The 57394-nt window shown below is 67.1% G+C and carries 61 protein-coding genes, 1 tRNA gene and 1 pseudogene (1 of these 63 cut by a window edge); 48 read left to right on the forward strand and 15 right to left on the reverse strand.

Annotated features, from left to right (window positions below; genetic code table 11):
* Positions 1-136 precede the first annotated feature (136 nt).
* The 38 genes from TL10_RS31140 to TL10_RS02500 all read left to right on the forward strand — a co-directional run bounded on the left by TL10_RS31140 (position 137) and on the right by TL10_RS02500 (position 32180).
* Complete coding sequence (locus tag TL10_RS31140; protein WP_043984379.1) at positions 137-415, forward strand: DUF7213 family protein; 279 nt, start codon at positions 137-139, stop codon at positions 413-415.
* Complete coding sequence (locus TL10_RS31145; RefSeq protein ID WP_052506275.1) at positions 412-885, forward strand: GIY-YIG nuclease family protein; 474 nt, start codon at positions 412-414, stop codon at positions 883-885. Before TL10_RS31140 ends, TL10_RS31145 begins: the two co-directional genes overlap by 4 nt.
* Position 886: 1 nt before the next feature.
* On the forward strand, positions 887-1339 hold the full coding sequence (locus tag TL10_RS02330; RefSeq protein ID WP_043984380.1) for a hypothetical protein: 453 nt from the start codon (positions 887-889) through the stop codon (positions 1337-1339).
* A 280-nt stretch (positions 1340-1619) separates the two neighbouring features.
* A complete protein-coding gene (locus TL10_RS02335) occupies positions 1620-1982 on the forward strand; it encodes a hypothetical protein (protein ID WP_043984381.1) in 363 nt (120 codons plus the stop codon).
* A gap of 206 nt (positions 1983-2188) precedes the next feature.
* Positions 2189-2662, forward strand: a complete 474-nt coding sequence (locus TL10_RS02340) for a phage terminase small subunit (protein ID WP_052506276.1) — start codon at positions 2189-2191, stop codon at positions 2660-2662.
* 6 nt (positions 2663-2668) lie between these two features.
* Positions 2669-4312, forward strand: a complete 1644-nt coding sequence (locus tag TL10_RS02345; RefSeq protein ID WP_043984382.1) for a terminase large subunit domain-containing protein — start codon at positions 2669-2671, stop codon at positions 4310-4312.
* Positions 4313-4315: 3 nt separating this feature from the next.
* On the forward strand, positions 4316-5788 hold the full coding sequence (locus TL10_RS02350) for a phage portal protein (RefSeq protein WP_082067812.1): 1473 nt from the start codon (positions 4316-4318) through the stop codon (positions 5786-5788).
* Entirely contained in the window at positions 5766-7715 is a 1950-nt protein-coding gene (locus TL10_RS29390) for a hypothetical protein (RefSeq protein WP_052506277.1), read from the forward strand. The genes TL10_RS02350 and TL10_RS29390 overlap by 23 nt, the downstream gene beginning before the upstream one ends.
* A gap of 50 nt (positions 7716-7765) precedes the next feature.
* A complete protein-coding gene (locus TL10_RS02360) occupies positions 7766-8005 on the forward strand; it encodes a hypothetical protein (RefSeq protein ID WP_043984383.1) in 240 nt (79 codons plus the stop codon).
* Between the two features lie 118 nt (positions 8006-8123).
* Positions 8124-8801: a hypothetical protein gene (locus TL10_RS29395; protein ID WP_052506278.1), complete on the forward strand. Its 678-nt coding sequence runs from the start codon at positions 8124-8126 to the stop codon at positions 8799-8801.
* A gap of 12 nt (positions 8802-8813) precedes the next feature.
* The gene (locus TL10_RS02370) at positions 8814-9221 is read left to right on the forward strand and encodes a head decoration protein (RefSeq protein ID WP_043984384.1); all 408 of its coding nucleotides are present in this window, start codon (positions 8814-8816) and stop codon (positions 9219-9221) included.
* A 15-nt stretch (positions 9222-9236) separates the two neighbouring features.
* Complete coding sequence (locus TL10_RS02375; RefSeq protein ID WP_043984385.1) at positions 9237-10274, forward strand: major capsid protein; 1038 nt, start codon at positions 9237-9239, stop codon at positions 10272-10274.
* Positions 10274-10705 carry a hypothetical protein gene (locus TL10_RS02380; protein WP_043984386.1) on the forward strand — a complete coding sequence of 144 codons (432 nt, stop codon included), beginning with the start codon at positions 10274-10276 and terminating at the stop codon, positions 10703-10705. Before TL10_RS02375 ends, TL10_RS02380 begins: the two co-directional genes overlap by 1 nt.
* Complete coding sequence (locus TL10_RS02385) at positions 10702-11136, forward strand: hypothetical protein (RefSeq protein ID WP_043984387.1); 435 nt, start codon at positions 10702-10704, stop codon at positions 11134-11136. Before TL10_RS02380 ends, TL10_RS02385 begins: the two co-directional genes overlap by 4 nt.
* Entirely contained in the window at positions 11133-11474 is a 342-nt protein-coding gene (locus tag TL10_RS02390; RefSeq protein WP_131630663.1) for a hypothetical protein, read from the forward strand. The genes TL10_RS02385 and TL10_RS02390 overlap by 4 nt, the downstream gene beginning before the upstream one ends.
* Positions 11467-11853, forward strand: a complete 387-nt coding sequence (locus tag TL10_RS29400) for a hypothetical protein (protein ID WP_052506279.1) — start codon at positions 11467-11469, stop codon at positions 11851-11853. The genes TL10_RS02390 and TL10_RS29400 overlap by 8 nt, the downstream gene beginning before the upstream one ends.
* Positions 11853-12344 (forward strand): phage tail termination protein, encoded by a 492-nt coding sequence (locus TL10_RS02400; RefSeq protein WP_043984389.1) that lies wholly within the window; start codon positions 11853-11855, stop codon positions 12342-12344. Before TL10_RS29400 ends, TL10_RS02400 begins: the two co-directional genes overlap by 1 nt.
* An 81-nt stretch (positions 12345-12425) precedes the next feature.
* Positions 12426-13349 carry an Ig-like domain-containing protein gene (locus tag TL10_RS29405; RefSeq protein WP_052506280.1) on the forward strand — a complete coding sequence of 308 codons (924 nt, stop codon included), beginning with the start codon at positions 12426-12428 and terminating at the stop codon, positions 13347-13349.
* 107 nt (positions 13350-13456) lie between these two features.
* Positions 13457-13879, forward strand: coding sequence for a hypothetical protein (locus TL10_RS02410; RefSeq protein WP_043984390.1), 423 nt, complete (start codon positions 13457-13459; stop codon positions 13877-13879).
* A 188-nt stretch (positions 13880-14067) separates the two neighbouring features.
* Complete coding sequence (locus tag TL10_RS02415) at positions 14068-14352, forward strand: hypothetical protein (protein ID WP_131630664.1); 285 nt, start codon at positions 14068-14070, stop codon at positions 14350-14352.
* 15 nt (positions 14353-14367) lie between these two features.
* A complete protein-coding gene (locus TL10_RS02420) occupies positions 14368-19494 on the forward strand; it encodes a hypothetical protein (RefSeq protein ID WP_043984392.1) in 5127 nt (1708 codons plus the stop codon).
* Positions 19491-20411, forward strand: a complete 921-nt coding sequence (locus tag TL10_RS02425) for a hypothetical protein (RefSeq protein ID WP_043984393.1) — start codon at positions 19491-19493, stop codon at positions 20409-20411. The genes TL10_RS02420 and TL10_RS02425 overlap by 4 nt, the downstream gene beginning before the upstream one ends.
* Positions 20408-22129, forward strand: a complete 1722-nt coding sequence (locus TL10_RS02430; RefSeq protein WP_043984491.1) for a Gp37-like protein — start codon at positions 20408-20410, stop codon at positions 22127-22129. Before TL10_RS02425 ends, TL10_RS02430 begins: the two co-directional genes overlap by 4 nt.
* A gap of 21 nt (positions 22130-22150) precedes the next feature.
* A complete protein-coding gene (locus TL10_RS02435; RefSeq protein ID WP_043984394.1) occupies positions 22151-22648 on the forward strand; it encodes a hypothetical protein in 498 nt (165 codons plus the stop codon).
* On the forward strand, positions 22649-23608 hold the full coding sequence (locus tag TL10_RS02440; RefSeq protein WP_043984395.1) for an LtfC-like domain-containing protein: 960 nt from the start codon (positions 22649-22651) through the stop codon (positions 23606-23608). It abuts the gene before it with no gap.
* Positions 23609-25855, forward strand: a complete 2247-nt coding sequence (locus TL10_RS02445) for a DUF7257 domain-containing protein (protein WP_043984396.1) — start codon at positions 23609-23611, stop codon at positions 25853-25855. It abuts the gene before it with no gap.
* Between the two features lie 111 nt (positions 25856-25966).
* Positions 25967-27226: a hypothetical protein gene (locus TL10_RS02450; RefSeq protein WP_131630665.1), complete on the forward strand. Its 1260-nt coding sequence runs from the start codon at positions 25967-25969 to the stop codon at positions 27224-27226.
* 70 nt (positions 27227-27296) lie between these two features.
* Positions 27297-27641, forward strand: coding sequence for a phage tail fiber protein (locus TL10_RS02455; RefSeq protein ID WP_043984398.1), 345 nt, complete (start codon positions 27297-27299; stop codon positions 27639-27641).
* A gap of 18 nt (positions 27642-27659) precedes the next feature.
* On the forward strand, positions 27660-27920 hold the full coding sequence (locus tag TL10_RS02460; RefSeq protein WP_043984399.1) for a hypothetical protein: 261 nt from the start codon (positions 27660-27662) through the stop codon (positions 27918-27920).
* Positions 27921-27949: 29 nt separating this feature from the next.
* On the forward strand, positions 27950-29506 hold the full coding sequence (locus TL10_RS02465) for a C39 family peptidase (protein ID WP_043984400.1): 1557 nt from the start codon (positions 27950-27952) through the stop codon (positions 29504-29506).
* Positions 29506-29679: a hypothetical protein gene (locus tag TL10_RS31150; protein WP_157850344.1), complete on the forward strand. Its 174-nt coding sequence runs from the start codon at positions 29506-29508 to the stop codon at positions 29677-29679. The genes TL10_RS02465 and TL10_RS31150 overlap by 1 nt, the downstream gene beginning before the upstream one ends.
* Positions 29679-30485 carry an alpha/beta fold hydrolase domain-containing protein gene (locus TL10_RS02470; protein ID WP_052506281.1) on the forward strand — a complete coding sequence of 269 codons (807 nt, stop codon included), beginning with the start codon at positions 29679-29681 and terminating at the stop codon, positions 30483-30485. The genes TL10_RS31150 and TL10_RS02470 overlap by 1 nt, the downstream gene beginning before the upstream one ends.
* A gap of 84 nt (positions 30486-30569) precedes the next feature.
* A complete protein-coding gene (locus TL10_RS02475; RefSeq protein WP_043984401.1) occupies positions 30570-30782 on the forward strand; it encodes a hypothetical protein in 213 nt (70 codons plus the stop codon).
* Entirely contained in the window at positions 30779-31072 is a 294-nt protein-coding gene (locus tag TL10_RS02480) for a hypothetical protein (RefSeq protein ID WP_043984402.1), read from the forward strand. Before TL10_RS02475 ends, TL10_RS02480 begins: the two co-directional genes overlap by 4 nt.
* Complete coding sequence (locus TL10_RS32070; RefSeq protein ID WP_043984403.1) at positions 31069-31275, forward strand: DUF7620 family protein; 207 nt, start codon at positions 31069-31071, stop codon at positions 31273-31275. The genes TL10_RS02480 and TL10_RS32070 overlap by 4 nt, the downstream gene beginning before the upstream one ends.
* A complete protein-coding gene (locus TL10_RS02490) occupies positions 31272-31661 on the forward strand; it encodes a putative phage holin (protein WP_131630666.1) in 390 nt (129 codons plus the stop codon). The genes TL10_RS32070 and TL10_RS02490 overlap by 4 nt, the downstream gene beginning before the upstream one ends.
* Entirely contained in the window at positions 31658-31912 is a 255-nt protein-coding gene (locus TL10_RS02495) for a DUF7427 family protein (RefSeq protein ID WP_052506283.1), read from the forward strand. Before TL10_RS02490 ends, TL10_RS02495 begins: the two co-directional genes overlap by 4 nt.
* A gap of 197 nt (positions 31913-32109) precedes the next feature.
* Positions 32110-32180 (forward strand) — tRNA-Pro (locus TL10_RS02500).
* Between the two features lie 128 nt (positions 32181-32308).
* Here the strand turns inward: TL10_RS02500 and TL10_RS02505 are convergent.
* Positions 32309-32725, reverse strand: a complete 417-nt coding sequence (locus TL10_RS02505; RefSeq protein WP_043984404.1) for a DUF7882 family protein — start codon at positions 32723-32725, stop codon at positions 32309-32311.
* 58 nt (positions 32726-32783) lie between these two features.
* Here TL10_RS02505 and TL10_RS31160 point away from each other — a divergent pair, with 58 nt between their 5' ends.
* Positions 32784-32951 (forward strand): hypothetical protein, encoded by a 168-nt coding sequence (locus tag TL10_RS31160; protein WP_157850345.1) that lies wholly within the window; start codon positions 32784-32786, stop codon positions 32949-32951.
* Between the two features lies 1 nt (position 32952).
* Here the strand turns inward: TL10_RS31160 and TL10_RS02510 are convergent, their stop codons facing one another.
* Entirely contained in the window at positions 32953-33210 is a 258-nt protein-coding gene (locus TL10_RS02510) for a hypothetical protein (RefSeq protein WP_131630667.1), read from the reverse strand.
* 270 nt (positions 33211-33480) lie between these two features.
* On the opposite strand from TL10_RS02510, the gene TL10_RS02515 reads away from it, so the two are divergent.
* Both TL10_RS02515 and TL10_RS02520 read left to right on the forward strand, forming a co-directional pair.
* Positions 33481-34404 carry an alpha/beta fold hydrolase gene (locus tag TL10_RS02515; RefSeq protein WP_043401526.1) on the forward strand — a complete coding sequence of 308 codons (924 nt, stop codon included), beginning with the start codon at positions 33481-33483 and terminating at the stop codon, positions 34402-34404.
* A 97-nt stretch (positions 34405-34501) separates the two neighbouring features.
* The gene (locus TL10_RS02520; protein WP_110788936.1) at positions 34502-35695 is read left to right on the forward strand and encodes a permease; all 1194 of its coding nucleotides are present in this window, start codon (positions 34502-34504) and stop codon (positions 35693-35695) included.
* Here TL10_RS02520 and TL10_RS29410 read toward each other — a convergent pair.
* From TL10_RS29410 to cynR, 6 genes are all read right to left on the reverse strand, one after another.
* Positions 35692-39069 carry a beta-propeller fold lactonase family protein gene (locus TL10_RS29410; protein ID WP_192830163.1) on the reverse strand — a complete coding sequence of 1126 codons (3378 nt, stop codon included), beginning with the start codon at positions 39067-39069 and terminating at the stop codon, positions 35692-35694. The two genes, TL10_RS02520 and TL10_RS29410, sit on opposite strands and share 4 nt — an antisense overlap.
* Before the next feature lie 112 nt (positions 39070-39181).
* Positions 39182-39787, reverse strand: a complete 606-nt coding sequence (locus tag TL10_RS02535; RefSeq protein WP_423136051.1) for a maleylpyruvate isomerase family mycothiol-dependent enzyme — start codon at positions 39785-39787, stop codon at positions 39182-39184.
* Between the two features lie 23 nt (positions 39788-39810).
* Positions 39811-40290, reverse strand: a complete 480-nt coding sequence (locus tag TL10_RS02540) for an SRPBCC family protein (RefSeq protein WP_043401535.1) — start codon at positions 40288-40290, stop codon at positions 39811-39813.
* Positions 40287-40607 carry an ArsR/SmtB family transcription factor gene (locus TL10_RS02545; protein WP_043401538.1) on the reverse strand — a complete coding sequence of 107 codons (321 nt, stop codon included), beginning with the start codon at positions 40605-40607 and terminating at the stop codon, positions 40287-40289. Before TL10_RS02545 ends, TL10_RS02540 begins: the two co-directional genes overlap by 4 nt.
* 68 nt (positions 40608-40675) lie before the next feature.
* Positions 40676-41116, reverse strand: coding sequence for an NAD(+)--rifampin ADP-ribosyltransferase (gene arr, locus TL10_RS02550; RefSeq protein WP_413784693.1), 441 nt, complete (start codon positions 41114-41116; stop codon positions 40676-40678).
* 160 nt (positions 41117-41276) lie between these two features.
* Positions 41277-42185 (reverse strand): transcriptional regulator CynR, encoded by a 909-nt coding sequence (gene cynR, locus TL10_RS02555; RefSeq protein WP_043401544.1) that lies wholly within the window; start codon positions 42183-42185, stop codon positions 41277-41279.
* A 104-nt stretch (positions 42186-42289) separates the two neighbouring features.
* On the opposite strand from cynR, the gene TL10_RS02560 reads away from it, so the two are divergent.
* The 6 genes from TL10_RS02560 (at position 42290) to usfY (ending at position 46284) form a co-directional block, all read left to right on the forward strand.
* Positions 42290-42517 (forward strand): hypothetical protein, encoded by a 228-nt coding sequence (locus tag TL10_RS02560; RefSeq protein ID WP_225433721.1) that lies wholly within the window; start codon positions 42290-42292, stop codon positions 42515-42517.
* A gap of 41 nt (positions 42518-42558) precedes the next feature.
* Entirely contained in the window at positions 42559-43029 is a 471-nt protein-coding gene (gene cynS / locus TL10_RS02565) for a cyanase (protein WP_043401546.1), read from the forward strand.
* Positions 43030-43149: 120 nt separating this feature from the next.
* Positions 43150-44202, forward strand: a complete 1053-nt coding sequence (locus TL10_RS29415) for a hypothetical protein (RefSeq protein ID WP_043401549.1) — start codon at positions 43150-43152, stop codon at positions 44200-44202.
* 82 nt (positions 44203-44284) lie between these two features.
* Entirely contained in the window at positions 44285-44503 is a 219-nt protein-coding gene (locus TL10_RS02575; RefSeq protein WP_043401552.1) for a hypothetical protein, read from the forward strand.
* Between the two features lie 58 nt (positions 44504-44561).
* The gene (locus TL10_RS02580) at positions 44562-45878 is read left to right on the forward strand and encodes a L,D-transpeptidase (RefSeq protein ID WP_043984407.1); all 1317 of its coding nucleotides are present in this window, start codon (positions 44562-44564) and stop codon (positions 45876-45878) included.
* Positions 45879-45978: 100 nt separating this feature from the next.
* On the forward strand, positions 45979-46284 hold the full coding sequence (gene usfY / locus TL10_RS02585) for a protein UsfY (RefSeq protein ID WP_043401558.1): 306 nt from the start codon (positions 45979-45981) through the stop codon (positions 46282-46284).
* 12 nt (positions 46285-46296) lie between these two features.
* Here usfY and TL10_RS31590 read toward each other — a convergent pair whose 3' ends face one another.
* Together TL10_RS31590 and TL10_RS02590 are read right to left on the reverse strand one after the other, a co-directional pair.
* The gene (locus TL10_RS31590; RefSeq protein ID WP_231575701.1) at positions 46297-46626 is read right to left on the reverse strand and encodes a GNAT family N-acetyltransferase; all 330 of its coding nucleotides are present in this window, start codon (positions 46624-46626) and stop codon (positions 46297-46299) included.
* Positions 46627-46644: 18 nt separating this feature from the next.
* Positions 46645-47610: pseudogene (locus TL10_RS02590) on the reverse strand (pirin family protein); the annotation flags it as partial.
* Positions 47611-47693: 83 nt separating this feature from the next.
* On the opposite strand from TL10_RS02590, the gene TL10_RS02595 reads away from it, so the two are divergent.
* A complete protein-coding gene (locus TL10_RS02595; RefSeq protein WP_043984409.1) occupies positions 47694-48164 on the forward strand; it encodes a carboxymuconolactone decarboxylase family protein in 471 nt (156 codons plus the stop codon).
* On the opposite strand, the gene recD is transcribed toward TL10_RS02595, so the two are convergent.
* The 5 genes from recD to TL10_RS02620 all read right to left on the reverse strand — a co-directional run.
* Positions 48161-49879: an exodeoxyribonuclease V subunit alpha gene (gene recD, locus TL10_RS02600; RefSeq protein ID WP_043984498.1), complete on the reverse strand. Its 1719-nt coding sequence runs from the start codon at positions 49877-49879 to the stop codon at positions 48161-48163. The genes TL10_RS02595 and recD overlap by 4 nt on opposite strands.
* A gap of 41 nt (positions 49880-49920) precedes the next feature.
* Complete coding sequence (locus TL10_RS02605) at positions 49921-53232, reverse strand: UvrD-helicase domain-containing protein (protein ID WP_043984410.1); 3312 nt, start codon at positions 53230-53232, stop codon at positions 49921-49923.
* On the reverse strand, positions 53232-56528 hold the full coding sequence (recC, locus tag TL10_RS02610) for an exodeoxyribonuclease V subunit gamma (protein WP_043984411.1): 3297 nt from the start codon (positions 56526-56528) through the stop codon (positions 53232-53234). Before recC ends, TL10_RS02605 begins: the two co-directional genes overlap by 1 nt.
* A 62-nt stretch (positions 56529-56590) precedes the next feature.
* Positions 56591-57301, reverse strand: a complete 711-nt coding sequence (locus TL10_RS02615; RefSeq protein WP_043984412.1) for a crotonase/enoyl-CoA hydratase family protein — start codon at positions 57299-57301, stop codon at positions 56591-56593.
* Positions 57302-57377: 76 nt separating this feature from the next.
* Positions 57378-57394, reverse strand: the end of a protein-coding gene (locus TL10_RS02620; RefSeq protein WP_043984413.1) for a DUF8453 domain-containing protein. 820 nt of this gene lie beyond the right edge of the window; only the last 17 of its 837 coding nucleotides appear in the window; the start codon falls outside the window, past its right edge — the gene reads right to left on this strand; the stop codon is at positions 57378-57380.

The following is a 57394-nucleotide window of genomic DNA, read 5'->3' on the forward strand; positions in this document are numbered from 1 at the left end:
CGGCCAGTCCTTTCAAGCCGCACCACCGGGCCGGCAAACAACCCACAAGCCTTACCCGACCCACCCGGGTCGCAGCACACCGTAACTGCCGTAACAGCTCGAAATAACTGCAACTACAAACTTAAGGCCAACCCGCATGACCCGCGACCCCGAATGGGCAGCCGCCTACGAACAGCTCGACGCCGCCGTCGCGACCCTCCACCAGCTCATGGAGTCCGGAGAACCGGAACCACCCGCAGTGCCAACCGATTACGTGCTCATCGTCGGAAGCATGTTCATCGACTCGGAAGGCGGCCGATGCGGCGTCACCAGATGGTTCCCGAAAGGCCGATCGCAACCCACCTACATCACCAAAGGCCTACTCCACGAAGTACTCGACGCGCTGGGATACCACAACACGGACGGCGACCGATGAGCCAGCACGTCCTCTACCGGTTCTTCGACGACAGCGACCGGCTCCTCTACGTCGGCATCACCAACGACCCCGAGAAGCGATTCACCAGCCACCGCAACGACAAGCCGTGGTGGCGCTACGTCACGACCATCAAGCTGCAGCGGTTCGAGACGCGCGGCCAGCTCGCCAGCGCCGAACTCGCAGCCATCACCACCGAGAAGCCCAAGTACAACGTCGCGAACGCCGGCGCCGAGCACACGCCGACGAAAACCAAAGCGCGAGTATCAGTCTCACCAGGATCGACAGCCAACGTATTCGCCACCGTCCAACCAGAAGAGGACACAACCCCGTATGGATGCATCAAGTGCATGGCCCCCGTCAAACGCCAGCGTGGCGGCACCGTCGTCTGCATCGAACCCAGCTGCGGATACGAGTCCGACTACCACACCTACATGCTCTTCGCCACACCCAAGTGGACTGGAAGCCGCTGACGTGCAACCCAATAGAAAGCCGCCCCAGCCGCCGACGCGTTGGCGCAAGAAGCCTTGGCCATGGCCCGGCGACTCGCGAGAAGACAAGGCCAAGCGCGTCGCCCGCTCCTACCGCGACCTCGCCGAGCGGCTCACTCACGGCCGCGTCGACAACCCCGGCGCCGAGCTCTACCTCCTCGACCAGTACTGGGCCGAGTACGACGTCCACTGGCAACACGAGGAACGCATCGACATCCTTGAAGACCGCGACGACGAGTGGATGCCAGCCCGCGACCTCGCCCACGCAGTGGACCGCGACCGCAAGGACATCTACAACTGGGCCCGCGCCGGCCACATCAAACAGCGAGCCGGCGCCGACGGCACACCCGAGTACCACGTGGGATCGGTCAAGGCCTACGTCGAGAAGCTCCGGCAACGCCGCAGCCGTAATCGCGCCGGCGAACCATACGAGTGAGAGTCCGAGAGACGGACGTATGCGAATCACCGCAGATCAGCGTGGATGACTGGACATCGCAGTACTTGTTAGTACGCTATGGGGCAAGCACCGCTGTGTCCCGACCCGGACACGGCGGTTTTTCTTTCCCGGGCCCGGCAGCGGGAAACGCACCACGGCCTTTGAGCGGGCCGGCGTCCAGCAGTCCACAAACCGCAGCTCAGCGGTGCAACGCTCGAAATGCGCGCGCATGGGCGGGACAGCTACTGTCGACCAAACCTCCGATAGGCGGTGATGCCAGATGCCACGAGCACCACGCCACTGCCCAGGCGACCGCGGCAACTGCGACAACCTCATCACCGGCAGCCAGCGCTACTGCGACGACCACGACCAACCATGGCAAGGTCGAACCACCGGCCAAGGCTCAACACGAGCCACCCGCAAGGCCCGCGAGGACTGCCTGGACAAGGCCAAGCGCCGCTGCCAGCTGAACCACCCTGGCTGCATCGGCCGGGCCACCGACGCGCACCATCTCGACGGCGTCGCAGCGACCGGACGCACCCGCGCCAAGGCCGTTGACCGCGGCCGACTCGTCGCCGCGTGCCGGCCATGCCACGACGTCGAGACCGCCAAGCAGTCGGCCGCCGCACGCGCAACGCTCTGACCTGCGGAAACACTCGCGACCCCAGGCTCTCCACCCTCCCCCGGGGGCCTCAGGTGGACACCGCTACGCACTGTGAAATCCGAGCTGTACGGATCCCGAACTTTTCGGCCCTGGGGCTGAATCGCGCGCTGACCAGCCGAAAGGCGTTGCCGCGCATCGTCTTTCCCGACATGGGAGCTGATCTGTCCTGACATAGGAGCCCGCCAATGCCACGCAGCCCGAAGGACCCGTCGCTGGTCGCCCGGCGCAACAAGACCAGTACCCGCGCGGTGCTCAAGCCGCAGGACGCCCCGACCATTCCTGAGCTGCCGAAGGGCAGGTGGCACGCCCAGGTGCAGGACTGGTGGAAGCGTGCCTGGTCGTCGCCGATGGTGCCGGAGTGGACCGAGTCGGACATCGACGCGCTGTACATGGCGGCCCGCCTGATGCAGATGTTCTGGCGGCAGAGCACCTCGCCGAACGAGTGCAAGGCGCTGGCCGCTGAGATTCGGCAGATTCTGTCGCAGTGCGGCTTGACGCCGATGTCGCGGCGGTCGCTGCAGTGGGAGATCGACCGCGGCGAGGCTGCGGCGGAGGCGACTGAGAAGCGGCGCGGCCGGTCGTCGGCGGGCTCAGAGAAGGCAGACGAGCCGACTCGGGAGGACCCGCGGACCGCGCGTCGGTTGTCTTCCGTCTCGTAGTCGCGCATGGACCTGATCGTTCCTCCGCTCGAGGAGGAGCCATACCCCACGCTGGGCGGTCAGGTCGGGAAGTTCCTCGAGGAGCGGGCCGTCTTCGGGCCCGGATCGCTGAAGGGCGAACCGCTTGTCCTGTCTGAGGATTCGTGGTTCTGCCTCTATCGGGCGTACGAGGTGTGGCCGAAGGGTCACCACCGCGAGGGTCGGCGGCGGTTTGACCGTGTCGCGTGGTCGATTCGCAAGGGCGCCGCCAAGACGGAGCTGATGGCGCTCATCACCTTCGCGGAGCTGCATCCGGAGTCGCCGGTGCGGTTCAACGGGTTCAACAAGGACGGCTCGCTGCGGCAGGGCCGGCCGGTGCGCAACCCGTACATCCCGCTGCTGGCCAACACCAAGGACCAGGTCGAAGAGCTGGCCTACGGCGCGCTGATGGTGATCTGCGAAGAGGGCATGGACCCCGAGCTGTTCGACATTGCGCTCGACCGGATCATCCGTAAGGACGAGCGGGGCCGCGCGGACGGCAAGGCCGTCCCGGTCGCCAACTCGCCCAACGCCGCTGACGGCGGCCGCACGACGTTCCAGGGTTTCGACGAGACGCACCGGCTGTACCTGCCGAACCACAAGGCCGCGGTGCAGACGATGGAGTCCAACCTCGGTAAGCGGTTCGAGGAGGACCCGTGGTCGTTCTCGACGACGACCGCCGGTGAGCCTGGCCAGAATTCGCAGGCCGAGGACGATCACTTCGAGGCCGAGGCAATCAAGCGCGGTGACGTTGAGCGGCCGTCGCTCTGCTACATCCACCGTCAGGCCGGCGACGGCTGGGACATGAAGAAGTTCGAGGACCGCTGCAAGGCGATCGTCGAGGCTTCGGGCCCGGAGCTGGCGGCGCGCACCGACGTCGAGGCGCTGGCCGCGCGCTGGGACCGGCCGAAGGCAGACAAGTCGTACTTGGAGCGGGTGTGGACGAACCGCTGGACCCAGCAGGGCGCGTCGGCGTTCAGCGTTCGCCGGTTCAAAGCGCTCGGGCTGCCGGGGGAGACCATCAAGCGCGGCGCGTTCGTGACGCTGGGCTTCGACGGTGCGCGGTTCCGTGACTCGACTGGCCTGGTTCTGACCGATGTCCGAAGTGGCATGCAGCAGAAGCTGTTTCTTGAAGAGAAGCCGCTCGATGCCGACGAGGACTGGGAAGTCGACGAGGCTCTGGTCGACGCTGCGGTGCGGCAGGCGTTCAAGAGCTACCGGGTGATGCTGTTTTACGCGGACCCGCCGTTCTGGAACTCGACAGTGGGCACCTGGTCGGCCCGCTATGGCGAGAGCAAGTACACGAAAAGGCCTATCGTTCAAGAGTTTTGGACTAGCAGGCAAGAGCGCATGATCCGGTCCATAGGCGCCTACCAGGACGCGATCGGGTCGGGTGCGTTGTCGCACAACGAGGACGACGAAGGCGACCTGGTGCGGCACGTCGGCAACGCCGGCAAGAAGCTGCTGAACCGGCAGGACGAGCGAGGCCAGTTCCTGTGGATCCTCGGGAAGCTGCACAGGGACCGGAAATTCGACCTGTGTATGGCGGCCATCTTGTCGTGGCAGGCCCGGATGGACGCATTGAAGTACCTGCCGAAGAAGCGGCCTGGTCGAGTTCAGAGAGTGAGGTGATCCGTGGCTACCCTGGCACCTGCTCAATGGTTCGACCGGCTGCAGGCACGGTTCACCGCGCCGACGGCGGAGAACTGGCAGGACAAGAACGATCGGCCGTGCGATCCCCAGCCGCGCAATGAGCAGCTCGACCTGTTGTGGTCGTATTTCAAGGGCGACCCGCCGCTGCCGCAGGTGGCCGACGAGTTCCAGGACATCTTCCGCGACCTGCTGCGCAAGGCCCGCTGCAACTACGCCGAGATGTGCGTTACCGCTGTCACAAACCGGATGGACCTGCTCGCGGTAGCGACCGGTGTCGACGACTCCGCGAACGGCGATGACCGCGCGGCCGAGCTGATGGAGGAATCGGGCTTCGCCGCCCAGATCAAGGACCTGCTCGACTACTTCTGCGCGATGGGCGAGGCCTACGCGATGGTGGTGCCGACTGCGGCCGGCCCGATCATTCACGCCATAGACCCGCGTCGCTGCGTCGGCATCGAGGACCCGGACAACCCGACGCGCCTGCGCGCGGTGCTGGTCAAGTCGTACGACGTCGAGGCCGACGAAGAGATCGCCCACCTGTTCCTCAAGGGCGAGAAGTGGACCCTGCGGCGCGACGGTAGCGAGTGGCAGCGCCTGTCGGACAAGCCCGAAGAGATCAAGGGTCTGGACGAGCTCGGCGGCATCCCGGTCGTCCGCTTCAAGAACAAGCACGGCCTCGGCGAGTACGAGGCGCACATCGACGTGCTCGACCGAATCATCGACGACACCCTGACGCGCCTCGTGATGACGAAGTTCCAGGCGTTCAAGCAGCGCGGCGTCAGCGGTGACGAGGACGAAGAGAACGAGTACGACACCGAGGAACCCGTCGTCGCCGACGGCGACCAGTCCAAGAAGCAGGTCACCGACTGGAACGAGGTCTTCAAGGCCGGACCGGGCGCGGTGTGGAAAGTACCTGCGGGATGGCAGTTCTGGGAAGGCAACCAGGCCGACATGGGCCCGCTGCTGCAGGCCAAACGCGACGACGTCAAGGAATTCGCCGCGGTCACGCACACGCCGCTGTACCTGATCACTCCGGATGACGCGAATGGCTCGGCGCAGGGCGCCGGTCTGCTGCGCGAGGCGTTGACGAGCAAGGTGCGTGACCGCCGGGCCCGGGTGATCCCTGGCCTGAAGTTGTTGTGGCGCATCGTGTTCGCGATGGACGGTGACGCCCAGCGTGGCAAGAAGATCAAGTTGCTGTGGGGTCCAATCGAATTCAATTCGCTGGCCGAGAAGGGATCGACGAGCGCGCAGGCTGGCAGTGTCCTGTCGCGCCGGAAGATTCTCGAAAAGGTGTGGGAGATGGACCCGAACGAGATCGAGGAGAACGAGCTCGAGCTGTCCGCGCAGGCGATACTTGACGGCACGCAGCCGTCACCGCCGACCCCGTCGGGTTCGGTGCCGCCGGTTGAGGGATCGCAGGTGACTCCAGTTGCCGCAGGCGCCGTCGCGTAGCGGCCTGACGCCGGCCCAGGCGTTTGAGCGGGCGCGGGCGGCTCGGTCGGCGCGGAAGCCGTCGGACCTGGCGCTGGGGATGGCGCAGCGAGCGTCGCTGTCCATCATCGGTACACGCGAACGCGCCGCGGCGAAGATGAAGAGCGTCCTGCGGTCGCTGCTCCTGCCGGTCGACCCGTACGACGGCGACCAGATCCGCGAATTCACGACTGCTGCCGCGCGGCAGCTCGGCGCGGCGCAGAAGGCCACAGCCATCGCGGCGGCGGCCGGCCAGGTCCAGATGCTGTCCACGATGGGCGTGCAGGTCAAAGCCCGCCCGTCCGCTCCGATCGACGTTCGGGCGCCTCGGGTGACCTTTACGGCCACCGGTGTCGATCTGGAGCCAGTGGGCGTCGCGGTGCACTACGCGGACCAGGACCCGGTTCACCTGTCGGCCGCCGACATGACGACTGTCGAAGTGCTGAACCGGCCGTTGCGGAAGATGCGGTACCTCGAGTCGCAGGGCGCGACCCGCGAACAGGCACTCCGAGCCGGGATCGTTCGCTTGGACTCCACGATCGACGCCAACCTGATGCTGTCTCAGCGGTTGGCCGAGGCCGAGGTCATCAACGCGGCCGCCAACCTGGACGGCAGCCCTGTCGTTGGGATGCGGCGCATCATCCACCCGGAGCTGTCGCTGACCGGAACGTGCGGTCTCTGCATCGCGGCGTCGGACCGGCTGTACACCGTGCGTGAGCTGCTGCCGATGCACCGGCTGTGCAAGTGCACGTCGGCGGCGGTGACCGAAGAATTCGACCCGGCCGACGAGCTCAACGCTGTGGACCTGCGGCGGCTGTACCGGGATGCCGGCGGGACGTCGCGCGCCCATCTGAAGCGGACTCGGTACAAGGAAGACGAGCACGGCGAACTCGGCCCGACGCTGAAGCCGGAGCGCACGTACAAGCCGCGCGGCAAGGCCTCAGCCGCGGGCGAGGCAGGCGGAACCGGCTCAGTGCTCGACGAGACACCGGCCGAGATCGCGCATCGCCAACTGCCGCTGTTCGAGGCCAACCTGGAGAAGTTGCGCGCCGACGGCCGGCCCGAGGACTCGGCGCAGGTCAAGTACCACAAAGAGCAAATCGCCAAGTACCGGGAGCGGATCGCCGCCGAAGCAGCATCTTCGGATGAGGGCACCCTGTCGTCCGGCGGAGCACAGCCGGTACAGAGTATGAAGACCGTTCAGTCGAAGCCCGAAACCGCTCCTGGCGCGCAACCGCCGAAACCGCCCACGCCGCCCGTTCCGCCTCGTCAAAATGGCGGTGTGGGGGACTCTGGGGATGGCGACTTCAAGGACCATCCGGACCTGTCGGAGGAAGACCGCGCCGAGGCCAGAGCCGCTGCTCAGGCGAAGCGCGCCGCCGCAGAAGCGGCGGAACCGGAAGTATCGGCGACCCTTTCCGCCGCGGTCGCAGCCAACGGTGGCCAGCTGGACCGATTCGATAGCCGACTCAAGGAAGAGTCGTCGCTGTACCGCAAGATTCAAGACATCATTGCTGATAACGATGTCGACGCCGACGCCGCGAGCACGTGGATCAGGGACTCACTCCGCTACACAGCGGTCGTCGAGGAGCGGGGCTACTGGGGCGCCGGCAACCGTATCGGTGCAGCACTCGAGGAAGCCGGATATCGGCGCGCCAAGGTCACTCTCGGGTGGAATCGAGAAGGCTATCGAGGCCGGAACGACACCTTTGTCACCCCGGAAGGCCAGGAATTCGAGGTCCAGATTCATACGGCGGCGTCCCTGCATGCCGCTGAAGTGACTCACGGATTGTACGAAGAGGAACGTCTTCCGACGACGTCGGCGGAACGAAAAGCCCAGCTCAGCGCCGAGCAGTATGCGATCTTTGCCTCAGTTCCCGCTCCAGATGACGTCGTGTGGCTAGACTGAAATTCTCCCGCAGACCTATAGCGTTGTTATAGGAGAAAGGGGCAGAGGTAATGCGATTCTTCACTGACGGGCACACCGTCATCCGCGTCAACACCGACGCCCGACTCAGCGAGCGCCAAAAGTTCCTGGACGCCAAGGCCGAGACCTTCCAATTCCGGAAGCGCGTTTGGGCTGAAAAGCCAGGACTCACGCAAAAGATCGCCTTCACCGGTGACTGGCAGGAATGCAGCGAAGACGAGGCCTACGCAGTCCTCGAGAGTAGCGGCGCCAAGATTCGCATGCCCGCCTAACAAGAACCGCACAGAAGCCCCGTAGATCGCCCGATCTGCGGGGTTTTTTCGTGCCCTGAATCTTCCGCCGTTCGGCGGTTGACCCGTCATGGGTTCCTTTCCCGACAGGGAGTTTGTTGTGACATTTCCAGCCACAGGCCAGCCGATCACCAATCCGCCGGCCGCCAATCCGCCGGTCACCTCGCCGGCAGTTCCGACACCGACTGATCCGCCGGCGCCGACTCCGCCGCCCGACAGGGGCTTCCCGGAGAACACGCCGATCGCGGACATGACGGCCGAGCAGCAGGCCGCCTACTGGAAGTTCCACGACCGCCGAAAGAGCGACACGCTCCGGGCGTACAACGGGATCACTCCAGAGCAGGCATTGGCCTTTCAGACGCGCAACGCCGAGCTCGAGCGTGCGCAGATGTCGGCCGCCGACCAGGCGCTGGCAGCTGCCAGGGATGAGGCCACCGCTGCGGCCAGCTCGGCCGCGGCTGCCCAGTGGGCTCCGCAGTTGATGGAGTCGATCGTCAGTCAGTTCGTGACCGACGAGGAGGCGCGGCCAGCCGTCATGGCAGGCCTCAACCCGATGTCGTTCGTCAAGGACGGGAAGTTCGACAAGGACGCGCTTGTCACGCATCTGACCGGACTCGCCACCGCATTCGGCGGCGGGGTGACGCCACCTGCAGGCGCCGGAACCCAACAGCAGGAACAACCCAGACAGTGGGGCCAATCAGGAGAACGCCCGCCGGCGCGATCGGCGAGCGACGAAGGACTGGCCGAGGCCAAACGGCGCGGCTACATCAAGGACTAGGAGGGATACACCATGTCGTCTGACATCAGCGTTCGCTCCAGCAATTACCAGGTCGAGGACCGGTCGTGGCTCGTTGGGCAGCACGGCGCGGACGTCACTCCTGGTGTGATGCTGGACGTTTCGAAGTTCACCAAGGCCACGCACTTCCCGAACGGCTTCATCCCATCGGGCACCGCGCTGGGCAAGGTCACCGCGACGGGCCTGTACGGCCCGTACGACAACGCCGCCAACGACGGCCGCGAGGTCTGCGCCGGCTTGCTGTTCAGCTCCCTGCGGGCCGTCGACCAGGTCGGAAACAACCTGGCCAAGGTCGGCGGCGCCCGCTTCATCCACGGCGCGGTCAACGCGGCGAAGCTCCCCGCCAACTCGGGGATCGACGCCGCAGGCAAGACCGACCTGCCCCTGATCATCTGGCTCTGAAAGGAGGACTGAACCATGGCAATCGTTTTCGATGGTCCGATTTCCCCGGACGCTCTCACCACGTTCATCCGCAACGTGCCCGTCGAGTCCAGCCTGGCGCTGGTCAACATGTTCCCGACGCGGTACTTCGAAACCAACCGCATCGACTGGGCCGAGTTCGTCAAGACGAACCGCACCGCGGCCTACCGGTCCTACGACGGAACGATCCACGTGTCGTCTCGGGACGCCGGGTCGGGCAAGTGGGTCGAACTGCTGCCGTTCTCGGACTCGCTGAACAAGGGCGAGTACGAGCGCATCGCCGAGCAGATCGCACTGCTGGGCGGTACGAACAAGGCGGCTCAGACTCGGGCGGCCTACAACGACGCTGAGCGGCTCGTTGGCACCATGAACAACCGGCGCGAGCTCGCGTGGGGTGACGTTCTCACCGATGGCAAGCTGACCATCAACGAGAACAACTTCAGCGGCGAGGCGGACTACGGTGTCCCGGCCAACCAGATCGTCGCCCCGGCGACTCTGTGGTCGAACCACGCCGCCGCGACGCCGCTGCAGGACCTCGATGCGTGGCAGGAAGTCCGGATCGCCAACGGCTACGGCCGGGCGGCCCAGATGCTCATGTCTCGTGTCGTGGTCGGCCACCTGCGCCGCAACGCCGAGATCATCAACGCGGTCTACGGCGCGACGGCCGGACGCACCATGGTCACCGTCGACGAGCTGAACAACCTGCTCTCGGCCAACGACCTGCCCACGGTGATGACCCCGTACGACACGTCGCTGAGCGTGGAGGGCACCACCACCCGCGTCCTGTCCCAGGACCGGGTCTGCCTTCTGCCGGCCAACCTGGGCGACCTCGGCTTCTTCGCTTACGGCCTGTCGGCCACCGCGCTGGAGATCGTGCGCTCCAACAAGGCCGAGATGACCTTCGGCAGTGCCTCGGGCATCGTCGGCGTCGTCGAGAAGATCGGCCCGCCCTACCGCGAGTTCACGTTCGTCGACGCGGTCGGCATGCCGATCCTGACGAACGCCGGCCTCCTGACCGTCGCGGACGTGCTCTGATGGCGGCGCTCGCAGCGCACGTGGCGCTGTTCGACAAGAAGGGCGAGTTGCACACCTTCGGGCCGGGCGAGGTGCCCCCGGCATGGGCGGCCAAGAAGATCACCAACCCGAAGGCGTGGGGTGGTGATCCGCCGGTCGCCGAGGAGCCCGACGAGAGTGGCAAGGACGCCGAGATCGAGGAGCTGAAGGCCGAGCTCGCTCGTCTGCAGGCTGCTTCGGCTGCGGGTGCCGGCGCCGATGTCCAGAGCTCCGGTGCAGGGCAGGGCAGTGGCAGCGTCGAACCGCCGCCTCCGCTGGCTGGACCCGGTTCCGGTCGCGACCTGTGGGCTGCGTACGCCGCGCAGTTCCCCGGCAAGGTCGAGGTCGCCGAGGATGACAAGCGCGACGACATTGTCGCCAAGCTGCGGGACGCGAGCATCCCGGTCGAATGACCGCTCCCGCGTCTCCTGCTGACGGCAAGTTCGTCACCAGCGATGCAGTGGTGGCCCGGCTCGGTAAGACCCCTTCGCCGAGTCGGGTCACCACGATCAAATGGCGGATCCTCGACGTCGAGAACGAACTGATGGGCGAGGTGCCCTCACTTCGTGACATCGACCTCGCGTCAACCGATCCCGCGGTGAAGGTCCGCATAGGCCGTGTCCGCACGCTCGTCATCGACAAGGTGCTCGAGTTGCACCACAACCCGGACGGCGCGTCGGCGAAGAGCCAGGAGATGGACGGGATCATCGCCTCCCGGACGTACCGCGCCGGCACGGGCCCGGGCATCAGCTTCACCGAGGAAGAGCTGAACAGGGTGCGGCTGAAGAAGCCACGTCGGCCGAAGCTCGGCACGTACGGCGCCAAGCCGTGGATGGTTCCGTGATCGAGATCGTCGACGGGGAAACCGTTTCGGTGACGCGCATCAAGCGCGCCAACGGATCCGATACCCCGACGCCGATGCCCGACGTCGACGACACCGCCTTCGGGCAGGCCCACGTCGTCGAAGAGGAGGCCATGGGCGGCCGGCGCACGGTCATCGTGCGCAAGTGGTTCTGCTACCGCGGCGCGGATGTTCAAGGCGGAGACCGCATCACCCGCGAAAACGGCGAGGTCTACTCGATCATCGACGGTCCGTTCGCCGACAACGATCACCCGCTCACCGGCGACGACTTGGACGTCATGTGGTTCCAGTTGAAGAGGGTCAACACCCCTCGTGGATGACATCGACATCCCGAAGCCGAACCCGGCGCTCGCGCAGATTCTGTTGTCCGGACAGATGCAGAACGTGGTGCGCAGCGTCACCGAGCTCGCCAAGACGAAGTACCAGGCCATCGTCGCGAAGCGATCCGGGAAGCTCGCCGCGTCGGCGCGAGTCCGGCTGCACATCGGCGGACACAACAACGACCGCTGGGTTGGCACCCTGACTGTCGGCGAAGGCACGGCGCACGGCCTGGCGCACGAGTTCGGCCACAAGTCCCGACGCGACACCAACACCGGCGCATTCGTCGCCCGATCGGCCAAGCGCCGCAAGGGCCTGAAAACCACCAAATCCCCAGGCGCAAAGGACCTGAAGAAGGTCCTCCGATCGATGAGGGACTGATGACCACTCTCTGGCTGCCCGACTGGTACACCCCCGGCCTGGCGCCGGCGGAGGACGCGGTGAAGTCACTGTTCCAACCACTGTTCCCGACCGGCTTCGAAGGTGCCGTCGACGTCATCAACGAGCTGCCAGACGGAGTACTCGACACAGGATGGTTCGGCCGGCTGCTGTACATCGCCCGGTCGGGCGGCGGCGCCAACGTCCGTCGCGACCAGGCCCCGGTGCAGATCGCCGCGATCACCACGAGCCGCACCGACTCACTCCGGCTGAACGGATTCGTCCGCGACATCCTCGTGCCCCTGGACGACAACGTCGAGGTCGAGCTGTCGGGCGACGGCCGCATCATGACCATCGTCGGCGTCGAAGAAATCACTGGGCCAGAAGAGATTCCGGGCCAGGAGTACGACGAACGCATCATCCCGTCGACGTACCTGTTCACGTTCGACAACCCGCTGTCCACACCGGATTACAGCGACCACCTCGGCCTGTAGCGCCGACAGAGTTCCAAGCCCCGTCCGACCCGGCCGGGGCCTTTTTTATGCCCGCCGGGCGGACAAGAGAAGGAGAAGGAAATGCCCCCTATCCCGAATTCGATCAAGGCGTTCAAGGGGTCTCGCAAGGCCCTGCAGATCGCGCCGCTGGACATGGCCGTGTGCGTCGGCCGTGCGGACCGGGTGGCTGCGTTCACCCGAAACATCGAGGGCCCCACCGGCGAGGTGGTGATCCCGTCCGGCATCAACGGTGTCGGCTACATCACCAAGGACTCGGCCATCGGCGTGAAGTTCGACATCAGCTCGAACAACATCGAGTCCGCCGGTGAAGGCCTGCCGACCCGCATCATCATCGACAAGCAGTCCATCGCAGTCGATTTCGAGATGCGGCAGACCGGCCGCCAGGCGCTGGAGCTCCAGTTCTCCGGCGACTACGGCAACCTGACACGATCGGCGCACGGTGGCGTCCACGCACCGATCGCGACGGTTCCGGACAACTTCGACTACCGCACGGTGCTGCTCGGCAAGGACTCCTACAAGACCCTGCCGATCTTCTTCGGCTACGTCCTGAACCGGACCCAGGTGTCCGGCGTGGACAACCAGAAGTGGTCGCAGAACAACACCCTGCTCTGGCATCCCACGCTGACCACCGTCGCCGACGATGACGACCCGGACAACCTCGGTGAGTTCTTCATCTTCGGTCCCGGATTCGAACTGTGCTCGGCCGAGAACGACACCGGCTTCACTCCGCCGACCACCGACTGGATCGCTGTCCTGCCGCAGGACCCGACGATCTCGCTGGCCGCCGGCGGCACGCTGCAGCTCAAGGCCGAGGACAACCACGGCGCCGACCGCACCGCGGCCGCGACCTGGGTGTCCGCTACGCCGGCCAAGGCCACCGTCAGCTCGACCGGCAAGGTCACCCCGGTCGCGACCGGCACGACCGACATCACCGCCACCTACGGCGGCAAGTCCGACACCATCACCGTCACGGTGGCCGCGTAGGTGTCCGACTTCTAGTCCTGGCGGGTGCGTGCCGGGCTGGACACGCACCCGCCAGCCACCAATTCCAGCCCACCCCAGCCCATTCCAGCCTGAAAGGTCCAGTTGCCATGTCTGAATCCAAGACCGCCAAGCCGAAGTCCGGACGCTTCTACGAGATCCGCAAGCAGCTCGGCGACAAGCCGTATGAGCTGACCGAGGACATCAGCATCAAGCCGATGGACATCGCCCGCCGCAACGTGTGGCGCAAGGCCAGTTACGAGTCGCTCACCGCGAACATCCGCGATGCGATCAGCGTCGACCGCGGCGTCGTTCCCGATTACGTGGACTACCACGAGCAGATCGAGCGCGCCCTGTTGGGCGACCAGTACGACGAGGTCAAAGCGCTGTTCGCCGACGACGCCCGCGCGTGGGACCTGTTCCTCAACGAGCTGCGCGACTTCAACAAGGTCGACGGCACCGCCCTCGAAACCGCCGCCGAAAACAAGGACGCAGAGGGAAACGGCAACGCGACGCCCGAGTCGTCGCAGTAGTCAACTCCCACTGGCGCGCAATACAACTCGACTTTCAGGAAGTACTCCACGTCAACGCACTGGAGTACTTCCTGGAGTCACCAGGGCGGACCTGGGAACAGTTCCTCGAGTTCTTCGACGACCTGTGTGAGCGGCAGGGCACCGAGCTATGGGCGAAAGCCCAGACCGACCCGGACATGCTCGAACGGATGCGGTCACTGACTGCCGAGCAGATCGCCGAACTCAAGGTCGAAACCGAAGAACCGCACCGCGGCTACACGCCGATGGTCCGGGAGCTTCGGAACGTCGCCGACCAACTCATAAGCCTGCGAGCGCAACTCGGACGCATGCAGGCCCGAGACGTCTCGTACATGCCGCGGCCGCAGATGGTCGGCGACGTCATCAACGAACGCCAGACAGACCTCGTCCGGAGCGAACTGGACGACCTCATCGAAGAAGCACACGCGAACGCGGAGCGCTTGGGACTCAACTGAATTGGAGGTGGTTTAGTGGCGACATACGACGCCGGTGATGCCTCCATCAATGTCCGCCCGTCACTGAGTGGGTTCACCACCGAGCTCAGGGCCGAACTGCAGAAGATCAACGCCTCCATGGGCGTGGAGATTCGGCCGGACCTCAGCGGATTCCGCGATGAGCTGAGAACCAAGCTCGAGGCGATTCAGGCGACGGTCGGCGTCGGCATCGACGCAGACCTCGCCACGGCCCGTGCGCATCTGGCTGAGTGGCGGCAGCTGGAAGAGTCTCGGCCGCTGACGATTCCGGTTCACGTGGATACCACGGTGGCATCTGCTCAGTTGGCGACGTGGCGGGAAACGCACTCGCATCACACGATTCACGTCACCACGACGGGCCTCGGTGCACTCGGTGGTGGTGGCGGCGGCGGTGGTGGTGGGCTGTCGGCCCTGAAGCTGAATCTTGGTGCACTCTCAGTCGGCAGCCTCCCGGCAATCGCCACTGCACTGGCCCAGGTCGCCGGTTCCCTGCAGCAGGTCGCCCAGGCGGGCCTGGCGGTGCCGGGCATCATGGGCGGCGCGGCAGCGTCCATCGGCACGCTCGTCGTCGGCCTGTCCGGCGTCAAGGACGCATACGACGCGGTTACGAAGGCCTCCGAGTCCGCCGGTGAAGACCAGGCCGCCCAGGCGAAGGCCGCAACCTCGGCACACCAGCAGCTGCGCAACGCCGTCGTCGATGATGCCCAGGCACACAAGGATTTGTCGCAGGCCTACCAGGATGCCAAGCAGCGCCTGACGGACCTGAACATCGAGCAGCGCGGCGGCGTGATCTCCGAAGCGCAGGCGATCAACGACGCCAAGAAGGCGCGGCGTGACCTGGCTCAGGGCCGGTTCAAGGACGCACTCGATTTCCAGGATGCGCAGCTGCGCGTCGCGGCGGCCGACCAGCGGGTCGTCGAGTCGCACCAGCGCAACATCAACCTGCAGCAGAAGGTTTCGCAGGAGAACGCCAAGGGCGTTGAGCAGTCCGATGAGGTTGTGTCGGCGAAAGAGCGCGTCGTCCGCGCTGATCAGCAGGTGGCGAACTCTCAGCAGGCTGTCGCTGACGCGTCGACAAAGGCGTCCGCCGCGGAGAAAGCCGCCGCGCAGGAGATGGCGAAGCTGTCGCCGAACGCCCAAGCATTCCTGAAGACGGTCATCGCGCTCAAGCCGGAGTTCTCCGCGCTGAAGAACACCGTGCAGGACAACATGTTCGCCGGCCTCTCGGACGGTTTGAAGAACCTGGTTTCGGCTGACCTTCCCAACCTGAAGCAGGGCATGGGCGGGATCGCGACGGCGTGGAACCAGAACATCAAGCAGCTCTTCACCTCGCTCGGTTCCGACCAGTCGCGCGGGTTGCTCGACCGCATCCTCGGGAACACCGCGGAGGCGCAGGAGCGGTTTACCAAGGCGATCGACCCAATCATTCACGCTCTCGGGACGCTGACTGCTGGTTCGTCGGATGCGTTGCCGCGCTTGGCTGATGGGATTGGCAAGGTCGCTGAGCGGTTCGATCGCTTCATCACCGCGGCAGATTCCGACGGCAGCCTTCAGCGGTGGATCAACGAGGGCCTCACCGCGATGACGAATCTCGGTAACACGGTCCTGAATCTGGTGACGAGCTTCACCGCGGTCACGAAGGCCGCCGGCGGCGGCGCGGGATTGCTCGGCACCGTCGAGCAGCTGACCGGACGAATGTCCGCGTTCCTGAACTCTGACGAGGGCCAGGAGAAGCTGAAGAACTTCTTCCGCGAAGGCAAAGAACAGCTCGAAAAGTGGTGGGGCGTACTGCAAAAGGTTCCCGGTGCGCTCCAAGGTCTCTACGAGGGCGCGAAGGCATGGACTGATGTGCTGCTGCCGCCGCTGAAGGACATCACCGGTTTCCTGAAGGACCATCCGACTCTCGTGAAGACGGTCGCCGAGGCGTTTTTGGCTTGGAAGACAGTCGAATTCGCGGGTGGAATCCTCGGCCAGCTCGGCAGAATTTCCGGTGCGATCGGCACGAAGGGCAACAAGGGCAGCCTGCTCGGCAAGATCGCGCTGATGGCTGCCGCGCTTGGCGCGCTGGACGCTCTCACCGGCGATGACAACGGCGGCGATCCGAACAATCCGACGAACCCCAACCCTCAGAAGACGGCCAACAACGTACTGGCCGGCGCGGGCGCCGGGGCATGGTTCGGTCCCTGGGGCGCGGCCGTGGGTGCCGCGGGCGGGGCAGTGAAGGGCGTCTACGACGACGCCACCAGGGAGAAGACACCGCAGGAAAAGCAGCAAGAGGCCGAGATTCCCGGCCTCATCAACTCGCTGCCCAAGGGTGCCGACGGCAAGCCCATGGACCCGCGCGAAATGGCCAACCTGTACGCGATTCAGACGCTCGCCGACCAGGGCGACCTGCGTATGAAGTGGGTCCTGGAGGGCCACTCGGACTACGTCCGAATCAAGCGGTACGCGTGGCTCGGGCAGCACCCCGAGGTGGCTAACGAAGGATTCAAACCACCCCAGGGATATGCCACGGGCGGACCCACTCCATCCGGCAAGGGTGACGGGCCCACGGGCGGCTTCATCTCCGAGCTGCACTCCGACGAGTTCGTCGCCAACCGGCGCGGCCGGACCGTCCTCGGCGACGAGTTCCTGCACGCCGCGAACATGGGCGTCGTCGACATCGGCCGGCTCCCCGGATTCGAGCCGGGCGGCTACATCGACCCCAACGGCAACGCCATTCACTCAGGTACTGGTGCGGCTCCAGGGCCCGCAGATGGTGGCGCGTCACCAGTCGGCGGCGGCGGACTGCCGGGCATCGCGAACTCGTTCCTTGGTGGACTCGGCGTCCCTCTGGGCGGTCTGTTCGGCGGCCAGCAATCAGCGGGCGCCACCCCGGCCGGTGGAGCAGGGCTCGCGGGCCTGTTCGCTGCCGGTGACGATTCGCAGAAGCAAGACGCGTGGATGCAACAGACCGGCGATTGGCTCGGAACCTGGGCAGGATCGACACTCGCAAAGTTCGGCGGCGAGCTGTACACGGGAGCACTCCGGTTCTTCGGGCTCGAGAACTCGATCCTGTCGCCGTCGAACCAGTGGTTCCAGGCAGGGGTGAAGAGCCTCGGCATCTTCAACAACAACGCCGGCGGCGCGTACGGCGATCAGCAGCTCGGCACCGAGTACAAGACGCTCGCCGACGGCACGGTCCTGCCTCTGACGACCTACGGCACGTCAGGTACCCCGAACAGCACTGGCAGCAATGTGCTGAACCAACTCTCGCAGGCCAGCAGCCTCGGTGGCGCGAACGTCAGCTACACGCCGGAATTCCTTGCGTCGAAGGGCATCGCGCCGCTTTTCGCCCGAACGCTGGACAAGGATGGCAACTCAGTCGCTCAGATCCCTTCGTGGGCAACTCAGTTGGCCGGAGCATTCGGGCTGTCCGCGACGTCGCACTCGGACTCCACGTTGCACGGCAACAAGACTGGCGGTTGGGCGTTCGACTTCTCCGGCAAGCCGGAGGACGAGCAGCGGTTCGCCGACTTCATCCAGTCGAACCTATCCGGGCAGACGCTGCAGGCGATCTGGCAGAACCCAGGCACCGGCCAGCAGCTCGGTATCGCGGGTGGCCAGACGCTCGGCCGCGACCAGTACTACACCACGAAAGGCGGCGCGTACGCCGACCACACGGACCATGTCCATTGGGCCACCGACGTCGCGCCGAACCTGTGGGACGCCAACGGAAAGTCCCTCGTTCCGGGCGTACCGAACATGGCGGGCGCCCCCGCACAGGCTGGATCCGCGGCCTCGGACATCGGGATCGGAAACACCGCGTCGTGGTTCGCCTCTCTGGCCAAGTCGAGCGGAGCGGCTCCGGGAACATTGCCCAGTGGGGTGTCCGGCGGCGGCCGCGGCGCTGGCCTCAACCTGGCCCTGGCAGCCCAGGGCAGGAAGGCCGGCAAGACCGGCGGTGCGGAGCGTTGGCGCCCCGCTGTTCGGGCTGCGCTCGCCAAGTACGGGCCGCTGTTCGGCATCTCGAACTACGCGGCGTGGGAAGACGCCATGGTCCGCCAGATTCAGACGGAGTCGAACGGAGACCCGTCCGCGGACAACCCGAACGACAGCAACGGCAACGGCGGCAGTCAGCACGTCTCTGGCATCGCGCAGTTCCTGAAGTCGACCTTCGACTCGAACAACATCACGGGCGGCAGCTACACCGACCCGTACGCGCAGATCGCGGCGATGATCCCGTACGTCGCCCGCAAGTACGGCATGAACGCGATCGGCGGCCCGAATTTCATCGGTGAAGGCCACGGCTACTCGGACGGCGGTGTCTTGCCCGGATATTCACCGGGGAAAGACAACATGTCGGTGCCGATGTCCGGCGGCGAGGGAGTGCTCATCCCCGAAGCTGTACGTGGGCTCGGCGGCCCGGCAGCGGTGTACGCCATCAACTCGCAGTTCCGTTCGGGATTGTCCCGCAAGGGCTATGCGGATGGCGGCGTGTATCCGCTGGGCTACCAGCCGCCAAAGCCGGTTGTTCCGCAGCTGCCCGAGGTTCGGAAGCTAGACCCGGGTCGCGGCGCTGCCCAGGTCCCGTCGGCACCGGTCACGCCGCTGCCGGCACCCGTCGCGACGGCGCCGACGCCAGCACCAACTCCGCCGCCGGCGCCCGCTGGTGCTGACCAAGGCCCGGCGCCCGACCAGCAGAAGCCGACGCAGCCGGTCATCGCCGGTGCGCCGTCATCGCAGTCCCACCTGCTTCCCGCGGTGCAGAAGGGCATCACCGAGGGCGCGTCGACGCTCGGAAACATCGCGGCGACCGCGGCGTCCATGGGTGCTGGCGCTGCCGGTGGCGCGGGCGGTGCCGGTGCGGGAACCCTGATCCAGGGCATGTTCAACCTGGGCGGCAAGGCCGTCTCGGGTGCGGCGAATGTGTTCGCCTCCGCGCTGGTCGGAAACCTCGGCGACAACACGACCGCCGGCGCGTACGGGGCCCCGGTCCTGTCGACGCCGCCTCAGCCAGCTCAACCGATCGACAACCGAACGATGTTCGGCGACGTCCAGGTCGGCGACCCCCGCCAATTCGTCGAGGAGATGGCCCTGTACGAGCAGCAGCGCAGCCAAGCCCAAGAGGGCTACGTCCGATGAGCCAGTACCTGACCTTAGACATCATCAAGGGAGACCCCTCGAACCCAGAGTTCTTCTTCCGCGTGATGGGCCCTGGCCGCGGCCAGCAAGGCGTGATCCTGTCGCCCAAGTGCGCCGGACTCTGGGACCTTCCCGTCGAAACACGTTGGGTTACCAACGCATTCGGCCAGCGCTACCAGGACTACCGGTTCAAGAAGCGCACGTTCCCGCTGACGTTCCTGGCATATCACCGCGACAAGTACGCGTGGGCGGACATCGCGGCTCAGCTCGGTTGGGCGTTCGACTACGACACCGAAACCCGGCTTCGCTTCACCGGACCTGACGGTGTCCGAGACCTGTTCGTGCGCAAGGAGAACCAGTCGACGGCGTTCTCCGCCATGCAATGGGAGTCGCGGGAGCCGTTCCTGACCGGGCAGTCCTCGGAACAGTTCGTGCTGTCGGCGGAGCTGCCGTTCTACGTCGGCAAGCCGCAGACCCAGGAGTTCCACACCGAGTCGGCATACGCGTGGTTCCCGTTCGACTTCATCAACGAGGGCGACGTACCCGTCTGGCCCAGTTGGACTCTCACGCACGACGCGGACTGGGAGGTCCCAGACTGCTCGTGGGGTTCGGGGATGCTGGGCCGCGCGATCGAGGATGCCGGGCGCATCGTGCCGATCCCGGCAACCGACATCCGCGACGGCGGCCAGGTCTACGACTCCGACCCGCGCCAGATGACAGCAGTGTCGGAGAACGACACCCTGGTGCAGGGCCGGTGGAAAGGCCAGGACCTGCGCTACCCGGTGATCGCCGGCCTGCGGGACCAGGCGACCGTCCGATTCACCAACAACGTGAACCCTGATGGGGCGCATTGCCGTTTGACGATCCCGCAGTGGTACTCGCGGCCGTTCTCCCGGCCGAAGGTGGCCGCCAGGTGATCGACGGGACCGCGCTGCTCGACAGCATCGAACGCAACGTCGACCAGGTCCGTGCGAAGCATTCGATGTTCCGGTTGCAGCAGAACGACATTGAGCTGTGGATCAACCCGCCGGACGGTTCGCCGGGCGCGGAGTTCCTGGGCCGGATCGCTGGCCAGTCGGTGGTCAAGCAGTCGTGGCCGACGCGCAAGAACATCTCCTCGCAGGGCTATGTCGAGGTCCCGACCGATCACGTGATCGCTCGCTACGTGATGGGGCTTCCGAACAACAAGGAAGCACTCAAGAACGTCCTGATCACCGTGTCGCGGTATGACGGCAAGTGGCGCTGGTCGGGGCTGCTTCGGTACTGGAAGCTGCAGCGGCGCAACGGAATTCTGTCATTCGTCATGTACTTCAATGACGATCTGCAGTACCTCCAGTTCATGTTGGTGCCGCCCAACCCTGCGCTGCCAATTCCCCTCTTCCAATTCCCGCGCGAATTCTTCCTCTACGCGCCGCTCAAGTGGGCAATCAGCATGACCATTTTGGCCAATCTGATTCGGATCGAGGGTCACCCCTTCACGCTGCCTGACGACCCGTTCGACCTCGCGCAATGGGGAACGCTGTTCGACTGGACGCAATGGCAAGCCCACGTCAAGGCGTCGCCGTGGCTCCTCGATGACTCCACGCTCTGGGGCCCGATCGCCAGCCGGATGAACGCCGCCGACGTCACCTTCGCGGACGCGCTCGACGACGCGCAAATGGTGATCACCTACCGCCGCATCCTCACCGCGAAAGGTGAACGGCCCGAAGGCCTCATGGTCAGCACCGTCGCCAACGGCGCGCTGGTGTTCGAGGTCGTCGACCGCTCGGGATTCCACGCCTTCGGCGGTACGTTCCTGGACGGCACTATCGCGGCCGGCATGTTCCGCACCGCGGTCACCTACGCCGACGGCTACTTCGAGGACGTCCTCAACGTCGTCGCTGACGACGAGACCCTGGCCCCGGACGCCTACTACCAGAAGGGCTGGGCGGGCACCTTCGCGGTGATGCCATGGATCTGCATCAACGACGACCAATGGCACAGTTTCGACTCTGAATTGTCCTGGGGGCCAGCGGGTCCGGTGTCAGTGGTCGTCGGTGGCGACAACCCGACCGCCGACGCCATCGCGCGCCTGATCATCGAATCAGTGGGCAACCTGCTCGGCTACTTCCTGCTCGGCGGATTCTCCAGCCTGGGCGACATCGCCGCCGACGTCATCATGCCGTTCCTCGTCGGCACCATCGCCGCGTGGCTCGAATGGAAGAACGTCGGCCGCGCAAGGCAATTGGGCTGGATGCACCTGTGGGAGATGTACCAGTCCGGCGCCGAGAACAACGCCTGGTCGCTCTCGGCGGAAGCCGCGATCCGCGGCGCCTTTACCGCGACGAAAGCCCAGACGGGGCACCGCATCAAGCTCGACGGCTCGCACTGGATCATCCCCGGATACCACTGCCAGATCGGCGACCGCGTGGCCTCCACGCACTCCGAGCTGCTGAAGAACGGCATCGAAGTGATGTTCGTCGACCAGCTCGAAGAGATGACGCTCGACGAGGACAACAGCGCCGGCAGGCCACTGACCTGGGACATGACCATCGGCCTGAACAAGGCCGCCATGACGCAGGGCGAGCGCAATGCCCGCACCCTCAAGAAGGTTCTGGCCACGGTCCAGAACATCGGAGTCCACCTGATCTCCTGATGAAACAGATTGCGAGCCAACGTGTCTGATGATGTAGTCCAGATATCCGACCGGGAAACCACCATCGCCAAGATCATGGATGCCCTGTCGGCGCTGAAGACGGGCCGACGTGACGAGACGATGGGCCTGCCAGCTCCCATGCGGCGCGCTGCTGCCGAAGGCCTCGTCGATCTCGGGCTCCGATACGTCGAGGCACTCGCGACGCAGCGGATCGTCATGCCGGAGAAGTCCTGGCTCGGCGCCCACGCGATGCCGTCCGTGGAGACCATCGACCCAGAAAGCCGGGCCTCAATGGAGGCCGCTCTGGAGGCGTGGAACCCAGAGCTCGCTGCGGCGGTCCGGGCGGCGGAGACCGACGAGCAGAAGGCGGCGCTGCTGGCCCAGCTCCAGCCAGAGGTCGCCGCGACCCTGGCCAAGTCGATGGACATGGACGCAGCCGCTTCAGTGATTCGAGCCGAGGGCAAGGCCGAAGCCGCAGCCCAGCGGGAACAACGCGAAATGGAAGAACGGGGGGAATAGATGCTCGGATCCAAGACGCGCCTCGACACACTGCTCCTGTCGGAGGGCCAGACCTGGGTGGCGGTGTTCTTCCCGCAGGCCGGCGCCAGCTTCCCCGATGGGACGACCTGCGAATGCACGATCACCGACGCGGCCGGCGGCGTGCTCGCGACGTGGAACGCCTCGTCGATCACCGCGACGCGGATCGACTTCTTCGTCGGCACGGCAGACTCCGACGTGATCCCGCACGGTGCCTACTACCGGGTGACCGCGCACTACCCGGCGATCGGTCCGCGACCGGCGATCGACGACAACCTGTCTCGCGGCTCCGTGGTGCGCGACGACAACCCGACGCCCCTGGCCGCGCCGCGCTCGACCAACATCGCACTGTCGTTCTTCGACGACATGTCCGGCCCGGGCATCGATCCGAACTGGGTGAAGATCAAGGGCAGCCTGAAGATCTACGGCAACGGCCCGTCGCTGCCGAATGGCATGTCCGCGGACTTCACGTTCTTCGATGTCGCGGCGGCACGGTACCGGGCGCAGACCAACCAGGACGCTGTAAAGGTCGAGGTATCAACGGTTCTCGGTGACTTCGGCGGTGACGGCAAGTCCACGGTCATCGTCTGCTCGAACCAGCAGATGACCTCGTGGGTTGGGTTCCAGTTCGCGTACTCGGGACTGTCCGCCAATCGATACGTGCACATCATTCGGGGGACCGGCCCGGACAGCGCGGTGGTCATGGAGTCGAACGGCAACACGGTTCACAACAACGACCGCTACACCTGCATGTACGACCCGCTCGCCGATAAGTACCTGATGTACAAGGGAACTGACTTCAGTACCCCGATTGTCGAGTGGGTTGACGAGGCGCACGAGGTGCCGCACGGCAACGGCTACCGGTACCCGGCACTGCACTTCAAGTCCGGGCTGCTGTCCACCGGCGTGAAGCTGTCCGGCTGGGCCGTCAAGGACAACTAGGTGACAACACCTTCGGGGCCGGGCGGATTCGACAACCTGCCCGCACGGTTTGGCATCTCGCCCAACCCGCTCGCGGGTGACACTCCGGCTGCGCTGATCGGGCGCACCCGGGAGTTCATCGAGGCCAAGCTGAAGGCCCAGTACGTCGGCGGTGGTACCTCGGTGTGGGCGCTCGGCCAGGGCACGCCACTTCAGGTCGCATCCAACGTGCTGAACGCGGTGTTCAAGGCGATCCTCGGGGCGCTGGACCCCCACAACCTGCCAACCCCAGAGCAGGTCTGGCAGACGATTACCGACGTTTTCCTGGCTCCGCTGAACTGGCTGCACAACATTCCGATTGGCGCGATTTCCGCGTCGACGCCGAACATGTTGGCGGACTTCATCAATGCCGACTCGCTCGTCGGCGACACCACGTGGGTGTACGACGCTGCAGTCAAGCCAGCCGGCGCGGCCGGGTCGGCCCGCACCGTGCTCGACGGGACCGTCCACGAGCTGATCTCCGAACGCATCCTGCTCGACGTCGGCCGCAAGGTCGACGCCTCGGTGAAGATCAAGTACTCGGGGGTCACCTCTCCGAGCAGTTCGCCGATCAGATTGTCGTGGATCGGGTGGAACGGCGACGATGAGGTGGCCGGCGGCGACTTTGCGATTCACCAGCCGGCGGGCGCGGCGCTGGACTGGACCACGCTGAGCGGGTCAATCACGCGGTTGGAATCGGACCCGTGGGACCGGGTGTCGATCGTCCTGAAGACCACGGCCGGCGCGACCGCCGGCACGGTGTGGTTCGCCGCCGCCCGGGGTACCAAGCCCGACAAGCTGCCGAAGAACCTCGTCGACGGCCTGGAATCCGCACTAGCCGCAGCGGGGCAGACGATCCGCGACGCGATCTGCAATGCGCTCGGCTTCGGCGGCACCGGCCACACAGACGCCGATGTCATCCACGCTCTGACCAACATTCCGCAGGCCGCGGTGGATGGGCTGAACGGCCTGGCGAGCAACGTCACCAACTTCTTCGACGGGGTGTACAAAGCCCTCACCGGCAACGACGGGTCGGGTTCCTACGTCGACCCCGTCAACCAGCTCCAGTACCTCGCTGACACGGTTTCCGGTCACTCCCAAGCGATCTCGGAACTTCAGGCCGCGAACAACGGCGAGGGCAACGGCGGTCTGTCGTTCACCGACAACTTCTCCACACCGTCCACAGGCGGGCCTCCCGCTGGCTGGACTGCTCGGTCGACCAACGGCAACACGACCTACGTCGACACCCACGAGGGCAAAGCCCAGTGGTACAACTCCGGCAATAACAACCCGGCGCTGATGTGGCAGCGGACCGATCCCACTACCGCCAAAACCCTTACGCAGTACCAGAAGATCGTGGCGACGGCCACCACACCGACGGCGGGCACCAACGCCCAGAACCGCGTGTACGGACGTATGTCCCCCGACGGCACACACTACGTGGTCGGCTACATCACCAACTCCACGGTCTACCTGGCGTACGCCGCAGGCGGCGCTGAGACGGTGTTCGACTCAGGTCCGATGCCGAACAAGGTGTCATTCGCCAACGGCCGGCAACTGGTGCTGGAGTGCGGCACCAACGAAGGCCCGAACGAGTACGCGCTCTCGATGGGCGAGGTCAACCTGGTCCAGCACCTCGACTCGGCCCACGCCGCTACCGATGCGACGAACTTCGCGACACGGGGTCTGTCGGAACAGCCTCTCGGCTGGGCGGTCGGCTGGAAGCCCGGGTTCAACAACTTCAGCCAGTGGCAACGGCCTGCGTCGCTGTCGAGTGTGTCGGTCTCGGACAACATCCCAGTGGACATCCAAGGCCACGGGTTTCGGGTGTATCGCGAAACCACCAGCGCCTCTTCGGCTTTCGCGGTGAGCACGACTCGCCTGGCTCAGTTCTACGACACGATCGACTACATCAGCCCCGGAAGCGCCTGGGGAACAACGGGATACACGATTCCGAAGTCGGGCATGTGGTCGTTCACCTGGCGCAACCTCAAGGCCGGCACGACCAACTTCACCGCGATGACGCTTGGCCTGACGATCAACGGGTTCTCCAAAACCATCGGAGGCTCGTGGCGAGACACCACGACGGTGCAAGACACGGTGCAGTTCTACTGCAAGAAGGGCGACGTGGTCGACGTCTATGTCTCGATTCTGGTGGGCACAGCCAACATGATCGGTGACTCGGCAGGCATCAGCTCGTACTTCTCCGGCGCGCTGATGTCCGGGTAATGCAAGTGAGGATTCAATGCTGATACCAACTCTGCCGCAATTTGATACGACGGTTGGCGACTGATGGCAGCCGTTCGTACGGGCTGGTGGACACGTAACACCCTGCCGTGGGTGAAGCGTTCCGCATCGTTTGGTCTGTCGGTGACGCCGTCGCTGGGGATCGGCGCCGCGGCCGGAACACCGGCAGGCGCGGTCGGCCTGGCGGTCAGTCCGTCCGTTGGGATGGTCGGTGCTGGCCACCACACGGCCGGATTCGGCCTGGCCGTTTCGATCGGTCTGGGAATGGCGGCCGCCGGAAAGTCCGTCGCTGACTTCGGCATCAGCGTCACCCCGCAACTGGGGGCCTCGGCCGGTAACCGCACTCCGGCGTCAGTCGGTCTTGTTGTGGTGCCGTCGCTGGGCATGGAGATAGCGGCCGTGAACCCGGGCACACCGTTCTCGTTTGGTCTGTCGGTGACGCCGTCCCTGGGGATGGCGGCAGCGGAGCGGTACGCCGCGGCCTTCGGGCTGGCGGTGACACCGGAGCTGGCGATTGGTACGGGCGCCATGCCTGCTTCAGTTGGGCTGGCGGTGACACCGGCACTCGGGATGGACGGTGGCAGCCGTAACCCCGCATCGTTTGGTCTGTCGGTGACGCCGTCCCTGGGGATGGCGGCAGCGGAGCGGTACGCCGCAGCCTTCGGGCTGGCGGTGACACCGGCACTCGGGGTCGCCGGCGAGGCGCGCTACCCCGGCGGGGTCGGCTTGTCGGTCACGCCGTCGATGGGCATGGCAGCCAAGGCCACGATGACCTATTCGTCGTTCCCCTCCGTTCCGTCGGGAACCATCAACGTCGCACTCAACTCCGGCGCTGGCTCGGCGCAGGCGTCGTCGAACACATTGCAGGAAGCCAACTGCACCGCATCGAACGCGACCTACCGATCAGCCGCAGTCCTTCCCGAATCGATGGCCACCGACCTGTTCTGGGTCGAAGTGACAGTCGGCGCGCTGAGCGCCGCGGCCGGCGACCGCAACACCGGCGCCGGCGCATTCTCGGCCGACGGAACCGTCGGCGTGGTGACACTCTGGCCCGCGTCCAGCAACACCGCGACCATCTACTCCTGGAAGAGCGGCACGCTCACGCAGCAGGCGTCGCTAGGCAGCCAAGCTGCCAACACCGGCGCGAAAATCCGCCTAGTGCCATCGGTTTCCGCTGGCGTCGTGACCTGGACGGCGTGGCTCAACGGCGTACCTACAGCGCTCACGTGGCCAGACACAGGTCACCTGATTGACCTGCCTGGCCGGCACCCCGCCGCGGGATTCCGGCGCGCCTACAACTTCGGGCAATACCCGTCGCGCGGCATCTCTGCGCTCACCGCCGCAGACATCTGAGTTCACCTCACCCATCAACGTCTGCCATGCCGAAAACGGCTGGCACGCAACCAAAGTAAAGGAGACTGACATGGGACTTCCCAACGCCACTCACCAGGCAGCAGCCGACGGCATCAAGGCGCTCGGCGCATACGTCGCAGTGTTCACCGGCGCCGGCGGAGGAACCACCGGCGCGAACGAAGCCTCCGGCGGGAGCTACGCCCGCAAGCAGACCACCTGGAACAGCGGCACCACCGGAATCGTCAACGGCACCACCCAGAACATCGCCGTTCCCGCGGGCACCTACACCGAAGGCGGCATCTTCTCCGCCCTCACCGCCGGCAACTTCGTCGGATCGGTCGCGTTCGATGCCGGCAACGTCGTCGTCTCCGGAGCTGGCGCATCCATCGACGTGACCCCGCGAATCAACGCCTAACCGTAAGGGAGACAACACATGTACGACGTACGAACCGATCACAAGATCGTCGCATTCGATTCCGAGCTGATGCGGCTGTTCAACTGCGCGGACGGCACGGTCATCGTCACCGCCACCCGCGCTGACGGCAGTTGGACCGTGCACGCCGACGGCGTCGACGACGTCACCGCTGCGGACCGGCCGACGGCGATCACGGCCATGACCGAGCAGGCGCTGGCCGCGCTGCCGGGCGCCGGCTATTCGACGACCGTCCCGTACGGACTCGCCGATCTGCCGTAGGCGGACCGGTCGAGAGTCAGGAGAACGCGTTGACCGAGAAGCTATTGCCCTACGACCGCGCCATCGTGCCGCAGGAGACTGGCTACTGGTGTGGTCCGGCCGCGACGCAGGTGGTGCTGAATTCGCGCGGGATCGCGCTATCCGAGGCCGAGCTGGCCCGGCAGATCGGCACTACGGTCAACGGCACCGACTACGTCGGGCTGATCGAGCGGGTGCTGGACAACATCACCCCTGACGCCCGGTACACCTCGGTGTACATCGAGAATGATCCGGCCACGTATGACCAGCGTAAAGACCTGTGGCTGAACGTCGTTCGTTCGATCGATGCCGGGTACGGCGTGGTCATGAACTGGGTCGCGCCGCCGTCGAATTACCCCCGCGGCGTGAAGGGCTCCCAGTCGCCGGCGTACCGCGGCGGAACGGTCTTCCACTACGTCGCGTGCATGGGTTACGACGACACCCCGGGCGCTCGGGCTCTGTGGATCGCTGACAGCGGATTCCCGCCGTTCGGCTACTGGATCAGCTTCGACCAGGTGGCCAGCCTGATCCCGCCGAAGGGCTACAGCTACGCCGACCAGATCGGCGTGCAGCCTTCAACCCCGGAGCTGCAGGCGGTGCAGGTGTTCGCGCAGCTGATGTCGCCGACCACACTCACCACCGATCGGTTGGCCGAGCTGCTGCCGGCGTACAGCCAGTGCCTCGACGAATGCGATTGCGAGACAGCGCTTCGTATCGCGATGCACGGTGCGCAGATCGGCCACGAGTCCGTCGGCCTGCGCTACTTCGTCGAGTTGTGGGGTCCGACCGCCGACCAGGCTGGGTACGAGGGGCGGATCGACCTCGGGAACGCGCGGCCCGGCGACGGGTACCGCTTCCGTGGCCGCGGCCCGATTCAGGTAACCGGACGGCGGAACTACACCGCGCTGTCGCGCTGGGCGTACGGCGAGGGCCTGGTGCCGTCGCCGACGTTCTTCGTCGACGACCCCGACCAGCTGTCCAGCGACACATACGGATTCGTCGGCGTCACCTGGTACTGGACGACCCAGCGTCCGATGAACGGCGCTGCCGACGCCCGCGACATCGTCCAGGCAACGCAGTACGTCAACGGCGGCCAGAACGGCATCGCCGACCGCACCAACCGCTACCAGCACGCGCTCTCACTGGGCGACCAACTGCTGCAACTGCTCGATCAGGGAGACGAACTCATGGGCGTGGACGTGGAACGGCTCAACAAGGCCGTCGACAAGATTCTCGGCGGCGGCCAGATGCCGGCGCAGTGGCCATCGCGCGGGATGTTCGGCCCCGCAGCCGAACCCGCCGGAGGCGTCGACGACACCGTCGGCATGCTGCTCAACACGGACGGCAACGCCTGGAACATGGTCATGATCGTCGGCGCACTGATCGGCGTCGAACGCGACGTCCAGGCCATCAAGGACAACGCTGCCGGCAAGTTCCCGAAGGGCAGCTACGTCGAGAGCGATCCGTGGCTGAAGGCCCGGGCGCAGGAGTTCGCACAGAAGCTGCTGCCGCTGTGCGGTCTGCTGACCGCCGATGCGCTCAAGCCCGGCCGGACGCAGGGCGCGTGATGGCCGAGATCGACAAGAGTCTCCCCGGCCGCGTGACCGCACGTACCCAGCACGTCACGGCGCGGTACTTCCTCGACGGAAGCCACCGGATGGTGGTAGTGACGGACACTGGACCGTTCTTCGACGAGGTCATAGAAGCGGTGGCTGCACTTCGTGACGAAGTGACCCGCTGATGTCCCGCCATCTCGCCGTGGTGTTCCGCGGCACCGGCGGCATCATCGGCCAGGACTACGTCAGCCGCGTCTGCCAAGGCACAGCCGACCTCGTTGAGGAGTTCAACCCTGTTTGGCCCGCGACGATGGGTGGCCTGCCGGTGGGCGCCGCCGGGAGCCTGGGCGACAAGTCGATGCAGCGGTCCGTCAACGTCGCGGTCGCCGACGCCAAGGGGCTGATCGACGCGAAGCTCGCCGAGCGGCCCAACCGCATGGTGGTCGTCGGCGGGTATTCAGCGGGTGCGGTCGTCGCCGCGAAGGTCCGCCAATGGCTGCTGCAGAGGTACCCGCAGAACTACCTGTGCTCCTACAGCTTCGGCGACCCGACCCGGCCCGTCGGCGGCTGCTACTACGGCGGCAACCCGGCCCCGGGTCGCGGGATCAGCTCGTGGCGGTTCGGCGACGTCACTGACTGGCGGCATTGCTGGCTGGCCAACCCGGGCGACATGTACACCTCAGTGCCGGACAACCACACCGGCGACATCATGCAGACCGCGTACGACATGGTCACCAACTTCGAGCTCACCGACCCGATCGGCACGGCGACGGCCATCGCGGCGAAGGTGCCCGAGATCGTCACCGAAGCGCTCACCGACCCGCTCGCCGCATTCCAGGCGATCGGCATCGCCGGGGGATTCGTCGCGACCAACCCGCCGACCTTGCCGCACATCACCTACGAGTTCGCCGAGGCGTGGCCCGGCCAGACGTACCTCGGTCTGGCAATCCAGCACGTCCGTGACTGGTCCAGCCGGGCCATCGCCGCATAGCGAACGCAATTTCAGCTCAAACCTGCCGTACAGCCCCGCAGGCCACCTGACCTGAGGGTTTCTCTTGCACTCGAAAGGCGAACCATGCTGCCAATCCCGCAGAATGACAACGTCCGGCTGGCCATCCACGCGCTCTGCCTCCTGACGATCTTCGTCGGGGTCGTGGTGCTCGTCGCCCTGGACCAGATCGACCCGCAGTCGGGCCTCACGTGGATCGTGACTGCGGCCGGCGTCATCTCGCCGGCATTGTCGGCGGCGAAGCTGATCCAGGACCGGCGGAGCGGCGACGGCCAGTGAATTGGGCAAACCCGGAGGTCTTGGACAAGCTCGGCACCGCCAGCCTGGCCGTCTTCGTCTGCGGCCTGTTCATCGTCGCGCTGGTGCGCGGGTGGATCGTCTTGGGCCGCGACCACCGGCAAGACCTCGCCTACCGCGATAACGAAAACGCGTTGCTCCGCAAGGAGAACGACAAACTGCTCGACTCGAACAACGTCCTGACACGGGCGGTGCTGGAGAAGAACGTCACCGACGACACCACCAACCGACTGCTGGTGGCGTTCCGTCAAGCCGCGGAGGCGGGCCGATGATTCTCCGCCGACGCAAGCACGAGGTCGCTGAATCGCAGAGCCGCATCCAGGACGCTGAAGCTCGAGCCGCAGCGGCGGAGGAACAGGTCCGGGCCAGTCAGGTGCTCGCCGCACAGTCACGCAACATCACCGCCCGACTCGTCCACGAGGTCGAGAAGAACGGGTGGACAGAACTACTTCAACACGCATGGGGGGCACGGTGACGCGCTGGTTGCGCTGGTGGTACGGATTCGGCGCGCTGGTCGTGCTGGCGACGTACGTCTCGGACATCTGGCTGGATGTCGACTATCAGGTGGCGGCGGATGCAGCGCTGGTCTGCATCGCGGTGTGGGCGGTGCTGTTCGCGGCGCGCTACGCCGGCTGGTCGAAGTGGTGGAACAGCCGCATCGGCAAGGTGTTCTTCACGAACTCGGTGATCCTGGCGCTCGTACTGATCCAGGCGGCGGTGTCGGTGTGGTGGCCCGGCGACTACCCGGGCCGTGGCGCTGTGCGATTCGCGATCTACACGCTGGGCTCGATCGCGTTCGCGCCGATGCTGTGGACGCTGTGGCGTGAGCAGCGCCGAGACCGGAAGCGGTGGCTCCCATGAGCGGCCGGCGCGCGGACGGTGGCTGGCTGGTGCTTGGTGTGTACGTCGTTGGCCATAACGTGGTGGCGGCCGGGCGCGGTGACGAGATGCTGTCGCACGCGGTCGACCGGTACCTCGAGCGGCGGCCCGTCCTCACCTGGGTCGTGGTCGGCGCCGTGGCGCTGCACCTTCTGAATCGACTGCCGCCGTTCGCGGATCCGCTCGGCGCGGTCATGGGCGCAATCGCGCGGAAGGTCGGCCCGCTGAACTGAGCTGAACAGATTGATAGCAGAGCCGCCCTCGACTTCGGTCGGGGGCGGCTTTATTCATTGGTGGGGGACGCGACGTTCCTGCTAACCTCAACCTATGTTGAGCTTTGAACGACCGCAGCCGCGATGGCGATATTCGCCGTCGCTGGGTCGGTAGCTCACACTTTCCTGCCAGCAGGCCGAATATCGCTCCCCGCCAACGGGATGTAGTGAAACGGCATCATGCTGGTTTTGGGTACCAGTGGTGGAGGTTCAATTCCTCCCATCCCGACTCAGCTCACCGACATTCGGATGAGCAAGTGGTTGCGGTACTGCCTCCAAAACAGATACCAGCCGGTTCGACTCCGGCCATCCGGGCAAAACTCGATGGAACCGTTCGGCCGCCGCGAACGTCTATATCTACGAGTCCGCCTCTTCGGCCAACTCTCCAGCCGAGGGGGCGGACTCCGCCGCTTGCCGCATCGCCTCATCTGCGAATGGCAGGTAGCGACCTCGTGCAGCGGAGTAGCCGAATCTCACTCCGATCGGCCAGTCCATGGCTTCGAGATACGGGACTACGTCATCCTCCTCGATCATGACGGTTTCGGCGGGATTGCCATAGGCGTCCTCGACGTCGTAGACGAACCTGAGCGGTGTCGCAGGACTGATCCAGTGCCCCGTGTTCGTTTCGTTGCCATCGTCGTCAGCGGCCGCGGCGGTAATGAAATACCCCTTGCCGGTGGCGAATCGACGGGCGGTCGCAACCTGCAGGATCGCGACCGTCTTGTTGTCGTCACCGAAGTTGAGCGTGCTGTCGCCGTACTTGAGCTGTGCCATGGCGCCGACGGTACCGCTGACGTCCGCGTAAAGAGGGCAGGGCCCTACGATTGCCGCCGTGACGGAACCGCATCGGCAGCAGAAGCCCCGCACCCGCTCGCTCGGGGAGCTGACGATGATCGTCCGGCCGCACTGGTCGAAGGTCCGCACCTTCGCCGACGACGAGCTGGCCCTGGCCGAGGCGTACGCCGCCGAGCACGGCGGCACCGTCGAACCGCTGGGCTGACTTAGCGCCGCCGGCGGTACTCGCCCTTGCGGTCGTCGTAGGCGCACCAGCCGCATTCGAGGCACTCGTAGAACACCGCGGCGGTGGCGCCTGTTGGTGGTGATCCCCAGCCGCGGTGGACGTTGCCGCGGATCGGCAGACCGAAGCCCACGGCCGACCAGTCGAGGCCGCAGCCGGGGCAGCACATCGGCATCGAGGAGCCTCGGTAGTTGTCTCCGTCGCCTACCGGCCAGGCGGTGAACCACGACCATCCAGCCACAGCCCAGGACGGTACGGCCAGGCACTGACAGGACGGCTGATGCTTGTTGGCACGTGCCAACATCTAGCCAGGTTTTGCCAGGTCGGCTCAAGATGACATGGCTGTGTTTCCGCAGATAGATACCGAAAACCGCAGGTGGCGCACATATTCGAATCCTGTACCTGCCACACTGGTCAGGCCCCCTTTCGAGGGGGCCTGATTTCGTTTCAGGAGTTGATCGGCTGCCGATCGCCGGCAGCCGAATCGAGGGCGGTCGTTAGGATTTCACGCATGGTCGAGTCCCCAACAGATCGTGACGTCGTGCTCGACGTCGAGGGATCCGGTGTCCAACCACCGGTCGACCCGAAGATTCGTGCGAGATTCGCTCAGCTGGAACGATTTGCGCCCGCCATCGGATCCCGGTGGGCCACCGAGCTGTGGTGCACGCCACCGATCATCGAGCAGAGCCTGCGCATGCCGCCCGGCGTCGCGCCCGGCGCACCGCTGGAAGCGCACTGGGACGGCCACCGCATCGCCGGCGAGTCCTGGGGCGACGGGCCGCCGGTGTACCTGGTGCACGGCTGGGGCGGCCGCCGCCCGCACCTGGGCATGTTCGTGAAGCCACTCGTGGCCGCCGGGTATCGGGTCATCGCGTTCGACCTGCCGAGCCACAACGAGTCCGAGCCGGGCGCGCTCAAGCCGGGACGCACCACCGCCATCGAATGCGCCGCCGCGGTCGCGGCCGTCATCCGCGAGCACGGGCCGGCCCACGCGGTCGTGGCCCATTCGCTCGGCGCCAATTCGGCCACCATGGCGGCGGCGGTCAATGGCGCGCAGGTCGGCCGGTTGGTGCTGCTCGCGCCGATGGGCGACTACCCGATGTACCTGGACCTGTTCGCCGCACGCCACAACTTCGGCCGTCGGATCCGTGCAGGCCTGCAACGGCGACTGGTGCGCCGCATCGGCATGTCGCTGGCCGACACCAACATGGTCAACCTCGGTGCCCGGGCCAACCACCCGCCGCTGCTGCTCATCCACGACCCCGATGACCCCGACAGCCCCTATTCGTCGAGCGAGAAGCTCGCCGCCTCGTGGCCCGGTGCCCAGCTGCTGACCACCAAGGGACTCGGAAAGCTCGCGCACTACCGGATGCTGCGGCACCGCCCGGCGATCACCGCCGGCTTGGACTTCATCTCCGCCGAGCGTGAGGGATGACGAGGAGATCCGGCCGACTTTCCGCGTAAACCCCCACGCTCGATGAAAGGCGCCGCATCGGCGGCGAGCGTCGGCCGCCGGGACTAACGTCAGGCCCGTGGACGCCGCTATCGCTGCGATCGGTCACGCGCTGGCCCTGGCCGGTTCGATGACGTGGGAGATTCTCTGGGCGCTGATCCTCGGGTTCGGGCTGTCGGCGGTGGTGCAGGCCGTCGTCCGGAAGTCGACGATCGTGCGGCTCCTCGGTGACGACAAGCCGAAAACCCTCGCGGTGGCCGCGGGACTCGGCGCGGCATCGTCGTCGTGCTCGTACGCCGCAGTGGCGTTGGCCCGCTCGCTGTTTCGCAAGGGCGCCAACTTCACCGCCGCGATGGCGTTCGAGATCGGCTCCACAAACCTCGTCGTCGAACTCGGCATCATCCTGGCCCTGCTGATGGGCTGGCAGTTCACCGCCGCGGAATTCGTCGGCGGCCCGATCATGATCGTCGTCCTCGCGGTGCTGTTTCGGTTGTTCGTCCGCAGCCGCCTCATCGACGAAGCCCGCGAGCAGGCGGACTACGGCCGCGCCGGTTCGATGGAGGGGCATGCCGCCATGGACATGTCGGTGCAGGGGGAGGGGTCGTTCGCCAAGCGCCTGTTCTCGGCGCCGGGGTTCACCTCGGTGTCGCACGTGTTCGTCATGGAATGGGCGGCGATCCTGCGCGACCTGATCCTCGGCCTGCTGATCGCCGGAGCGATCGGCGCCTGGGTGCCGAACGCGTTCTGGGAGAACTTCTTCCTCGCCGACGACCCCACCTGGTCGGCGATCTGGGGACCGATCGTCGGCCCGGTCGTGGCCATCGTGTCGTTCGTCTGCTCCATCGGCAACGTGCCGCTGGCGGCGGTGCTGTGGAACGGCGGCATCAGCTTCGGCGGCGTGATCGCCTTCATCTTCGCCGACCTGCTGATCCTGCCGATCCTCAACATCTACCGGAAGTACTACGGCACCCGGATGATGCTGACGCTGCTGGCCACCTTCTACATCTCGATGGTCGCGGCGGGGTACCTCGTCGAATTGCTGTTCGGCGCAACCGGTCTCATCCCTACCCAGCGCAACGCCATGGTGATGGACAGCGGCATCTCGTGGAACTACACCACCTGGCTCAACATCGTCTTCCTACTGCTGGCCGCGCTGCTGGTGGTCCGCTTCGTCCGGACCGGCGGCATCCCGATGCTGCGCATGATGGGCGGCTCACCTGACACGGGGCACGACGGCAGCCACGATCACCACGCCGACCACCACCCGCACTAGACGATTCTCAACACCCGTCCCGTCGTGGTGTATGTGCCGGTCCAGAAGTTGTAGGAGACGGAGCTGGTCAGCGCCCGGCTGCCGTCGGCCGTCAGCAGCGGATTGCTGCCCACCCCGGTGAGGACGCCGCCGACCTGCGTGCCGTTGGTGGTGTTGATGACCACCAGCTGGCTGCCGGTGCTGACCACCGCGCGGGTGCCGCCGCCGCTGAGCACCAGGTAGCCGCTGTCGGGCTTGAGGGTGATGGTGCTGCCCACCTGTAGGCCGGTGGTCGTATCGATCACCGCCACCTGCGATGTGGGGACGCCGGTGGTGTTGAAGTTGCTGCTGATCGTCATGGCCACCGCACGCCCGGTGTCAGGGCTGTACTGCACGCCGTTCTGGAAACCGGTGAGCGTCGTGGTGTTGCCGACCTGCGCGCCGGTCGTCGTGTCGAGCACCGTCAACCGCGCGGTGTTGACGCTCGTGGCGCCGTTGTAGACATTCGTGATGATGAGCGCGCGGCTGCCGTCGACGCTGATCAACCGGGAGCCGAATTCCTCGCCCGCGAGGTTGAGGGTCGTGCCGGTCTGGGCGCCGGTGAGGGTGTCGATCACGACCACGTGGGTTGCGGTCGTATCACTGGCGATGGTCACCGCGCGGCTGCAGTCGGGGGTCATCAGTAGCGAGTGCCACGCGCCGGGGAGCGTCACGTCGCCGATCTGGTTGCCGGTGGCGAGGTCGACGGTCGCGAGCTTGGTGGTCACCACATCGGTGACCGGGTCCTGCTGCGTCGCGGTGATCAGGACGCGCGTCCGGTCGGCGCTGAGCTCGCGCGCCCCGTCGCCGTCGACGACGACACCGCTGCCGACGGGGGCGCCGGTGCCGGCGTCGAGCACCGCCAGCCGGGTGGTGAACACATTGGTCACCGGGTCCTCGGTCCGGGCCATGAAGGCGATGCGGTTGCCGGCTGCGTTGAATACCGGTGCGCCGTAGGGAATGCCTTCGCCGTCGAGGCCCTGGGTGGTGCCGACCTGCGCGCCGGTTGCCACGTTGAGCACCGTCGCCTGCGTGGTGTACCCCGACGCGAAATCCCCGATGCGGTTGGCGATCACGGCCCGGCCGCCGTCGGGGCTCAGCACCGGCGGGGCCAGCTCGTTGCCGGCGATCTCGATGGTGGTGCCGAGTTGCGTACCGGTGGTGGTGTCCAGCACGGCGACGCGCGTGGTGTCCGGGGCCTCCCAGATCGGGCGGCTGGTGGTGATCAGCGCGCGGGTGCGGTCGGCGTTCAAGACGGGCGATTCCAGCCGGTCGCCGGTGACGGAAACGGTGGCGCCGGTCTGGGCGCCGGTGAGCGTGTTGATCACCGCGACCTGTGTCGTGCCCGAGGCGTAGGTACTGGTGAGGGCGCGGCTGCCGTCGGCGGACAGCAGTTGGACGCCGACTGCTCCCGGCATGGTGAGCGTGGTTCCGGTCTGCTTGCCGGTGGCCAGGTCGATCACCGCCAGCTGCGTCGTCGTGGTGCCGGCGGCGGTCATCACGGCCCGGGAGCCGTCGGCGCTGAACAGCGGCGCCGCGGGCTTGCCGGCGATGGCCACGGTGGTGCCGACCTGCTTACCGGTGGCGGTGTCGATCACCGCGACACGCGTGGTGCTGGTCGTCGCGAACGGGGACGGGCCGGTGATGACCAGCGCGCGAGTGCCGTCACTGCTCAGCACGGTCGAGCCGACGCCGGTGACACCGACGCTGCCGATTTTCGTCGCCGTCGTGGCGATGAGCGACGGCTGCACGAGCACGCGCACGGTGCGATCGGTTGCGTCGGTGACGTAGACGGCGCCGTTCGGAGCGACGGCAACGGCGTGGCCACCGGTGGCATCGGTGTCGAACCTGACGGTGCTGACGACGGCCGAAGTGGCTGTGTTGATCACCGAGACGGTGTCGTTGGCGTTGGCGACATAGGCGACGCTGCCGTCCGCGCTGACGGCCACCGAGCTGGGGGAGGGACCCACCGCGATCGGATTGGGCGCCACGGTGTTGGTCGCGGTGTCGATGGTGGACAGCGTGCTGTTCTGGTTCGCCACATAGAGCTTGCCGCCGGTGCCCAAGGCCAGTGCCGTGGGTTGGGTGCCGACCGCGATGCCGGTGACGCCGAGGGTGCCGGTGTCGATCACCGAGACGGTGCCGCTGCCTTGATCGGCGACGTACACCTTGCCGGTGCCGAGCGCGAGGGCTGTGGGTTGAATGCCGACGACGACGGTATTGGTGACGCTGTAGTTGGTGGTGTCGACGACCGACACCGTGTTGCTGCCCTTGTTCGCCACATACAGGCGGCCGTCGCCGCCGACAGCCAATGCGCTGGGCGCGGTGCCCACCGTGATGTCCTTGGACGACGTGCTCGGGCTGGCGTCGATCCGCTTGTAGCCGACGGTGTTGATCACCGACACCGTGCCGCTACCACTGTTCGCGACGTACAGCCGGGTGCCGTCAGGGCTGAGGGCCAGCGCGCTAGGCGCGGTGCCCACCGAGATGTCCTGCGAGAACCAACTCGGATTGGCGTCGATCCGCTTGCCGGTCGCGGTGTTGATCACCGACACCGTGTTGCTGCCGGTGTTGGCCACGTAGAGCCGGCCGTCGGCGCCCACCACCTCGGAAGTCGGGTTGGTGCCCACCGAAACCGACTTCGAATAGTTCAGCCAGGGGGCCGGGACGTTCGTCGTCGCCGCCGTGGGGACCGGCTGTGCGGCAGTGGCCACCACCATCGGCTGTGCAGGTGTGGTGGCCACGGGCTGACTGGTCGACGCGACCGCGGCGGGTTTCGTCTGTGGCTCAACCCGGGTGCGGGTGCCCCAGGCTGCCAGCACCGCTGCCACCGGCGCGAAGTCCGGGGCCACGGGACCCCCGGTCGCCGAGGAATCCAGGGACGGTGCCGATATCAGGCTGACGGCGCCGTTCGTAACCGTCGGGGTGGACGGGACCGACGGCGTCACCGCCGATGTCGCGACGGCCGTGGCGGCCACTGCCCGCGGCGTCGGAGCCGATGTCGTTTCCACGTCGGTCTTGAGGGCGCGCGGTGTGGGCTTCTTCGTCGACCCGGTGACGGTCTTCGCGGTCGTCTGCGTCTTCGCGGGACTGTCCGCCGCCGTCGGTGCGGGTTTGGTGGCGCGCTGTTTGTCGCTGCTCGCCTTGCCCGGCGAGCGCTTGTTCTTGCCTGCCTTCGCGGCGGGCTTCGTGGCGCGGGCCGTCTCCGGCGCGGCGTTCTGTGCCGGCGCTGAGGTGGCTCCCGGATTCGCGGCATCGTCGGCCCACGCCGTGCCCGGCGTGCTCGCGATCGCGAAACCGACCCCGAGTGCCACTGCCAACCCCCCGACCCGTCCGACGTACGTGGCGTTGTTCATGGTCGGTCCTCTCGCGCGGCCCGATTGAGGGACATATGTCCCTCTAATGGGAATACCGCATGCGAGGCCGGATGTCTGCAGTACGAACGGCCGATTTTTCCGGGGTGTTCGGTTACCGCAATCTCGCCGCGAGAATGGGCTGACCCGGGCCGCCCAGTTCATCGACGGCTGCCGGGCGTCCGGTCATCGCCATCAGCACGGCCTCGCCCGTGCCGAGCACCTCGGGTCCCGCGCCGTGCTGCCAGTCGACGTCGGTGGCCCGCAGCCGCAGCCCCCGGATCCGCCGGCCTGCGCCGAGCCGCGGATTGCCCGGGATCGCGGGCAAGATGCGTTCGAGGCGCTCGGCCGGGATGGTGCGCGGATGGCCGAGCGCCCGGCGGATGTCCTGGTGATGGACCGTCCCGTCCACCAGCCCGATCATCCCGCCGAAGCCGGACGTGAGTCCCTGCGGACGCAGGTGGGCATCGAGGAAGTCCATCAACTGCGCAGGGGTGTAGGCCGCGAAGTCCCGCACGCCGACCTCGTTGGCGCGCACGATCCACCCGCGGGCGAAGCGCTGCAGCAGGCCCGCGACGCTGAGCTCTTCGTAGCTCACGACATGTGCGACAACGTCTTTCACCGACCATTCGGTGCACAACGTAGGGGCCTGCCAATCGGCGTCGGACAGTGTCCGCAGATAGGCGGCGAGGTCGCGACGCTCCTCGTACGCGAGGTCCATCACGGAACGCTGCGACGGCATGGTCACGCCTCCGCGGCGACGATGTCGTGGTATCGATTCAGGTACAGCGGCCAGCCGGCCTCGCCGTCGACCCCGTCTGCCACCGACCGCCAGCCGGCGCCGTGGCGTTCCAGATGCCGGTGCTCCAGATCGACGCGCGTCCACCCGTCGGCTTCGGCGGTGAACCGCACTTCGACCTCGCTGGTTTTGCCGGTGTCTGATTCGACCTGCCATGTCGGCCCGATGTCCCACGAGAACACCACGCGGCTCGGCGGCTCGTAGGCCAGCACACGCGCCCACCGGCACGTGCTGCCGTCCGTTCCCACGTCGTAGATGTGGCCGCCCACATGGGTTTCGAACACCGTCTCGGCGATCGGGACCGCCAACAGGTTGTGGTCGCGGGGCTTGATGGCGTCGAAGCGGCCGACGAACAACGCGAACGCCCTGTCGATCGGAGCCGCCACGACGACGCTCTTGCGAATCGGTGCCACCTCGGTCGTCATGAACCTTTCCCTTCTTCGTCGGCGAGTTGCTTGAACGCCGTCAGTGTCGTGTCCCAGAACATGTCCAGCTCAGCCCGCAGGGCCTCGATGCCACGGGGGTCGACCTGGTAGATGCGCCGGGTGCCGACCTGGCGGTCGGTCACCAGTCCCGCGCAGCGCAGCACCTTGAGGTGCTGGGACACGGCCGGCCGACTGACCGGCAGTCCGTCGGCCAGCTCGCCGACCGCACGCGGCCCGGCGGCCAATCGTTTGAAGATCGTCCGCCGGGTGCGGTCGGCGAGCGCACCCCATGGATCGGCCATTTCGTAAGTAGTCACTAACGGTAAGTTTAGGCTTACGGATGTCGATTGAAAAGGGTTGCGGCGGCTTCGGCTGGTGTTGACCGTCAGTCGTAGATGACGGCGAGGCCCCGGCGTTGCAGGTCGGCCAGGCCGTCGCGCATTGCCTGGAGCTGCTCGGGCGAATGCCCGACCCAGTCGGTGAGTTCGCCGACGACGCGGACCGGCTCCCGGGTCCGGAATGAATGGGTCGGGTTGCCCGGCAGCTTCTTGTCCGTCACGTTGGGGTCGTCCTCCAACTCGCCGACGGGCTCGACGAGGTAGATGCGGCACCGGCCATCACCAGCCGCGAGTTCGGCTCCCCATGCCGCGGCGTCCAGCGTCCGTGTGACGTAGACGTGGTTGGAGACCCGGCCCTCTTCGTAGTTCGACGCACGCCCCGGTACCAGCAGATCCCCGATCGCGAGATCGGCTCTGGTGCCGTGCAGCAGCGCGCCCGACTCGTGCAGTTCGAAAGGCTTCGGCGTGTTCGTCATGACATCCCCCATTCGTCGTACCGCCTGGCCGGACGATTGTGCGGCACCACCGGGGCCTTGCGGCAAGCCCCGGGGTGTGCCATAAATTGAGAGTGGGAGGAACGTTCACCAGACGTTCCCCGATCCGATCGGCACGTGAATTACGTTGCGCGACAAGGCTTTCTCCTGACAATCACCCTGGCGGTGCATAGCCGCGATCCGTGACGAGTTCGTGCGTGAGCCGGACGAACGCGGAGGCGGCCGCGCTGTGGTAGCCGCCGTCGCGGCGCAGGATGGCGACGGTTCGGGTCGGAATGGGTGGGTCCAGCGGCACCGGCGTCAGGTGCGGATGGTCGTGGGTGACGGCATCCGGCAGGACCGTCGCGAGCGGCGTGCGCTGCACGATCTCGGTGAGGGCCTGGACCGAGTTGGCTTCGACGATGATCCGCGGGTCCACATGGTGTGCCGCGAAATAGGTGTCGATATGGGTCCGGGTGAGGAAGTCGCTGCTGAGCAGCGCCAGCTGGACGTCGTCCAGCGCGTGGACCGGCAAGGCGCCCGGCAGGCTGGCGGCCCGCGGGCCGCTGGTCACGAGCCCGAGGTGTTCGGTGAACAGCGCGGCGAACTCGATGCCCGGCACGGGAGCCCCCATGAACGCGATGCCGACGTCGAGATCGTCGGCGAGAAGGCCCGCTTCGATGTTGTCCTGCGACATCTCGACCACGGTCAGGCTGACCCCGGGATGGCGGGCGTACAGCTCGGCGGTCAGCGGGCCGATCAGATACGTGATGAACGTCGGGGTGATGCCCAGCCGCAAGTGCCCGCGGGAGAGGTCTTGGACGTCCTCGATGGCACGCTCGGCGGCGGCCAGTTCGCGGAGCGCGCTGCGGGCGCGCGCGGCGAACGCGGCGCCGGCATCGGTGAGCCGCACTGTCCGCCCGCCGCGGTCGAGCAGCTGCACGCCGAGCGTCGTTTCCAGCTGTTTGATCTGCTGGGAGAGCGTGGGTTGCGACACATATAGCTCCTCGGCGGCGCGGGAAAAGTTGCCGTGTTCGGCGACGGCGAGGAGATATCGCAGGTGACGGAGCTCGAGTCCAGCCATGCCGCCAACAATAGATGCTGTCTATGAAAATGGTGAAAACTAGCTATTGGACGTTATATGTGCTGTTCGTACATGGTGAATGCAGCAAGAAAGGAAACACCATCATGAAGAAGAACAGCCTCGGCGCCATGACAACCGGGTTGGCCGTCGGCGCATTCGCCGCGCTCGCGATCGGACTGGCCGCTCCGGCATCGGCCGACAACGGCGGGACGGTGGCACTGCCCGGCCCGGTTCCCGTATACGCGCAGGACACCTTCATCGGCGGTGCCAACCCCTACGTCCCGTTCGGCACCAACCCGATGGTGCCGTACGGCACCTGGGCACAGCACTGACGCCCGTTCGACTCACCACCCGCCCACCGAAAGGAAATCCCGTGATCCACGCACAGTTCGACCCCACCGCCCGTCAGCTCCTCGCCGCCGCGGCTGTCGAGGCCAAGACCCGTATGGACCTGTCCTGGCAGCAGATTGCCGACGCCGCCGGTCTGTCGGTGGCCTTCACGACGGCTGCCGTTCTCGGTCAGCACGCTCTTCCGGCGGAATCGGCGAAGGCCGTAGGTGCCCTGCTGGGTCTGGACGACGACGCGGTGCGGTTGCTGCAGACCATCCCGACCCGCGGCTCCATCCCCGGCGGCGTGCCCACCGACCCGACCATCTACCGCTTCTACGAGATGCTGCAGGTCTACGGCACCACCCTCAAGGCGCTGGTTCACGAGCAGTTCGGTGACGGCATCATCTCCGCCATCAACTTCCGGCTGGACGTAAAAAAGGTTGCTGATCCCGATGGTGGCGAACGTGCCGTCATCACCCTCGACGGCAAGTACCTGCCCACCGTGCCGTTCTGATATCTGCTGCCGACTGCCCTAATATGATGGAGTCGGCCGCAGAAATTTTCGCAACGGCAAATTCTTGTGGCAAACTAGACGAAGGCCGCTGACGGCCGGCTTCGAGAGGATGGACTCAGCGTGGCGACGCACCTGCGCATGGCGGCGGTGACCTGGCTGGTCGCCGCACCGGTATTCGGTGCCGGCGTAGCGAATGCCGCGCCCCATGACGTGCCGCTTTCGCCGGGTGTTTCAGCTGAGACAGGTGGGGACAGTTCGAGTCCTTCGCGCCCAGGGCTGTCGTCCATCGGCGATCTGCACAAGGTGTTCGGCGGCCTGACCACTGCCGCGACCACGGCCGGAACCGGCGCGCTCAGCGGCTTCGGTGTCGCGCCGTCGGCAGGCCAGCAACTGACACCCAAGTTCGGCGACGGACGCAACGGCACCAACGTCTCGTCCACGAACTCGTCCTCGAATACATCGACCGGCTTGCCGTCGGGTGTCGTCGGCACGACCGGGAGCACGGCCGCCAGCGAATCCGAGGGCGTTGCCGAAACTCCCACCGCCACACCATCTGTCCAGTCGGTCTCGGTTCCGCTGGTCCAGGCGAGCGTGGCGGCCGGTCAGGTAGCGGTCGTTGTGGCAGACGCGCCGATGGCGCCGGTGACGGCGTTGACGGGTCCGCTGCCCGCGGTCGTGGGTGAGCCGATCCGGAGCGTGGCTGCGCTGCCCGGATTTGCTGTGGCGCAGGCGCTGCCGGTGGTCGACGGGTTGACCGCGGCAGCGGCGTCGCTGACGTCGGCCGCCATCACGCCGCCGTCCGGCGTGCCGCAGGCCGTCTCCTTCGGCCGTGACTTCGGGTCCCGCGGCGGGCCACCGGCATCCGGTGGGGCGCAGTCCAATTCACGCTTTGCCGGCCACACCGGCGCCGCCGGGGAACTGCCGGTGCGCGGACCCGCACCGGCTGATCGGGTCTTCGCGGCCGACAACGCCGTCGTCGTGGCGGCGCCGTATCGGGCCGGGTACTCGGACGACCTCCGCGCGGCCGGCCTCGGTGAGGTCGCCGCCGTCGCCGTTCCCGGTTTCACCGGCCTACTGGTGCTGACCGGCGCGGGTGGGCTGATCGGCTTCCGTCAGGCCCGTGCCGGCCGCGCGATGCACGGTGGCACCCTCACTCGATTCGCGAGTCAGTAGCCCGCCCTCCTTTTGTCGGTGACTTCACGACGCAGAGCACGCTGTGCGTCGTGAAGTCTTTTGTGGCTGAAGGTATTTGCTCGTGGTGGCGCTGATGTTGCTCAAAGGTGTTGGTGTGCAGTACCTTTGGCTGAACGTGCTGGTCAGCGCGTCGCCGTCCGAGACCGGTGAAATGCTGCGAAATCAGCGGCTACCACACGTCGGCGGGCGTTTGCCGGCCGACACGCCGACGCGACGCTGTGGTGAAATCGGAGCGAGCTCCATCCGACGTGCAAAGAACCCGGCCGACCGCTTACTCTGATGCGGTACCTCGAGTACACAAATCAGACAATCCCTGGCCGACGCCGAACTTTGGAGCTGTGTTGACGTCATCCCGCCGTGTTCGTGGCGCCTGGCTGGCTGCTGCGCTGGCCGTCCTTGCCGTGCTCGGTGGGACAGTGGTGTCGTCGACGTCGCGCTGCCAGGAGGGTTGCAAGGTCGTCGCTGCATCGCGCGACCTGTCCGTTTCGCAGCCGGCCGCGCCCGAGCCCGCCGCGCTGCGCGTCACGCCGGCCGGTGGGGCGAAGGACGTCAGCCCGGCCGCGCCCGTCAACGTCACGGCGGCCAGCGGCACCATCACCGCGGTGACGATGGTCAACGGCGCCGGAAAAGAGATTCCCGGGACCCTCGGACCCGACGGCAAGACCTGGGCGCCCGCCGAACAGCTCGGCTACGGCCGCAAGTACACGATGACCATCGAGGCGCGCGGCCCCTCGGGCATGCCGTCGCGGCAGACGTCGAGCTTCACCACGCTGGACCCCACCTACCAGACGGCGGTGTACCTCAACACCGTGTCCGGCGCTTCGCTGCAGGAGGGTGGGACCTACGGTGTCGGCGTCGTGGTCACCGCGCACTTCGACGAGAAGATCGAGGACAAGGCCGCCGCCGAGCGCAACCTCGTCGTCACCACCAACCCGCCGGTTCCCGGTTCGTGGCACTGGGTCGACGACGCCAACGCGCACTGGCGCCCGGAGAAGTACTACGCGCCGAACACGACCGTCACGGTCGCCGCGAAGATCTATGGCCTCAGGCTCGGCGACGGCACCTACGGCCAGCAGGACGAGCATGTTTCGTTCCGGATCGGCAATGCCCACGTTTCCGTCGCCGACGACCACACGCACCAGGTCAGCGTCTTCGACAACGGCAAGCTGGTGCGCACCATGCCGACCTCCATGGGCATGGGCGGCACCGAGTCCGTCGGCAACACCGTCATCTCGTTCTGGACGCCGCCCGGCGTCTACACCGTGATGGACAAGGCCAACCCGGTGATCATGGATTCCTCGACGTTCGGGTTGCCGGTCGGCAGTCGCCTGGGCTACAAGGAGACCATCCCGTGGGCGACCCGGATCAGTCACGACGGCATCTACCTGCACCAGTTGAACTCGACGATCTGGGCGCAGGGCAAGCAGAACACCTCGCACGGCTGCCTGAACCTCAACAGCGAGAACGCCAAGTGGTTCTATGACTTCTCGGTGCCGGGCGACATCGTCGAGGTGAAGTTCACCGGTGGCGAGCCGCTGAAGCTGAGCCAGAACGGCGACTGGAGCATGCCGTGGGACCAGTGGGTGCGCGGCTCCGCGCTGCCGCCGCCGCCGGTTCCCGTCGCACCCGCCGCCGCGCCGCTGCCGCCGCGCTAGTCACCCCTCGCGGGACCAGTCGGGCCAAGTGTGAACTATCTCACTATGACCCGTATTTCGGCGTAGCCTTAGGGCATCTTCGGCAAGGAGGGAGATGCGAATGAAGGGCGCGCATCACGATCCGGTGGACCATTCCCGAACTACGCAACCGCACGCCGGTGAATCCTTCATCGACACCCTGTGGCTGCCCGGCCTGGGCCTGATCGCACTCGGCATCGTCACCATCGCCGGCTTCGTCTTCGCAACCGCGTTCGGTCACACGGGGCTCGAGCTACCGCTCGGCCTCATCGCCGGCGCGCTGGTCACCGCAGGGGCGCTCATCATCACCTTCGAGCATCTGCGGGTCAAGCGAGTCGAGCAGCGGTGGCTGGCCGACCATCCCGAACGGCGCCTGCACGCAGGCTGACCGCCCGGTGGTCTAGCGCGGCAGCAGCCGCAGAATCTCCGGCGTCCGCGGATCGAGGATGTCGTCGAAGTCGTGGTGCTTCTCGACGTACGCCTTGACCATGGGGCAGATCGCCACGATGCGCTTGCCCTGCTCCCGGGTGATCGCCAACGCCTGGGCGATCAGCACGCTGGCCAGCCCGCGCCCGCCGAACGCCGGGTCGATCTCCGTGTGGTAGAAAACCCGCTGCTCGCCATGCTCGATGAAAGCGGTGAGCCCCACGGACTTTCCCTCGACCGCGATGCTGAACCGGTCGGCTTCCTGGGTCACCTCGACGGGTGCGCCGTTCTTGTCGGTGAGCATTACTGGGGCCTTTCCTCCGGTGGGTGGTTTCCGCGGGACCAGACGGGTGGTCGGTAGCGGGGGAGCGGGCAACCGCGCCGGCGCACCCTGGTAACCGATGACTTCGCCGAATTGTTCGGATTCGGCCTGCCACTGATTGCGGTACTCGACGATCTCGTCGTGCGTGCGCCCGACGAAGTTCCACCACATCAGCAGTTCTTCGGTGAACGGCGTGCCACCGAGAACGACGGCGCGTGCCGGTTCGGCCCCGGTGTTGGCGAGGGCCAGGCGCGTGGATCCGACGCCCTGATAAGCCAATTCGTACGGCTGCACCGGCGTGCCCGCGACGGTCAGCGTCCCCTGATCGAGCAGCACGGCGTGCTCGAAGGTGGGGTCGACCTCGAACTCGACTGCGGCGCCCGCCGGCAGATCGACCTGGGCGCCGAGCAGCGGAGTGTGCGTGTGCACCGGCGACTGCTGCCCGGCCAGTGCGCCGAGAAAGACCGACACCGTGGCGCCGCCGAAGGAAACCGGCTGTGGCGCATAGTGATCGAAATTGCGGGGACCGTGGCGTGCGGCGTCGGGCAGCGCGACCCACAACTGGACACCGTGCAGGACGGTCGTTGCCGGGGTGGAGACCTCCGAGTGGCAGATGCCGGCGCCGGCCGTCATGAGGTTGAGCTCGCCGGGCCGCACCATTTCGTGGACGCCATGCGAATCGCGGTGCTCGATCTCGCCGCTGAACAACCAGCTGACCGTCTGCAGACCGGTGTGCGGATGCGGCGGGACGTCCATCCCGGCCTTGGTGCGCACGTCTTCCGGGCCGTAGTGGTCGGCGAAACACCACGCGCCGACCAGCGAGCGCTCACGTTGCGGCAAGGTGCGACGGACCATCATCGCGCGCGGACCGCCCAGCGGCACCTCACGCGGCTCCAGAATCTCGATGCGGTTGGGAGGCCCGGCGGCACAGTCGTATTCGATGGGGTCTGCCTCAAGATTGCTCACGATTCGCCTTCCAGGCTGCGTACCATCGTCGCGTTCGCTCAGACCATACCCGCGCCGTCCTGACCGCAACCTGAAAGTAGGCAATGGACACCACCGAACCGGGCCTCGCGCACGTGCACATCGACAAACAGTCGCCCCACGCCTACCGGGCGCTGGTGGCGGTGGCGACCGCGGTCGGCAAGACCGCCGCCGAGGCCGGGTTGCCGCCGGCGCTGGTGGAACTGATCAACACGCGGGTATCGCTGATCAACGGCTGCCCGTCGTGCCTGGAGATTCATCACCGGCGCGCGGTGAAGGCGGGCGTCACCGAAAAGCAGCTGGCGACACTGCGTGCGTGGCGTGACACCGAACTGTTCTCCGAGCAGGAACGGGCCGCGCTGCGGCTGGCCGAGATCACCACGACGCTGCCCGACCACGACACCGCCGAACGCGAATACGCAAGGGCGCGAGCGGTACTGAGCGACGACGAGCTCTCCGCGGTCATCTGGGTGGCCACCGCGATCAACGCCTTCAACCGGGTGTCGATCCTGAGCCGTCACCCGGTGCGGCCCTAGGTACTGGCCCGCAGCCGGTCCCGCAGACCCGACGCGCGCAGCGCCTGACGTTCGACCGCCGCCCGCACCTCGTCAGCCGACCCGACGATGCGCACCTTCTTCTTCGCGCGCGTGACCGCGGTGTAGAACAGCTCGCGGGTCAGCAACCGGGAGTCGGCGGGCGGCAGGATCACCGTCACCTCGTCGGCTTGCGAGCCCTGGCTCTTGTGGATGGTCAGCGCATACATGGTCTCGACGTCGACGATGCGGCTCGGCGAGAACTGTTGCGTCGCAGTCGCACCCGCGACGTACACCTGGACGCCGTCCGGCCCGGCGGCGACCAGGCCGGTGTCGCCGTTGTAGATGCCCAGTGCGTAATCGTTGGTGGTGACCAGCAGCGGGCGGCCGGGGTACCACGGTGACCAGGTGGCTTGTCCCGTCTCGTCGGTGATCCAGCGCTCCACCTGACGATTCCAGTGCCGAACCCCATACGGCCCGTCGCGGTGCGCGCACAGCAGGCGGTGCTCGTCCATGGCCGCGAGACCGTCGTCGCCGGCGCCCAGTAGCGCGCATTCGCGAACTCTCAGTGCGTGGCCCACTAGAGCCGGGCGCAACACCGCGGCCGGGTCGGGATCCTCGACGAATTCGATGGCCGGATCCCCGGCCCGCAGCAGGGCCAGCACCTGATCGGCGGCACCGGACCGGATCGCTTCGGCCAGCCCGCCGATCGCCGCGCCGAACCGGTGCGTGGTGCGCAGCGCCGCGATCTGGATGGCCGGGTGGTCGGCGAGCCCGTCGACCAGATCGGCGAGCACGGCGCCCGCCTGAACCGAGGTCAACTGGTCGGGGTCGCCGACGAGCAGCAGCCGGGCGTCGGGCCGGACGGCCTCGAGCAACCGGGCCATGAGCGTCAGCGACACCATCGAGGTTTCGTCGACGACGATGACGTCGTGCGGCAACCGGTTGCCGCGGTGGTGCTTGAACCGCGAGGCGCTGTCGGGGCGCCCGCCGAGCAACCGGTGCAGCGTGACGGCCCGCAGCCCACTGAGCCGCTCCTGGTCCGCGGCATCCAGCTTGTCCACCTCTGCCGAGACCGCTTCCTGCAGCCGGGCGGCCGCTTTTCCCGTCGGCGCCGCGAGTGCGATGCGCAGCCGGCCCGGGTGCGCGGCCTGCGCCAGGAGCGCGAGCAGCCGGGCCACGGTGGTGGTCTTGCCGGTGCCGGGGCCGCCGGTCAGCACCGTCACCGGTTGCGTCAGCGCGAGTTGCGCTGCGGCCCGCTGCTCCGCGAAACCCGTTGGCGGGAAAAGTCGTTCGAGCTCGATATCGGTGACGGACTGCGATCCCTGCGCCGACAGCGCCAGCAGATCGGTGCACACCTGCTGTTCCTCGCGCCAGTAGCGGTCGAGGTACAGCAGCCGCTCGTGGTCCAGCCGGATGGCGGTGCCCGTCAACGGGCTGCCCGCGACCGCGGCGATCAGTTCGCCGGGAGCCGGCCACGGCAGGTCGCCGTCGGCCCCGCTGCCGACGTCCTCGGCGACGGTGGTGAGGTCGACGCACACCGAGCCTTCCCGCAGCGCCCGGACCGTCAGCGCGACCGCGAGGGCGACGACCTCGCCGGCCTCGTCCGCCAGCGCGCAACATCTCTGGGACACATGGATATCGGCCGCGTTCAGTACTCCGGCGGCGTTGAACGTCGCCAGCAGACCGGTGGCCGCGGGTACCTGGCGCCAGTCCATGGGGTCGGGCAACCGGTCCGGTGTCGCCTGCAGCGGTGCGGTCATGATTCGCGTCCTCGATCCAACAGGTCGGACAGCCCGCTCACCAGCTCGACCGGGGGCTGCCAGCTGAACACCCCGCACGGGTGACCGTCGACGACGGGGGTCGCCGGTCCGCACATGCCGCGGACGAACAGGTACGCCACGCCGCCCAGATGCTGCTCGGGCGCGTAGTCGGGCAATCGCCACCGCAGGAACCGGTGCAGCACAACCGAATACAACAACGCCTGCAAGGGGTAGTCGGAGTGCATCATGGCCTCGGCGAGCCGCGGCGCCGTGTAGTCCGCCGCCGTGTTCTCGGTGCCGAAGTCGCCCAGCCGGTTGGTCTTGTAATCGACCACCAGATACTTGTGGCCTCCTTCGCCCGGCACCCGCAGCACCGCGTCGATGGAGCCCGACAGGTAGCCGTGCAACCGTTGCTGCCCCAGCGGTTCGGCCTGCAGCCGGGCGCCGTAGGCGGACAACGGATCCGACGCCGGCAGCAGCGCGCTCACCAGCGCGCCGACGTCGCCGAGCCGGATGTCCCGCGCCGCGTCGGGCCGATCCTGGCCACCACCCAGCGGCATCTCGAAATCGAGTTCCCGCAACCGATCCCGCAATCCGATCTGCCGCAGCGTCAGCCCCGGCGCCAGCGGACCCAGCGGGGTGTCGTGCATCGGCACCAGGGCCGTGGCGAGCTCGCCGGTCGGCACCTCGACGTTCCACAGCCCGGACTGCTCGTCGATGCGGGCTGCCAATTCAGACGTGAGATCCGCGGACAGGGGATCGGCCCGTTCGAGCACGGCGTGCACCAACGAACCGAAGGCGGCGCCGGCCGGCAACTGCGCCATCGGCGACGGCAGATCGCCGGGCAGTGGACCCGGCGGTGCCTCGGTGACGACGTCCGCTGATTCGTCGTCCCGCAGCGTCGTGTTCGGTTCGCTGCTCACGGTCTGCCCGTCGTCGTGCACGACCCGGACCAGAGCCGAATACGACGTCCGGCGCCAATGGGTGTCGATGCTGCGATGGAAATGCCGCACATCCAGGTCCAGCGGTGCCGACGGCGCCGGCGGAGACATCGGCGTCACGGGCTCGGCCGCCTCGACCACGGGGCCACCTGCGTGCTCCCACGCGGTGAAACAGGCCATCGCGTCGTCATCCGAAACCGTCTGTGGGACAAGGGTGTCCGGTACGGCGTTGGCACCGGGCCGGCGGCCCCGCAGCAGCCGCGACAGACCGCCGTTCTGCTCGTCCCGCGACGGCGCCCACCACGCCACCACCTGCGACTGGGCCCGGGTGAGCGCCACATAGGTGAGTCGGACGTTGTCCCCGGCGATCTCGGCCAGGCCGGCCTGCTCCGCCGCGCCGCGGTCGGTGGCCCCGGCGCCACCGAGATGCAGACAGCGCGTGCCGTCGGTGTCGTGGAACCGCAGCACGGTGTCGGCCTTGACGAACCGGTTGAACCCGAACGGCAGATACACCACCGGGAACTGCAGGCCCTTGCTGCGCCACACCGTCATGATCTGCACCGCCGCGGCGTCACTGTCCAGACGGCGGTTGCGTTCGGCCGGGCCGCCGCGGTCCTTCAGCTGGCGGCGCAGCCAATCTCGCAGGGCGGGCAGGTGATAGCGCTCGCGGTGCGCGGTTTCGTGCAGAAGTTGGCTGACGTGCGCCAGGTCGGTCATGTGCCGCTCGCCGCCTCGATGCCCGAGGACCCGTTCGGGCAGGCCCAGCGATACCGCCGCCTCGAACACCGCCGCGATACCGCGATCCCTGGCCAGACCCGCCCAGTGCCGGATGGTGGTGGTGATCTGGTCGGTCAACTCGTCGCCGCCGGCAGCCAGATCCGCCGCGCGGTGGCCGAAGAACATGGTGGTCGCAGCGGCCCGCGCCACGCCACTGCGATTGGGGGTGTCGAAGGCATCGAGCAGCCGCAGCCACTCGGCCGCCGCAGCCGAGGCGAACACATCGGTATCACCCGAATACACCACCGGAATACCCAAGTCCAGCAACGCATCCCGGCACGGTACGGCGTCCAGGCCGCTGTCGACGATCACCGCGATGTCGCCGGCGGTCAGCGGCCGGCCATCGAACTGTGCGCCGCTGGCCAGCAGCACCGAGATGTCCGCGGCGAGATCCTTGGCGATGTACGGCCGCAACTGGCCGATCGGGACCATCCTGCGCTGCGGCGTCCCGAACTCCGTGCGCGCCACCACCCGCAGCCGGAACGGATCGTTGCGCGGCGCCCCGGTGAGTCGGTGACGGTCGGTGCGTGCCTCGACGGGATGCACCACGATGTCCACGTCGCCGAGGGCTGCACCCTTGAGCACCGTCTGCAGCCGGTCCACCAGAACCTTGTCGCTGCGCCAGTTCTCGGCCAGGGTCAGCCGCTGGTCGGCGCTGCGGGCGGCATCCAGATAGGTGACGATGTCGCCGCCACGGAACGCGTAGATGGCCTGCTTGGGATCGCCGATCAGAACGACGGCGCTGTGCCCGACGAAGGCCCGCGAGATCACCTGCCACTGCACCGGGTCGGTGTCCTGGAACTCGTCGACCATGACGATCGGCCAGCGGCGGCGCATCCGGTCGCGGGCCGGTGCGTCGGACTCCTCCAGTGCGGTGGCCAGCCGGCTCAGCAGGTCGTCGAAGCTCAGCACCCCCTGCCGGCGTTTGCGGCGTTCGAGTTCTTCGAGCACTCCCGCGGCGAATGACAAGCGTTGTGCCGCAACGCTGTCAGGGTCGGCGGTCGCGGGCCGCAGCTGTGCGCTGGGATCGCCGACGACCCGCTTGGCCAGGTCGAGCGCATCGGCGAAGCTCAGTGCGGGCTCGTCGCGCCGGTCTCCGTAGGTCGTCAGGTACAGGTCGGAGACGATCTCTTCCACGAGATCGTCGAGGCTCTCCACCAACTGGGCGCCCGAATCGGTGTCACCGGCGATGCCGAGGGAACGCAGCACCAGACCGCAGAACTCGTGCGTGGTGGCGATGGTCGCGGCGTCGAAATTCGACAGTGCGGCGCGCAGGCGGGCGCGGCGCAGGACCAGTTCGTCGGGCGCGGCGGCGGCCAGGTGGCGGATCAGGTCGTCCGCATCGGCGGGCGGATCATCCAGCGCGGCAACGGTCTTCACCAACTGGGCCCGCACCCGTTCCCGCAGTTCCCGGGTGGCCGCACGGCTGAACGTGATCAGCAGCATCTGGTCCAGCGTGGCGGCGCCCTCGGCGACGTACCGGGTCACCAGGCCGGCGAGGGCATAGGTCTTGCCGGTACCGGCGCTGGCTTCCAGCACCGTCGTCGTCGCCGGTTCCGGCAGCGGGCCGAGCAGGTCGAACGCGTCCATCAGATCCGCCGTTCGGCATCGAGCAGCGGCCGCCACAGCCGGGACGCGTAGGCCCCCAGGCGCGTGTTCTCACCCGGCACGGCGACCTCGTCGGGCCGCGGCGCGTCGAGGAGCATCGCCAGTGGCGCGCTCGGTCCCCACACTTCGACATATTCGGCGCCGTCCTTCTCCCAGCGCCACTCCGAATCGGCACCCCGCTCAGGTACCGGGTCGTCGAACTGCCGTGCCCGCGCCCATTCCAACGACGTCTTCAGCGGCAGTGGCAGCGGTTCGCGCCGGCCCGCGTCGTAGATCGCGACCAGTTCGCGCAGCACCGAAAGCGGTTGCTCCGGAGGCTGATACGCCATGGCCTGCATGGTGTTCCGCGGACCACGGCCGATGCAGTACGCCTCCCACTCCCGCTCCGGTGCGCCCGCGGCCAGCGCCACCAGGGTGACCCAGGCCTGCAACCGGTGCTTGGCGCCCAGCTTCGAATAGGTGACCGTCACCGTCCGGTCCTGCCACAGTGGGGCGACGGTGCCGGTGAGCCTGCGCCCGGCGCCCAGGTCCACATCGATATCCAACGCGCCGGCCTCGCCCCGCTGCAGCGTCCGCGCGGCCGTCGCCAGTTCGATGGCCTCGCCGCGGATTTCGCGGGCCTGACGCCAACCGAGGTGTCCCGGCGGCAGCGTGCCGCGCCGCCACTCGGCGCCGATGACGAAGTCGGGATCCCGGCCGATCTTCAGGTCGTCGAGCATGCGTTCCCCGACCGCCCACTTTCCGAGGCCGTCGATGGCGACCGGGATGGCATCGGACAGTTCGTCGGTGTCCCACGGCAGCGTGTAGTCCAGCGCCCGGAAGAAGCCCTTGACCGGGTTCGTGAAGAACCTCAGCAGCTCGGCCAGTTCGACGTCGCCGCAAGGGGATTCGTCCAGCGGGCCATCGATCAACCGTGGCTTCGGCCGGCGTTCCCCGAGGACGGCCCTGGCCCCGCGCAACGCTGCCGGGTCATAGGTGAACGGCCGGTCGGGCACCAGCCCGTCGCGGGCGACGGTGCGAATATCGAAGGGCTGCAACGGGTGATCGGCCACGATGCGGCGGCGCACCGGCTCACCGGTGGTGCGGTCGAGCGCGTCGAGCAGCTCCTGCACCGGGACCGCCGGCGGCCGGTGCTCACCGGAGTGCTCGTCGGTGCCGGTGTAGGTGATGACCAGGGTGTCGGTGGCCGAGCAGATGGCATCGAGCAGCAACTGCCGGTCCTCGGAGCGGATGTCGCGTTCACCGGTGAGCGGATGACGGGCCAGGACGTCGTCGCCGTCGGCGATGCTGGTGCGTGGGAAGACGCCGTCGTCGAGCCCGACCAGACACACCACCCGGTGCGGCACCGAACGCATCGGGACCATGGTGCACACCGTCAGGGTGCCGGTGCGGAAGTTGGCGCGCGTCGGGCGACCGGCCAGTTGCCGTCGCAGCAGGGACCGGACATCGGGCAGCCGCAGCGTCGTGCCGGACCGAGATCCCGCGTGGGTCAGCACTTTCGCCAGTTCGCGGTCGAGTTGCCCCTGCTGCCACTGGTCGTCGGCACCGACCCGCGTGAGCTGCGCGATGCCGTCCCGCAACACCTCGACCCAGTCGTCCAGCGGCTGCGCGCCGGTGAGGCGGTCCACGACGCCGCGCAGTCGCTGCACATACTCCGCCAACCGGCCTGCCAGTTCGACGCGATTCGAGTCGACGTCGTCGAGCGGCAACGCGGTGCCCAGCCAGGCCTGCGAATCGTCGGACATCGCGGCGCCCACGAGCAGCCTGTCGACCCCGAACTGCCATGTGTTCTGCGGGTACCGCTGCAGCTCGTACGGGGTGCGGTGCGCCGCGTCGAAACCCCACCGAATGCCTGCTGCGCCAACCCATTCGGTGATGTCCACCAGGTCGTCGTCGCTGAGCGCGAAGCGTCGGCGCACCGGATCGCTGTGCGCCAGGCTGAGCACCGCGCTGGCGGTGGCCCGGCCGTCCGCGATGTCTAGCAGTTCGGCCAATACCCCCAGTAGGGGATTGGTCTGGGTCAGTGCGCGGTCGGCCAACCGGACCCGCAGGCCCTGGGCCGGGTGGCCCCGGTCGGCATGCTCACCCGCCCCGAACGCGGCGGTGATCAGCGGTGCGTAGGTGTCGATGTCCGGGCACATCACCAGGATGTCGCGTGGCTGCAGGGTCTCGTCGTCGTCGAGCAGGCCCAGCAGCACGTCGCGCAGGACGTCGATCTGCCGGGCCGCACCGTGACAGCGATGGATCTGGACGGACCGGTCGTCCCTCAGCAGCTGACGCGGCGGGCCCGGCCGCACCTCGTCGGCCGAGATGTCGGACTGCAGCCAGCCCAACAACGTGTCGGGAAACCCGCTACGGGGATGAAACTGATCGGTCTGCGCGGCGGGCAGACCCCGTTGCAGCTCCCGCAGATCGCGGCCGAGGGTCTGCAGCAGCGGATGGCTCACCCGCAGTCGGCTGGTGTCCCCGCGCCGGGGCTCCTGACCGCGTAGATCGGACAGCGTCTGCCACAACGGGTCGCTGGGATGCGGCAGCCACAGGTGCAGATCGTGATGGGTGGCCAACGCCCCGAGTAGTTCGAGGTCGGCTGCGGGCAGTCGGGTATGCCCGAACAGGGACAGCCGGGCCGGCAGCGCCGACGGTGAATCGATCAGGCGGGCAATGGTTTTCGCTTGCCGTACCGAGGGTGGGTCGGCGTCGATGCGTGCGGCCGTCGCCCGCCACAGGTGCGGTTGCCAGAGCAGGTCGTCGTCCAGCCGGCCGCCCGCGCCGTCGGAGCTGCCGCCGTCGCACCAGTCGGCGAGCATCGCCGGCCGCGCTTTGGCGTAGGTGTCGAACAAGCCCGCCAGCCGCCGGGCCACCGCGTACCGGCGGCCCTGTCGCAGCTGGGTCTCCTCGGGGTTGCCCAGTTCGGCGTAGCCCAGGTGCGTGGCGAGGGTGTGCGCCCAATCGGGGTGGGTCTGGCCGAGGTCGTCAAGCTCCTCCAGCAGCGGCCACACCATGGCGTCGGGGTCCCACGGGTTGCTGTCGACTGTGCCGGTGATCTCCGCGAGAAGTGATGTGGGGGAGCGGAATTCGATGCCCGCGCACACCCCGTCGGCGGCCGCGCCCTGGCCGAGCACATGGGACAGCTGCTGGCTGAGCCAGCGTTCCATGCCACGCGCGGACACCAGCACCAGCTCGGCGGCGAATGGATCCGCCGGCGGCTCCGCGAGCAGCGCACCCAGCCCGGCGGCCAGCGCGCCGGTGTCCTCGGCTCGGTGCAGGTGTAGCGCCATCGGACCACCCTAGGACGGGGCACCGACAGTTGAGCGAGGCCGGTAGGCCCAGAGACCGGGTGTTACCGGGCGGCGAATTCGGCGGCCAGGCCGTCGATGCCGGCCTGGATCGCGGCCAGCGATTCGGCGCGGGCCTTGAGCTTGCTGGCCAAGTGATGCTTGGTGTGCAGCGTCGCGGCGAAGCCGGCGGCCACCTCCTGAGCGCGGCTCAACACGTTCTCCGGCTCGACGATCTCGTCCACCCAGCCGGCCGCCCGCGCTTCCTCACCGGTGAACGTCGCGGCCAGACCGACCGCCCGCTGGAAGGCCGCCTTGGTCAATCGCATGCGCAGGATCTCGACGCACGCCTGGGGCACCGTCATGCCGATGGCCACCTCGTTGGCCTGACACCGCATCGTGGGAGAACCGACCCGATGGTCGCCGGACTCCAGCAGGAACGAGCCGCCGGCGATCGCGTGGCCGGTGGCGGCGATCACCACGGGGACGGGGAAACGCAGGAGCCGAGCGTTCAGTTCGATGCCGCCGCGCAGCATCGCCAGCCCGGCTGCCGCGTCACCCGAGCCGAAGATCGCGAGGTCGAACCCTGCGCTCAGCACCCGGTTGTTGCCGGCGAGGACGATCGCCTTGACGTCTCCGGTCGCAGCGGCCTGCTCGGCCTGATCCAGCGCGGCGTTGATGTTCTGCTGCATCGTCGGGCTCAGGACGTTGACCTTGCCGTCGTCCAGCGTGATCGTGGCGACTGCATCGGTCACGGAGTAGGTGACGGTGCTCATCGGTTCTCCCTCGGTCGGTTCCCAGGCCGGGAACTGTTTGAGCCGATGCTAGACGGGCCCGCGGAGGCGCCGGCCGTCAGTGGACGCCGTTGC

Source organism: Mycolicibacterium llatzerense (assembly GCF_000878195.1).
Lineage (GTDB): Bacteria > Actinomycetota > Actinomycetes > Mycobacteriales > Mycobacteriaceae > Mycobacterium > Mycobacterium llatzerense.

Coding starts and splice junctions, on each gene's coding strand:
- recD (WP_043984498.1), bottom strand. CDS start 49,879: ATGGACTGGCGCCAGGTACCCGCGGCCACCGGTCTGCTGGCGACGTTC.
- TL10_RS02410 (WP_043984390.1), top strand. CDS start 13,457: ATGTCTGAATCCAAGACCGCCAAGCCGAAGTCCGGACGCTTCTACGAG.
- TL10_RS32070 (WP_043984403.1), top strand. CDS start 31,069: ATGATTCTCCGCCGACGCAAGCACGAGGTCGCTGAATCGCAGAGCCGC.
- TL10_RS02360 (WP_043984383.1), top strand. CDS start 7,766: ATGCGATTCTTCACTGACGGGCACACCGTCATCCGCGTCAACACCGAC.
- usfY (WP_043401558.1), top strand. CDS start 45,979: ATGAAGGGCGCGCATCACGATCCGGTGGACCATTCCCGAACTACGCAA.
- TL10_RS02505 (WP_043984404.1), bottom strand. CDS start 32,725: ATGGCACAGCTCAAGTACGGCGACAGCACGCTCAACTTCGGTGACGAC.
- TL10_RS02335 (WP_043984381.1), top strand. CDS start 1,620: ATGCCACGAGCACCACGCCACTGCCCAGGCGACCGCGGCAACTGCGAC.
- arr (WP_413784693.1), bottom strand. CDS start 41,116: ATGGGGGATGTCATGACGAACACGCCGAAGCCTTTCGAACTGCACGAG.
- TL10_RS02515 (WP_043401526.1), top strand. CDS start 33,481: ATGGTCGAGTCCCCAACAGATCGTGACGTCGTGCTCGACGTCGAGGGA.
- TL10_RS02400 (WP_043984389.1), top strand. CDS start 11,853: ATGACCACTCTCTGGCTGCCCGACTGGTACACCCCCGGCCTGGCGCCG.
- TL10_RS02340 (WP_052506276.1), top strand. CDS start 2,189: ATGCCACGCAGCCCGAAGGACCCGTCGCTGGTCGCCCGGCGCAACAAG.
- TL10_RS02540 (WP_043401535.1), bottom strand. CDS start 40,290: ATGACGACCGAGGTGGCACCGATTCGCAAGAGCGTCGTCGTGGCGGCT.
- TL10_RS02460 (WP_043984399.1), top strand. CDS start 27,660: ATGTACGACGTACGAACCGATCACAAGATCGTCGCATTCGATTCCGAG.
- recC (WP_043984411.1), bottom strand. CDS start 56,528: ATGGCGCTACACCTGCACCGAGCCGAGGACACCGGCGCGCTGGCCGCC.
- TL10_RS31590 (WP_231575701.1), bottom strand. CDS start 46,626: ATGCTCACCGACAAGAACGGCGCACCCGTCGAGGTGACCCAGGAAGCC.
- TL10_RS02495 (WP_052506283.1), top strand. CDS start 31,658: ATGAGCGGCCGGCGCGCGGACGGTGGCTGGCTGGTGCTTGGTGTGTAC.
- TL10_RS31140 (WP_043984379.1), top strand. CDS start 137: ATGACCCGCGACCCCGAATGGGCAGCCGCCTACGAACAGCTCGACGCC.
- TL10_RS02380 (WP_043984386.1), top strand. CDS start 10,274: ATGGCGGCGCTCGCAGCGCACGTGGCGCTGTTCGACAAGAAGGGCGAG.
- TL10_RS02560 (WP_225433721.1), top strand. CDS start 42,290: ATGAAGAAGAACAGCCTCGGCGCCATGACAACCGGGTTGGCCGTCGGC.
- TL10_RS02615 (WP_043984412.1), bottom strand. CDS start 57,301: ATGAGCACCGTCACCTACTCCGTGACCGATGCAGTCGCCACGATCACG.
- TL10_RS02425 (WP_043984393.1), top strand. CDS start 19,491: ATGAGCCAGTACCTGACCTTAGACATCATCAAGGGAGACCCCTCGAAC.
- TL10_RS02375 (WP_043984385.1), top strand. CDS start 9,237: ATGGCAATCGTTTTCGATGGTCCGATTTCCCCGGACGCTCTCACCACG.
- TL10_RS02535 (WP_423136051.1), bottom strand. CDS start 39,787: ATGGACCTCGCGTACGAGGAGCGTCGCGACCTCGCCGCCTATCTGCGG.
- TL10_RS29405 (WP_052506280.1), top strand. CDS start 12,426: ATGCCCCCTATCCCGAATTCGATCAAGGCGTTCAAGGGGTCTCGCAAG.
- cynR (WP_043401544.1), bottom strand. CDS start 42,185: ATGGCTGGACTCGAGCTCCGTCACCTGCGATATCTCCTCGCCGTCGCC.
- TL10_RS02345 (WP_043984382.1), top strand. CDS start 2,669: ATGGACCTGATCGTTCCTCCGCTCGAGGAGGAGCCATACCCCACGCTG.
- TL10_RS31145 (WP_052506275.1), top strand. CDS start 412: ATGAGCCAGCACGTCCTCTACCGGTTCTTCGACGACAGCGACCGGCTC.
- TL10_RS02595 (WP_043984409.1), top strand. CDS start 47,694: ATGGACACCACCGAACCGGGCCTCGCGCACGTGCACATCGACAAACAG.
- TL10_RS02455 (WP_043984398.1), top strand. CDS start 27,297: ATGGGACTTCCCAACGCCACTCACCAGGCAGCAGCCGACGGCATCAAG.
- TL10_RS02470 (WP_052506281.1), top strand. CDS start 29,679: ATGTCCCGCCATCTCGCCGTGGTGTTCCGCGGCACCGGCGGCATCATC.
- TL10_RS31150 (WP_157850344.1), top strand. CDS start 29,506: ATGGCCGAGATCGACAAGAGTCTCCCCGGCCGCGTGACCGCACGTACC.
- TL10_RS02440 (WP_043984395.1), top strand. CDS start 22,649: ATGCTCGGATCCAAGACGCGCCTCGACACACTGCTCCTGTCGGAGGGC.
- TL10_RS02385 (WP_043984387.1), top strand. CDS start 10,702: ATGACCGCTCCCGCGTCTCCTGCTGACGGCAAGTTCGTCACCAGCGAT.
- TL10_RS02605 (WP_043984410.1), bottom strand. CDS start 53,232: ATGGACGCGTTCGACCTGCTCGGCCCGCTGCCGGAACCGGCGACGACG.
- TL10_RS02415 (WP_131630664.1), top strand. CDS start 14,068: ATGCGGTCACTGACTGCCGAGCAGATCGCCGAACTCAAGGTCGAAACC.
- TL10_RS02475 (WP_043984401.1), top strand. CDS start 30,570: ATGCTGCCAATCCCGCAGAATGACAACGTCCGGCTGGCCATCCACGCG.
- TL10_RS02370 (WP_043984384.1), top strand. CDS start 8,814: ATGTCGTCTGACATCAGCGTTCGCTCCAGCAATTACCAGGTCGAGGAC.
- TL10_RS29410 (WP_192830163.1), bottom strand. CDS start 39,069: ATGAACAACGCCACGTACGTCGGACGGGTCGGGGGGTTGGCAGTGGCA.